The following is a 56,277-nucleotide window of genomic DNA, read 5'->3' as shown; positions in this document are numbered from 1 at the left end:
GCAACCTGCACGTCGAGGTGGAACGCACGTACCCACTCGCGGAGGCCGCCGAAGCCCACCTCCACGGCGAACAGGGCCGCACCCGCGGCAAACTCGTCCTCACCGTCCCCTGACCGGATCGTCGGATGGGTCCGGCGGGATGGCTGGCATGGTTTCCTACCAGCCCGCTATCTCAGGGGCTTTCTGTCCGGACGGCTACCCCATTCTGGTTGACCACGAGTACCGCATCGAAACGTACCAGGGCGCTCAGCGGTAGCCCGTGACGTCGGCCGGTTTGCCCGCGTCCTGGACCTCCACCAGGTAGCGCCAGCAGTCCGGGCGGGAGCCGTCCACGTCGGTGAAGCCGTACTCCAGGGCCAGTTGCCCGCTCGACAGCGACCGCCCGCTCCACCGCATCACGTCCGGGTCGGCGGCCAGCGCGGCGACCGCGCGGCCGACGTAGCGGGGTGATTCCGAGATGGCGAAGTGCGGCTCGCGGGCCGTGGCGTCGCGCCAGTTCTCCTCCGTCACCCCGAAGTGCTCCAGCATCATCTCCGACCTGAGCCAGCCGGGGGTCAGCGCCACGGCCGCGCAGCCGTACGGGCGCAGCTCGTGCGCCTGCGCGTACCCGAGCCGGATGACGGCGCTCTTGGCCTGGTCGTAGAAGAACGAGACGCGGTAGTTGTGGTCGTTGTACTCCTTCGTCCCGTCGGTCATCTCCACCACCAGGCCGCCCGGCCGCTTGATCAGCAGGGGCAGCATGAAGTGGCTGGTGATGACGTGGGTGTCGAGGGCGAGCCGGAGCAGGCGCAGGCCGGCGTCCAGATCGTGCTCCCACAGCGGGGTGTCCCACTGGGCGAGGAGCTCGCCGCCCCAGATGTCGTTGACGAGGACGTCGAGGTGGCCGTGGTCGCGGCCGATGCGCTCGGCGAGCGACCTGACCTGGTCGCGGTCGAGATGGTCGGCCGGTACGGCGATGCCGTGGCCGCCGGCCGCGCTGACCCGCTCGGCGGTCTCCTCGATGGTCTCCGCGCGGTCGTACTCGGATCTCTTGTGCCGGGTGGTGCGGCCGGTCACGTAGACGGTGGCGCCGGCCGCGCCCAGCTCGACGGCGACGCCCCGGCCGGCGCCCCGCGTCGCGCCCGCGACCAGGCAGATCTTGCCCTTCAAGTTGCTCATACGGCTGAACGTAACGAGGAAACCCGACAGGGCGTGTCATGTTTTCAGCGGGTCGTGAAGGCGCCGCCGTTCACGTGGATGGTCTGGCCGGTGATGTGCCGGGCGCCGGGCGAGGCGAGGAAGAAGACGGTCTCCGCGATGTCCCCGGGGGTGCCGGCCCGCTTCAGCAGCGTCTCCGCCACCAGCGCCTGATGGCGTTCCTCGGTCATGCCGCCGCCGAAGAAGCCGGTGCCGGTCACGTAACCGGACGAGATGACGTTGCAGGTCACGTCGCGGGCGCCCAGCTCGGCGGCCAGCGAGACGTTCCAGGCGGCGAGCGCGGCCTTGGCGGCGCCGTACGAGCCGCCGCGCCGTTCCGCGCCGATCGAGCCGATGCTGACCACCGTGCCGCCGGGCGCCAGCCGGTCGCTCACGGCGGCCGTGGTGAGGGCGGCGCCGACCACGTTCAGCGACAGGCTCGACTCCCACTGCAGGGCGAGCGCCTCCAGCGGCGGCGTGCCCTCAGGGGCGGTGGCGGGCAGGCCGCCCGCGGCGTTCACGAGCACGCCGAGCGGGCCGCTCAGCTCGGCCGCAAGCGCGGCGACCTCGTCGGGACGGGTGGCGTCGCAGGCCAGTCCGCGCACGCCCAGCTCCTTGGCGGCGGGCTCGACGGTGGCGGCCCGGCGGCCGGTGATGACGACGTCGGCGCCGTCGGCGGCGAAACGGGCGGCGACGGCCCGGCCGATGCCGCTGGTTCCCCCGGTGACCAGTACGGTCCTGCCCATGTTTCCTCCTGGCGGCGGGTATGTTTAGCTCTAAATATAGCGAAGGGTCGTGACATGGCCGACATCCCCACCAGTCCCGCGGAGATCGCCGCCGCCTGGCAGCGCGAACGTCCCGGCACGCCGACCTCCTCCATCGAGATCGTCACGCCGATCTGGCGGCTGGCGAAGATGTTCGCCGACGACCGGGCCCGCGTGCTGCGCGCCGCCGGGATCGACGCCGCCACCCTCGACCTGCTGTCCGTCCTGCGCCGCTCCGGGCCGCCGTACCGGCTGAGCACCCGCGAGCTCGCCCGCCGCACGCTCGTGACGGCCGGCGCGATCTCGCAGCGGGTGGCCAGGGCCGAGCGGACGGGACTCATCCGCCGCACGCCCGGCGGCACCGCGCGCAAGAGCGTCCTCGTCACGCTGACCGACGAGGGCCACGCGCTCATCGAACGCTCCGTGGACTCGGTGCTCGGCCGCGAGGCGTCCCTGGTCGAGGGCCTGGCCCCGGAGGAGCGGGCCACGCTCGTCCACCTGCTGGACAAGCTGACCGCCGACGTCCGGCAGCGGCTCTGATCAGCGGCGCAGGGCCGCCGCCGTCGCGACCGAGGCCGCGCCCAGCAGCAACGCGGGGACGAGATACAGCAACGTTGAGGCGCTGACCAGGTCGAACGGCTCCAGCCCCAGCGCCGTACGGCCGAGCGCGACGGCGAACAGGCTCGCGTACCCCGCGATGGCCGCGCTGATCGCCAGCAGCCGCGCCCGGCCGGACCACCGGCCGAACCCCATCAGCCAGGCCAGCCCCGGCAGCACCTGGATCGCGTGCATCGGCACCGCGTGGGCGTACTTCATCGCGCCCGCCTGCCCGTACGTGGTCATCGAGTGCGTCAGCGGCGAGACCCCCGCCTCGAGCAGGCCGATCCCGTGCACGATCATCCACATCCCGACCACCTGCGCCGCCAGCAGCGCCAGCATGCCGCCGCGGATCGCCCACGCCGTCGCCGCGTCCGCGGTGCACGACGTGAACGCCGCGACCGTGATCAGGAGGAGCGCGGTGATGGTGACCGCGATCGTCACCCCGCCCCCGGTGAACAGCGCCTCATCCAGCGCCGTCATGTCGTTGAAGTGCGACGGTACGCCCCGCGCCCGCTGCACGCTCACCCACAGCACCTCCAGCGCGGTCGAGCCGCACAGCAGCACCGACACCAGCCACCCCGACCACGCCGGCGCCCGCAGGAGGCCGCCGATCCAGCCGAGCGTGAGCGTGGTCAGGCCGAACGAGACGCCGAACGTGACCGGCTTCCGCCACGACAGCGGGCCCTCCGCCGAGCCGCCGACCACCGCCCAGACCACGCCGTGCGCGAGGCCGGTGAGGATGAGAGCGGCGCCGACGACGTACGCCAGCCGCTGGTAGCCGCGCGCGTCGTCCCAGAACGTGCTGCGCAGCGACGCCCACATGGCGCGGGGGAGCGGCGGGTGAATCGTGGACATGGGGGACCTCCTGGTGACAGCGGATGAAGGACGGCGAACCGGTGTTCCAGCGGGATCCCTATGACTTCAGACGGTAGACGCCGGCCGCCCGCACCGGATCCCCCGCCACGACGAACCACGCGCTCACCCGCCCAGGGGAGCCTCCCTCCTCGGAGGGAGGTCAACGGCGGCGCCGGGCCCCATACTTGGGCGTATGCCGACGAAACGTGTGGCGGCCTGGGTCCGGGAGCATCCGGTGGCCGCTGACGGGGCGCTCGCCGTCCTCCTCGCGGTGATCTCCCTGATCGCGCTCTTCGTCCGCGCCCCCATCGAGCACATGCCGCCCCCGGGCCCGCTCGCCGTGCTCCTGGTCCTGCTCGTCACGCTGCCGCTGACGTGGCGGCGCCGCCACCCGCTCTGGATCAACCTCGGTGTGGGGGCGGTGTCGGCGGTGTACGGGGCCTCGCCCTACCCCGACCTGGTCACGCCGGTGGCGCTGGGCGGCGTCGTCGCCCTCTACACCATGGTGGCCTGGTGCGGCAGGACGGTCTCCGTCGTCGTCGGCGTGCTCACCGGGCTCAGCGTGGCGGTCGTCTCGCTGGTGCCCGCCACCGACGCCGACCTGCTGGACGTCGCCTTCACCGCGCTGCTGCTGGCCGGAGCCTGGGTGCTGGGGGACAGCGCGCGGATCCGGCGAGCGTACACGGCCGAGCTGGAGGCCAGGGCGGAGCTGCTGGCCCGCGAGCGCGACTTCGAGGCCCGCCGCGCGGTCGCCGCCGAACGCGCCCGCATCGCCCGCGAACTGCACGACGTGGTCACCCACCACGTCAGCATGATGGTCGTGCAGGCCGAGGCGGGACCGGTGCTCGCCGAACGGGACGGGGAGGCGGCCGAGCGGACGTTCGACACGATCGCCGGCATCGGACGGCAGGCCATGACCGAGATGCGCCGCCTCCTCGGCGTGCTCCGCGACGAGGACCAGCCGGGGGAGGAGCCTGCGAGGGAGGGCGCGTTCGCTCCCCAGCCCGGGCTGGCGCAGGTGCCCGACCTGATCGACCAGGCACGCCGCGCCGGGGTGCGGGCCGAGCTGCAGATGGACGGCCGCTCAGGGCCGCTGCCCGCCGGGGTGGACCTTTCGGCGTACCGGATCGTGCAGGAGGCGCTGACGAACGTGGTGAAGCACGCGGCGGGGGCGCGGGTACGCGTACGGGTCCGGCACACCGACCGCGACCTGCACATCGAAGTCCACGACGAAGGCAGCCCGAGCGAGCACGACGGACGCGTCATGAACGGCGAGGACCGGGATGGATCAGGCGGACAGGGTTTGATCGGCATGCGAGAACGCGCCCACCTCTTCGGCGGCGAGCTGACCGCCGGAGCCCGCCCTGGCGGCGGCTTCGCCGTGATCGCCCGGCTTCCGATCGGCGGCCCGCGATGACGATCAGGATCGTCGTGGCCGACGACCAGGAGCTGGTACGCGCCGGCTTCCACGCGATCCTCGACGCCCAGCCCGACATGAAGGTGGTGGCCGAGGCCACGGACGGGGCGCAGGCCGTCGAGGCGGCCCGCCGGCTGCGGCCCGACGTCGTCCTGATGGACGTGCGCATGCCCCGCATGGACGGCCTCGAGGCCACCCGCCGCCTGGCCGGCCCCGGCACGACCGACCCGGTCAAGGTCCTCATGGTGACCACGTTCGACCTGGACGAGTACGTCTTCGAGGCCCTGCGCGCGGGCGCCAGCGGCTTCCTGCTCAAGGACGTCCGCCGCTCCCGCCTGGTGGACGCCGTACGGGTGGTGGCCGCCGGCGAGGCATTGCTGGCCCCGTCGATCACCCGGCGCCTGATCGGCGAGTTCGTCCGCACCCGCCCACCGGCTCGGACCTCCCACCCCACACCCCCCGAACTGGACACGCTCACCGCCAGAGAACGTGAGGTCCTGGAGCTGATCGCCCGCGGCCGATCGAACGCCGAGATCGCAACCGACCTCACGATCGGCGAGCAAACGGTCAAAACCCACGTCAGCAACGTCCTGAGCAAGCTCCTGCTCCGCGACCGCGTCCACGCGGTGATCCTCGCCTACGAAACCGGCCTCATCCGCCCCTCCCGCGAAGGTGCGGAGGCTGACCGCTGAGCCGGCAAGGGGGGTCTGACAAATCACCATGCGCGGGTTTGAATGGTGATCGTGGCCAGGCGCCGGCCACGCGGCGGGGTGATCCACCGTGGCCGATGACAGCCCCACCAGCCCCCCACGAGCACGAACGGAGTCGACGTGACGAGCGAACCGCGCTCCATGACCCGCGACGACCGCAAGGTCCTCGCCAGCACCCTGGCCGGCACCACCATCGAGTGGTACGACTTCTTCATCTACGCCCAAGCCGCCGGCCTGGTGTTCGGGCCGCTCTTCCTGGCCCCGGTCAACGAGCAGGCACCCGGCCTGGCCACCCTCATCTCGCTGGCCACGATCGGCATCAGCTTCCTGTTCCGCCCGCTCGGCGCGATCGTCGCCGGCCGCTACGGTGACCGGCTGGGACGCAAGCGCATGCTCGTCATGACCCTTCTGCTCATGGGCGGGGCCACCACGCTGATCGGCCTGCTGCCCACGTACGAGTCGATCGGGGTCGCGGCGCCCATCGCGCTCATCCTCCTGCGCATCGTGCAGGGCTTCTCGGCGGGCGGCGAGTGGGGCGGCGCGGCGCTGCTGGCGGTGGAGCACGCGCCGCGCGAGCGCCGCGGCTGGTGGGGCACGTTCCCGCAGATCGGCGTGCCGATCGGCCTCATCCTGGCGACCGGCGTCCTGTGGATCATGAGTACGGTCACCACCCCCGAGCAGTTCCAGGCGTGGGGCTGGCGGGTGCCGTTCCTGCTCTCCCTGACCCTGATCGTCATCGGCTACCTCGTGCGCCGAGCCGTCGAGGAGAGCCCCGTCTTCAAGGAGCTGCAGCAGCGCACCAAGACGTCCTCCGCGCCGCTGCGCGACCTGTTCCGCGGCCACAGCAAGAACGTGCTGCTCACCGCCCTGATCTTCGTCGCCAACAACGCCGCGGGCTACCTGCTCATCGCCTACTTCATCAGCTACGGCACCACCGCGCTCGGCCTGTCCCGCCCGTCCGTCCTGCTCGCCACCGTCGCCGGCTCGGCCACGTGGTTGATCTTCACCCTGTACGGCGGCGCGCTGTCCGACCGCATCGGCCGCGTCAGGACGTTCCAGATCGGGTACGCGCTGGTGTTCGTCTGGATGCTGCCGCTGTTCCTGCTGATGGAGACCCGCGACATCTGGCTGTTCGCCGCGGCCATCATCGTCCTGACCGTCGGCCTGGGCCTGTCTTATGGCCCGATGTCGGCGATGTACGCCGAGATGTTCCCCGCCTCGGTGCGCTATTCGGGAGCGGCGATCGGGTACGCCCTCGGCGCCATCCTCGGCGGCGCCTTCGCCCCCACGATCGCGCAGGCCCTGGTGCAGGGCACGGGGTCGGCGCTGTCCGTGGGCGCGTACATCATGGTGCTCTGCGTCGTCTCCCTGGCCGCCGTCACCGCCGTCAAGGAGCCGAAGGGCACCGACCTGGGCGTCAGCAGGGAGCCGATCTCCTGACGCGGTGATCACATTGTGATCTTCGGTGCCGCGGCTCGCGTCCGGGAACTCGGTCAACGTTCATGGACGGCCGCGCCGGCACCCCCAGACCGGGCGAAAGCGCACTATCGCGGCGCCGACGCGCTGACCGACTGGATCCTCGCCGACAGCTGGGTCACCGGCAACGTCGTGCGCGGCACCGGCACTGGGGCCGGCCTTTCCTGCCAGCGCGGCAGCAACCAGCTCACCGTCGCCTCCTCGGGCGACCTCGTCACCGACGTGACCACTCAACGTTCCGTCGGCACCGGCGTCACCCTGACGGCCGGCGTCTGACCTCCGATTCTCTGAAACCCGGTCGCCTGGCCGCTGATGGTCGAGGCCGCCTCGTCGCGGCCGGGCGCCGATCACCCGCGCTGTCACAACCCGGGGGTCCGTCCTGTCTCAAGAGGCAGAACGGACGTACCGGAAGTGACAGGAGACGGCATGAGGATCAGGGTTCGGATGCGGGGGCGTCCCATCGACGAGCCGCACCGTGTGGCCAGCCCGCTGGAGCTGCTGTTCGACCTCACCTTCGTGGTCGCGGTCGCGGCCGTCACCGCCCAGTTCGCGCACGCGATCGTCGAGGGGCACGCGGCCGGCGGGATCGCGCCGTTCCTGCAGGTGTTCTTCGCCATCTGGTGGGCGTGGATGAACTTCACCTGGTTCGCCTCGTCCTACGACACCGACGACGTCGGCTACCGGGTGCTGACCATGGTGCAGATGGCCGGCGTGCTGGTGCTGGCCGCCGGAGTGCCGGCCGCGGCCGAGCACGCCGACTACGGCTTCGTCACCCTCGGCTACGTCATCATGCGGATCGGCCTGGTCCTGCTGTGGTTGCGGGCCGCCTCGGAGGACCCGGCGCGGCGCCGCACCGCGCTGCGGTACGCCGCCGGCATCTCCGTCGTCACGGCGGGCTGGCTCTACCACTCGGTGCTCGCGCCCGTGAGCGCCGAGCTGCCGCTCTTCGTCGTCCTGGCGCTGCTGGAGCTGGCGGTGCCCCCGTGGGCGGAGCGGGAGCGGCCCACGACCTGGCATCCGCATCACATCGCCGAAAGGTACGGGCTGTTCACGATCATCCTGCTCGGTGAGAGCGTGCTCGCGGTGTCCCGAGGAGTGGCGGCGGCGATGGAGGCGGGCGAGGTCGGCGGCCGGTTCGTGGTGGTCGCGGTGTCGGGGCTCGTGGTGCTGTTCGCGTTGTGGTGGCTGTACTTCCTGGTGGAGGCCGGGGAAGGGCTCAGCGGGCGGCGCGATCGGTCCTATCTGTGGGGCTACGGGCATTACGGCATCTTCGCCGCCCTGGCCGCGCTGGGCGCCGGCCTGGAGGCGGCCACCGAGGAGGGCGGGCATGGTGTCGCCGGGCCGCTGACTTCGGGGTACGCCGTGGCGATCCCGGTGGGGGTGTTCCTGCTGCTGCTCGGGGTGGTGTACAGGCTGATCGCGGCGCGACCTGTGGTGCCTGCCCTGATGTTGTGGGCCTTCGCCGCCGTGGTCGCGGCGCTGCCGGTGGCCTCACCCTGGATCGGCGTGCACGGAGTGGTCGCGGCGATCGCGGCGAGCTGCGTGCTCCTGGTCACTGCCACGATCGTCATGACGGGCTCTGTCGCCGCGAGGGCTCGCGGCGACAGAGCGGATAGAGCGGTGACGTAGGGACGTCAGCCGTCGTCGCGGCTGAAGTGGAACGGGCAGTGGGTGCCGCCCGTGCCGATGGTGGTGCGGCGCTCGAAGCGGAAGCCGTGCCGGTCGGGATCGATGGCCTCGATCCAGTTGGCGTCGAACGCGCACATCGCCGGCGTCAGCTCCGGCGCCCCGTTGGCGACCAGGACGTCGTGGTAGAAGCACCGGCGTACGTCGAGGTGGTAGCGGGTGCCGTCATCGGCCGGCCGCTCGAAGACGAAGCCCTTCCCGAACGCGTACTCCTCGCGCGACCTGCTCAGCTCCACCATGGCGTGGAAGGCGTCCGGCGCGGTGTCGAGCATCGCCCGGGTGCCCTGCTTCATGGTGTCGCCGAGCGGTTCGATGAAGGCCGCGCGTACGGCGTCGATGGCCTGCTCCCGGCCCAGCCTGGGCAGGAGCACCTCGTAGGCGGCCACGAGGGCCAGGATCAGGCGCAGGTTGTGCCGGGCGGGTTCGTCGACGATCAGGTGCTCGTTGGCCGCTTCGAGCTCGTCCTGACGCGCCCGCATGGCGGCCGTGGGGTACTCGGAGAGCTGGTCGTAGAACGCGTCGAGCAGCAGCGTCGTGTCGCGATCAGGGTCGGGGACGTAGCCTCCGCCGGCGAGCCCGAACTGGTCGGTGGACATGGTGATCCTTTCGTGTACGGCTCGGCGCGTACACGACCGTGCCCCCCGCCTGGAGGCGTGACCGGCCGTGCCCGCGACCGAGCGAGCACGCCAGCGCACTCCACCGACCGACCAGGCGCTGACCAGCTTTTGCTGATATTTCCCGACTAGTCTGGCATGCCGTGAACGATCACGTCCAGAAGCGGGTGGTCTCCTCAACGGGAGCCCGGCCGGTCAGGACGGCGCTGCCCGGCACATCGGGGTCCTGATACCCGAAGGAGACCCCCAACAGCAGCTTGCGATCACGCACCCCGAGCTGCTCCCGCACGGTGTCGGCGTAGAAGCTCAGCAGCCCCTGGGGACAGCTCGCGATCCCGTGCGCAGAAAGGGCGAGCAGCAGAGTCTGGCCGTACATGCCCAGGCCGGCGGCCATCCGAGCCTCGCCGTTCGACGGGAGGAAGAGCAGCGGGACGTACTCCCCGGCGTCAAGCGCGGTGGGTCCGACCGGTGTGGAAGGGGCGGTCAAGGGATGGGTTCCGCTTATGTCCAGGTCAGCGGCGATTTAGATCATTTACTCACAAAGTTGATCTTGCCGTTGTAAGGTTCCTGCCGGAAACCGCATCGAGAATGAGGAACCAGCTCGTGATCCGACGCCCCAGGGCACTGTTAAGCGCAACTGCCGTCCTCCTCGCCACCACCACCCCGCTCGCCCAGCCGGCCGCGGCCGACGACGCGGGCGCCAAGCCGGCCGTCGTACGGCCGGTCTCGGGCGTCAGCCCGCTGCCCGCCGACTGCGGCGGCCCCCCGACGGACGGCTACGTCCTCAACCCCAACACCGAGGTCCTGCCGGCGCTCGCCGCGGACCCGAGGCGGCCCCAGCGCCTGGTCACGGTCTTCCAGCAGGACCGCTGGAACCGGTACGGCAGCAACGGCGCCCTCGCCGCCGTCTCCGACGACGCCGGCCGGACCTGGACGACCTCCAGCAATTTGCCCGCCTTCTCCCGCTGCAACGGCGGCACGGCGGCCAACGGCGGCGACTACGACGTCACCACCGACCACTGGGTCACCGTCACCCCGTCGGGGGCCGCGATCGCCGCGTCGCTGTCGATGTCCCGCGCCGGCGACGTGACCGCGATCCTGGTCTCCAGGTCCGGCGACGGCGGAAGGACCTGGGGCGCGCCGGTGACGCTGCAGCGCGACGACAATGTGCGCTTCTTCAACGACCGGCCCTCGGTGACCGCCGACCCCTACCGGCCAGGTGTGGTCTACGCGGTGTGGGACCGCATCGACGACCAGTCCACCGAGGCCGAGCCGAACTGGATCCAGCCCGTCTACCTGGCCAAGTCCACCGACGACGGGCGTACGTGGACGACCAGCAAGGTGTTCGACGTGCCGAAGAACAGCGGCGTCATCGGCACCCAGCTCGTCGCCCTCCCGGACGGCACGCTGCTGATCGGCATGCACCACGAGACCATCGACGAGGGCTTCACCCAGGTCATCCGCTCCACCGACGGCGGCAGGACCTGGTCGAAGACCCTGGACGTGCCCGCCCCCATGGCCGTCGGCCCCCGCATCCCCGACCCCGACGACTCGGGCGACCCCATCAGGAACGCCGCCCTGCCGTTGCTCGCCGCCCAGCCGGGCACCCAGGTCGTGCACGCGACCTGGCCCAGCCAGGACGCCGACGGCGCCTTCCACGTGGCCTACGCGCGCTCGGCCGACGGCGGGCGTACGTGGTCGAAGCCGGTGCGCATCGACAGGACGCCCACGGGTTCGGCCGCCGTTCCCGCGGTGGCGGTGTCGCGGACCGGCACCGTGGCGGTCACGTACTACGACTTCCGCAACAACACCTCCGGCCCCGACCTGCCCACCGACCTGTGGGCCGTGACCTGCGCCAGCGGCTGCACGCAGCCCGGCTCATGGCGCGAGCAGCACATCGAGGGCCCGTTCGACACCCGCGCCTTCCCGGCGACCAGCGTCGGACGCCTGCTCGGCGACTACACCGGCCTGGTCGCGACCGGCTCCTCCTTCGCCGCCGTGTACGGCGTGACGACCGGCGACGCCGCCAACCCGGTGGACCTGCACAGCGCCACCTTCTCCCGCTAAAACGCCCGAAGGCGTGGTTCCCGGTGAATGGCCGGGGCCACGCCGTCGCGTACCCCGATCAAGCTCCTCGCCAAATCGCCGGCCGCCGCGCTGTCGTCCATCAAGAAGCTCAAGTAGTGGGTGTTCGCCGGCATGGACAGCCTCACCGGCGTCAGCCTGCCGAACATCACCATCGAGGCCGACCCCAACGCCGGCTCCGCCGCGTACACGAGTCTCGTCTGCCTGCCGGACGCCTCGACCAGCCCGTCCGCGCCGTCGGCGCGCCGCCCCAACGTCTGGCAGCAGTACGACGCCTCCGCCGACGACGGCAAGTGGTGGGGCACCGGCAGCACCGGCGCAACCATCACCTGCACCCAGGCGTCCCCGTGCTCGTTCCGCCAGCTCAAGGACAAGCTGCCCCAGGCGGTGATCAGCCTCAGCCTCGGCATCTCCAAGGGCAGGGACAACGCGTTCGTCGGCGCCGTGGACGGCCTCCAGGTCAACCACACGGTCTACGACTTCGAGTTCAACGGCGTCCGCACGAGATCCGTGCGCTGAGGCGCGATGAGTTCCCCTGCTCCAGGGAGTCGTACTCCAGAAGCAACGGTGCCGAGGAGGAATGCTGATGCGCAACGTCACGTACTCGATGGGCGTCTCGCTCGACGGCTACATCGTCGGGCCCGACGGCGGCTTCGACTGGGCCGAGCCCGACCAGGAGATCTTCCGCCACCACATCGACGAGATCCGGCAGGTCGGCGTCCACCTGATGGGCCGGCGGCTGTACGAGACCATGCTCTTCTGGGAGACCGCCGACCAGGAGCCGTCCATCGACGACGACACCCGCGAATGGATCAGGCTCTGGAACCCGCTCCCCAAGGTCGTCTTCTCCGCCACGCTGGCGGAGGTGCGGGGCAATGCCCGCCTGGCGTCCGGCGGCCTCGCCGAGGAGATCGAGCGGCTGCGCGCCGAGCCGGGGGAGGGGGAGATCGCGATCGGCGGCGCCACCCTCGCCGCCGAGGCCGCCGCCGCTGATCTGATCGACGAATACCGGGCCGTGGTCTACCCGGTGCTGGTGGGCGGCGGCATCCCGTACTTCCCGCAGGGCAAGCGGCAGGTGGAGCTCGACCTCCTCGAAACCCGCACCTTCCCCTCGAAGGCCGTCGCCTACCGCTACCGCGTGCGGCGCGCGTGAGCGACCCGGCCGGCCGGCTCGACCCCAGGCGCACGCGATCGCGGAGACCAGCCAAGAGGCGCTGCCGGTCAGTGTCGTGGTGCTGTCCCGCGGCCGGCGACGGCCTGCTCGCCGGCTGCCCGCTTTGATCGCGCAGGCAGCCGGCTGAGGGAAGGCCGGCCATTCTCCCCGTACGCCCTCTTTACGGGCAGGTGGCAACCCTCCTATCGGCTCCCCAGCCAATAGCCTGACCTCCTGAAATACCCCGATATATCGGGAAATTACGATTTTCTCTTACTTCCAGTGCGCATGTCGGTCAAGGGGTTGTTTGCGGCAGAAGTCGAACACATAATCGTGGGCGCTGAAGCAGCCACGGGCGGGGGACTCGCCCAAGTACGCCCGCCCGTGGGTCACTTACCGCAAACAGGGAGTGTGTACCCAGATGCGCGCACGATCCATCCTGGCCGTCTTATCCTGCGCAGCCGCCCTGCTGAGTGTCGTCACCACCCCCGCCTCGGCCGCCGCGCCCCCGTCTCCGCAACTCGCCTCATCCACGCCCACTGAGGGCTCCGACCAGCCCGCCCGCAAGAAGGGCACGAAGGCCGTCCAGCACAAGGCACCGGCCTGCCCGACGCCCAAGGAAGGCGAAACGGCCGCCTGTCTCCAGGTCGTCACCCCGAAGGCCCCCTTCACCCAGCAGCGCCCCCACGCGCAGGTGCAGGACATCCTGCCGATTCCGGACTGGTGCATCGAGAACGCCTTCACCGGCGTGTGGGCCCTGCGCACCTCTGCGTGCGAGATCACCGGGCTGCTCTACACCACGTACCGCGTCGTCAACGGCGTGCGCACGGTGACCGGCGAGGCGTCGTTCAACGTCATCAATTACAGCTACAGCTCCACGGACCTGCCCGACTGGGCGCACCAGATCGAGCTGTCGGCCTATCAGGGCTGGGGTGACGCCCTGGCCGCCAGCCTGTCGGGCACGACCACCGCGAGCGGCTCCTGCACCACCGCCGGCGCCACCTTCCCGTCCCGCCCGATCTCCCCGCTGGGCACCTGGATCCAGGGCGAGTCGTACTTCAGCACCACCGCCACCGCCCCCGGCGCGATCGGCACCTGCACCACCACCTGGTCGCTCACGTTCACCAACGGCACCTACACCCCGGCCGGCATCGGCTTCGACATGAGCGAGATCCGCTGCGACAACGCGACGGCAGGCCGGGCGGCCATCGGCTGCGTCGTGCCGTGGTACGCCTCCGAGCTGGTCTACAGCCAGAGCCTCTACCCGTCGCTGGCCTCGCACGTCTCGCGCGCCCAGGCGTCCGGGCTTCCCGGAGCGACCTTCGACGCGCCGCTGACGCGGACCACCAATGAGACGATCATCAACACCAACCGCAGCCTCGCCTGCGGCGACGCCCCGTCGATCAGCGGGCTGAGCTGCGACGAGTACCCGATCGCCCGCTCGTACGAAGGGCTGAGCTCGGGCGGCACGCGGCGGACGTTCGACGGCTGCAACTTCAGCCTGCCCGGCCAGACCGGCCCGACCGGCGTGTCCGTGTGCATGATCACCGCCACCGAGAACAACGCGCAGGGCGGCCTGAACACCCAGTTCTTCCGCCGTGAGCGCGTCCTGGACGGCGATCCCTTCCGGGTCACCGTGGGTACATGACATCCTGCTGAAGCCTGTTGGGGCCCTGCCGTGCCCGGCGCGGCAGGGCCCGCTCGCGAAGGAGGCGAGATGGACGCGTCAGCCGAGGTGCGCGTGAGCGACCACGCCTTCGGGCTGCTGGACGACGGCGACCTGCCGATCGGGACGGCCGACCACTCCAACGGGCTGATCATCGTGATGTCTGCCGGCGCGCTCCTCTACACCGGCATCGACACCGGCACCGTCCACGTCACCCTCACGCTCGCCGAGCCGCCCGGCGACATCGACCCCTCCTGGGAGGACGTGGTCGAGGCGAGCGTGCACGCGCCACGCGGCCGGCTCCGCCTCGACTCCCCGGACAACGGCCCCGTGCCCGCCGTCCCCCTGCTCAGCGCGGCGGGCCCCGGCTGGTACCGGGTCCTGGCCTGCGTACGTGGCCGGGACCGCCACTTCGACGCCGTGCACGACGACCCCGGCGAGGCGTACCACCTGTGGGTGTGGCCGGCCCCACCGGCGCCGGCCGCCCTCATCCGCACCACCGACCGCTGCGGCGCCGCCCTGCGCGCCACCCCGGCCCGGCGCCCGCCCCGGCAGGAGAGCGGGCAGGAGGCCGGGCAGGAGGCCGGGCGGCGGACCGGGGACCGGCTGGACGAGGCGATCCGCCGGGCCACCGGGCGGCCGCTCAAGGGGTGAGACGCCGCTGCCGGCGAGAAGCCCGGGACCCTCTCGGCCACGACCAGAGCCGAGGCGCGGCGGTCAGGCGGCCGGCTCGGGGTTGGCAGCCCTGAGCCGGAGCGTGTCGCCCTCGACGTCCACCGTGACCTTCCCGCCCTCGGTGACCTCGCCGGTCAGCAGCATGGCCGACAGCCGGTTGTCCAGCTCGCGGTGGACGGCGCGGCGCAGCGGGCGGGCGCCGAACTCCGGCTGGTGGCCGCGCTGGGCGAGCCAGTCCTTGGCGGCGTCGCTGACCTCCAGCGTGATGTCCTGGGCGCGCAGCCGGCCGCGGGTGCGCTCCAGCAGCAGGTCGATGATCTGGCGGAGCTGCTCGCGTTCGAGCCGCTTGAAGATGATCGTCTCGTCGATGCGGTTCAGCAGCTCGGGACGGATCGTGCGGCGCAGCAGGTCCATGAGCCGGTCCTCCAGCTCGGACACGTCCCCGGTGGCCTCCAGGATGAGCTCGGCGCCGATGTTGCTGGTCATGATGACGATGGCGTTGGTGAAGTCGACGGTGCGGCCCTGGCCGTCGGTGAGGCGGCCGTCGTCGAGCATCTGCAGCAGGATGTTCATCACGTCGGGGTGGGCCTTCTCGATCTCGTCGAGCAGGATCACGCAGTGCGGGCGGCGGCGTACGGCCTCGGTGAGCTGCCCCGCCTCCTCGTAGCCGACGTAGCCGGGCGGCGCGCCGATGAGCCGCGAGACCGTGTGCCGCTCCTGGAACTCGCTCATGTCGATGCGGACCATGTGGTCCTCGCCGCCGAACAGCGCGGCGGCCAGCGTCCTTGCCAGCTCGGTCTTGCCGACGCCCGTCGGGCCGAGGAACAGGAAGCTGCCGATGGGCCGGTTCGGGTCCGACAGGCCCGCGCGCGCCCTGCGTACGGCCTCGGCGATGGCGGTGACGGCCTCGTCCTGGCCGATGACCCGCTCGTGCAGGTGCTCCTCCAGCCGCATGAGGCGGTCGCGCTCCTGCTCGGTGAGCTGGGTGACGGGGATGCCGGTACGGCGCGAGACGACCTCGGCGATGTCCTCCACCATGACCTGCGGAGCGCTGTCGCGGTGCCGGCGGGCCCGCTCAAGCTCGGGGCGGAGTTTGGTGATCTGGGCGGTCACCTCCTTGGCCCGGTCGAAGTCGTCGGCGGAGACCGCCTGGTCCTTGTCGCGGCGCAGCGACTCCAGGCGTTCCTCCAGCTCGCGCACGTCGTTGCCGGGCGTGCTCGCGCGCAGCCGGACGCGGGCGGCGGCCTGGTCCATCAGGTCGATGGCCTTGTCGGGCAGGAAGCGGTCGGCGATGTAGCGGGCCGAGAGGGTGGCGGCGGCGTCGAGGGCCTCGTCGGTGATGCGGACCTGGTGGTGGGCCTCGTACGTGTCGCGCAGCCCAGCGAGGATCTCGACCGTCTGCTCCACGGTCGGCTCGGTGACCAGGATCGGCTGGAAGCGGCGCTCGAGCGCGGCGTCCCTCTCGATGTTCTTGCGGTACTCGTCGATCGTGGTGGCGGCGATGACGTGCAGCTCGCCGCGCGCCAGGGCGGGCTTGAGTATGTTGGCGGCGTCCATGCCGCCCTCGGCCGAGCCGGCTCCGACGAGCGTGTGCACCTCGTCGATGAACACGATCACCTCGTCGGCGTGCGCGCGCACCTCGTCGATGACCTTCTTGATGCGCTCCTCGAACTCGCCCCGGTACTTCGACCCGGCGACCATGCCGGTCAGGTCGAGCGCGATGACCCGCCGGTCCTTCAGCGGGCCGGGGACGCTGCCGTTCACGATGCGCTGGGCGATGCCCTCGACGATCGCGGTCTTGCCCACGCCGGGCTCGCCGATCAGGCACGGATTGTTCTTGGTGCGGCGTGAGAGCACCTCGATGGACTGCTCGATCTCGTCCTCGCGGCCCACGACCGGGTCCACGCGGCCCTGGCGGGCCTCCTCGGTGAGGTCGCGGCCGTACTCGTCGAGCGAGGGCGTGTCGCCGTTGCCGCGGCGGGGTGTGCCGGCGGGACGGGACACCGCGCCGGCCAGCACGGCCTGCTGCAGTTCGTTGGCGGAGACGCCCTGCTCGCTCAGGACGCGTGCGGCGGTGGAGTCGGGGTTGGCGGCCAGCGCGAGCAGCAGGTGTTCCGGCCCGATGTAGGAGGAGCCGAGCGCGCGCGAGACGCGCTGCGCGTCCAGGATGGCGCGTTTGGCGGCCGGCGAGAGCGTGGTGGGCGGCTCGGTGGCCTCGCCCGGTGTCGCGAGGTCGCCGATGCGGTGGCGCAGCCGTTCGACGTCCACGCCCGCGGTGGTCAGCAGCGAGCGGGTCGTGTCGGTGTCGGTCAGGGCGCCGAGGAGGTCGAGGACGTCGAGGTCGGGCGCGCCGCGCTGCCCGGCCCGCTCGACGGCCTGCCGCAGCGCCTCCCTGGCCGAGGCGCTGAGCAGCCGGCCGACGTCCACGCGCTGGACGCCCGGCCGGGCCGGCGGCCAGCCCTCCATGGCGCCGAACACCCGCCCCGTGAGCTCCTCGAACCCTCTGAACGGGTCTTCTCCGAAAAACGACCTGAACGGCATGTCCGACATGGATGTCCCCTCTCGCGCTCCGAGGGGACACCTAGCCAGCAGGACCGCAAGCATTGCCAGCGGTCGGCAAAGCCTCGAGAAGCCGTAGCGAGCACGGTACCCAAGATCGACTCGTCGCTCAACGTGCGGCCGGTATGCGGGCATCCCTGAGCAGACATCCATAGATACCGCACTTGAAAAGAATCTTCCACATGACTGACTTGTTTGGAAATTTCTTCCCAAATCTTCTTGACCTGGGCCGTTGACACTGGGAAAGCTGTGGCGGGAGTGCCGAAAGGTGAAAGGACCGCTCCCCCCATGGTCACCCTCCGCCCCTTCCAGCCAGGCGACGAGACCCCCCTGGTCGAAGCCTGGAACCGCAGCATGCCCGCCGACCCCACCACGGCCGGCTGGTTCAGGGACTGCGTGCTGCTCGACCCCAACTTCGACCCCGAGGGCCTGCGCGTGGCCGTGACCGGGGACGACGTGGTGGGCTGCGCGTACGCCGTCCGCCGCCTGATCCCGTTAGCGCCCGGCACCGACCTGGAGCCGGACGTCGGCTGGATCCCGTTCTTCTTCGTCGTCCCCGAGCACCGCGGCGGCGGCCTCGGCCGGCGGCTGCTGCAGGAGGCGGTGGCGTTCCTGGAGAGCCTCGGCCGCACCAAGGTGGAGTTCTCCTCCTACACCCCCCACTACGTGCTGCCGGGCGCGGACGCCGAGCTGTACCCCGCCGGGTTCCGGCTGCTCGGCGAGCTGGGCTTCCGGACGCTCTACTCGCCGGTCGCCATGGACCGCACGCTCGTCGGCTACCAGACCCCGCCCGACGTGCACGACCTGCGCCGGCAGCGCGAGCGCGACGGCTACGTCTTCCGCAGCCCCGAGATCGGCGAGCTGCCTGAGCTGATCAGGTTCGCCGCCGACGCCTTCAACCCCGACTGGGGCGAGGCGATCAGGCAGCACCGCGACCCCGCACGCATCGTGATCGCGAGAAAAGATCACATCGTGGGCTTCGCCCTGTACGCCGCCTACCGCGGCATCCCCGAGCGGTTCGGCCCCTTCGGCGTCGACCCCGGCCTGCGCGGCACCGGTCTCGGCAAGATCCTCCTCCACCTGACCATGACCAGGATGCGCGCGGAAGGGCTGCACTCGTCCTGGTTCCTGTGGACCGGCGCGACCAGCCCGGCAGGCCACCTCTACACCAAGGCCGGCTACGAGATCACCAGAAAGTTCCACGTGATGAGGCGATCCGCATGACACACGTACTCGCCATCGGGGCCCACGCGGGCGACATGGACCTGACCGCGGGCGCGGTGCTCGCCCAGCACGTGCTGCGCGGCGACCGCGCGACGCTGCTGCACCTGACGCTCGGCGAGCGCGGCCACCCCCGCATGACGGTGCCCGACTACGCCAAGCAGAAGCGCGAGGAGGCCGAGACGTTCGCCGGGAAGATCGGCGCCGGCGTGCGCTTCCTCGACTACGAGGACGGCCTGCTGCCCGAGGACGACGACACCAAGATGCGCGTCGGCGACATGATCAGGGAGCTGAAGCCGGACGTCATCCTCACGCACTGGAGCGCGTCGATCCACAAGGACCACGCCCGCACCCACCGCATCGTCGAGGACGCCCGCTTCTACGGCGGCCTGAAGACGCTCGAGCGCGAGCACGAGGCCTACTGGGCGAACGAGCTCTACTACGCCGACAACTGGGAGGACGCCGACGGCTTCGCGCCCGACACGTTCGTCGACCTGAGCGAGGAGGCGTACGAGATCTGGTCGCAGGCCATCACCGGCTACGCCTACGCCAGGGGCGAGACCTACGGCTTCCCGTACGTCGACTACTACCGCGCGCTGACCATCGTGCGCGGCGCGCCGGCCGGGTTCGAGCGGGCCCAGGCGTTCGCCGCGCCGAAGGGCTCGCGTCAGCTGCGTACGAAGTACTTCGGCAAGGGGGCGTAGGCATGAGACGACCGGTGATGAGGGCCGCGGCGATGGCGGCCGCGCTGGCGCTGGCCCTGGCGGGCTGCTCCGGCGGCGATGGCGGCGGTGGCGGCACGGCCAAGAGCGGCGACGCGCCGCCGCTGGTGATCCACGCCGTGGACGCGGGCACCTTCCAGGAGGACTTCAACCCGTACCACCTCGAAGGCGTGAACTTCGGGACCAGCGGGATGATCCACGAGACCCTCATGTACTTCAACAAGCTCAAGCCGGGCGAGGTCACGCCCTGGCTGGCCCTGGAGCACGAGTGGTCGAAGAAGGGCAAGGCGGTCACCTTCACGCTGCGGCAGGGCGTGAAGTGGTCCGACGGGCAGCCGTTCACCGCCGACGACGTGGCGTTCACCTTCGACATGCTGAAGAAGCACGCCTCGCTCAACAGGAGCGCGCTGGACATCGCCGGCACCGAGGTGCTCGCGCCCGACAAGGTGCGCATCGACTTCGGCGCCACCTCCTACGCCAAGCTGTACGACATCGCCGGCAACTCGCCCATCGTGCCCAAGCACATCTGGGAGAAGGAGAACGACCCGGCCACCTTCACCAACCCCAAGCCGGTCGGAACCGGGCCCTACACGCTGTCGAAGTTCTCCTCCCAGCTGTACGAGCTGGTCAAGAACCCGTCCTACTGGCAGCCCGGCAAGCCCGAGGTGCCGGTGCTGCGCTTCCCCGCGTACACCGCCAACGCCCTGCAGACCGCGCTGCAGCAGGGCGAGGTCGACTGGGCGGGCGCGTTCGTGCCCGACATCGACAAGATCTACGTGCAGGGCAAGCCGGAGCAGAACAAGTACTTCTTCCCGCCTGAGGGCCTGGTCAACCTGCTGCCCAACCTCACCCACCCGGTGCTGGGCAAGCCCGAGGTGCGCCAGGCCATCAGCCTCGCCATCGACCGGGACAAGATCGTCAAGGTGGCCGAGCGGGGCTACACCACGGTCGCCCACCCGACCGGCGTGACGATGCCGGGCGGCGAGGCGTACGTGCCGGAGGAGTACCGCGACGCCGCCTTCAAGGTGGACATCGACAAGGCCAAGGACCTGCTCAAGGGCATCGACCCGGCGCAGCTGACGTTCCAGCTGCTGGTGCCGTCGCCGTACACCGACTGGGTGAACGCCGCGCAGCTCATCCGCGAGGACCTCGCCAAGATCGGCATCACCGTCGAGACCAGGGGAGTGGCCTTCCAGGACTGGGTCTCCAAGGTCGGCAAGGGCGACTACGACCTGTCGATCAGGGGTACCCAGGCCGGGCCCACCCCGTACTTCCAGCTCCGCACGCTGCTCTACGGCAAGCTGGCCACGCCCGTCGGCGAGCCGGCCACCGGCAACTACCAGCGCTGGAAGGACGAGACCACCGACAAGCTGATCGCCGAGTACGCCGCCACCGAGGACCTCGCCGAGCAGCAGGCCGCCACCCAGGGCCTGGGCAAGATCATGGTGGAGAAGCTGCCCGCGCTGCCGCTGTTCTACAGCCCGTCCTGGGCGCAGTACCGCACCAACAAGTACGTCGGCTGGCCGTCCGAGCAGGACCCGTACGCGATGCCGTCGCCCTACACCTCGCCCGACGCGGCCGTGGTGCTGCTGAGACTGAAGCCGGCCGGCACGTGAGGTTCCTGGCCAGGCGGCTCGGCTTCTACCTCCTGACGGCCTGGGCCGCCATCACGCTCAACTTCCTGATCCCCCGGCTCATGCCGGGGGATCCGGTCGAGCTCCTGGTCGCCCGCATGAAGGGGAACGTGGAGCCGGCCGCCATCGACGCGATGCGCAAGGCGTTCGGCATCAGCGACGCCGGCCTGTGGCAGCAGTACGTGGACTACCTGGTCAACCTCGCCCACGGCGAGCTGGGCCGGTCGATCACGTTCTTCCCCACCGAGGTCTCCACGGTCATCGCCGACAGCCTGCCGTGGACGATCGGCCTCGTCGGCGTCGCCACGCTGATCAGCTACCTCATCGGCACCGCGCTCGGCGTGATCATGGCGTGGAAGCGCGGCACCTGGCTCGACGGCGTGCTGCCGGCCGCCACGTTCATGCACGCGGTGCCGTACTTCTGGGTCGCGCTGGCGCTGGTGTTCGTCTTCGGCGTGACGCTGCAGTGGTTCCCGGTCAGCCGCGCGTACGGGCTGGAGGTGACGCCCGGCTGGGACGGCGAGTTCATCCAGAGCGTGCTCTACCACGCCGCGCTGCCCGCGATCACCATCGTGATCGCCTCCATGGCCGACCGCATCCTCGGCATGCGCAACGTCATGGTGACCACGCTCGGCGAGGACTACGTGGTGATGGCCGAGGCCAAGGGCCTGACCTCGCGCCGGGTCATGTGGGCCTACGCCGCCCGCAACGCGATCCTGCCCAACATCACCAGCTTCGCGCTGTCGCTCGGCTTCGTGGTGGGCGGCTCGGTGCTGACCGAGATCGTCTTCTCCTACCCCGGCATCGGCTCGATGCTGCTCAAGGGCGTGGAGAACGAGGACTTCCCGCTCATGCAGGGCATCTTCCTCGTCATCTCGCTGGCCGTGCTCGTCGCGAACTTCCTGGCCGACCTGGCGTACGTGGTGCTCGACCCCCGGACCAGGCAGGAGTCGGAATGAAGATCAAGATCGGGGCCGGGATCCTCGTCTTCTTCGCGCTGGTGGCCGTGTTCGGGCCGCTGCTCATCGGCGCCGATCCCGCCGCCACCAGCGACGCCGGGCTGCAGGGCCCGTCGGCCGAGCACTGGCTCGGCACCACCCAGACCGGGCAGGACATCCTCGTCCAGCTCGTCTACGGCGCCCGCGTCTCGCTCGGCGTCGGCGTGCTGTCGGCGCTCATCGCGACCGTGCTCGCCGTCGCGGTCGGCCTGGTCGGCGGGTACGTCGGCGGCGCCGTGGACGAGGCGCTGTCGGTGCTCACCAACATCTTCCTCGTGCTGCCCGCACTCCCGCTCATCATCGTGCTGGCCGGCTACCTGCCGCAGCGCGGCGTCGCCTCGGTCGCCGTGGTGATCGCGGTGACCGGCTGGGCTTGGGGAGCGCGCGTCCTGCGCGCCCAGACCCTGTCGGTACGCCGCCGCGACTTCGTCCAGGCCGCCAGGGCGAGCGGCGAAGGACCGCTGCGGATCGTCTTCTTCGAGATCCTGCCGGTCCTGCTGCCCGTCATCGCCACCAGCTTCCTGGCCACCGTGGTCGCCGCCATCCTGGCCGAGGCCGGGCTGTCGTTCCTGGGCCTGGCCGACCTGTCCACCGTGAGCTGGGGCAGCATGCTGTACTTCGCGCAGAACGGGCAGGCGCTGCTCATCGGGGCCTGGTGGTGGTTCATCCCGCCCGGCCTGTGCATCGCGCTCATCGGCACCGGCCTCGCCCTGGTGAACTTCGGCATCGACGAGATCGCCAACCCGCGGCTGCGCACGATCAAGGTCCCCAGGAAGGCACGCGCATGAACGTCCTGGAAGTCCGCGACCTCGGCGTGGACTACCTGTCCGGCACCGGGGCCGTGCACGCGGTGTCGGGCGTCTCGCTCGACCTGCGCCGCGGCGAGATCCTCGGCCTGGCGGGCGAGAGCGGCAGCGGCAAGTCCACGCTGGCCAACGCGGTGGCGCGGCTGCTGCGCCCGCCCGCCACCGTCACCTCGGGGTCGGTCGTCTACCACCGCAGGGACGGCACCGCCGTGGACGTGCTCGCCCTCGGCAGGAACGAGCTGCGCGCCTTCCGCTGGAAGGAGCTGGCCGTCGTCTTCCAGAGCGCCATGAACTCCCTCAACCCGGTCAGCACCGTGGGCGCCCAGATCGACGACGTGCTGCGCATCCACGCGCCCCGCATGTCCCGCTCCGAGCGCACCGAGCGCGCCGTGGAGCTGCTGCAACGCGTCGGCATCAGCGCCGACCGCCGCCGCTCCTACCCGCACGAGCTGTCCGGCGGCATGCGCCAGCGCGCAGCCATCGCCATCGCGCTCGCGCTCAACCCCGAGATCATCATCATGGACGAGCCGACGACCGCGCTCGACGTGGTCGTGCAGCGCGACATCCTGGCCGAGATCAAGGCATTGCGCGAGGAGTACGGCTTCGCGGTCGTCTTCATCACCCACGACCTGTCGCTGCTCATGGAGATCTCCGACAGGATCGCCATCATGTACGCGGGCCGGGTCGTGGAGACCGGGACGGCCAAGGCGCTGCACCGGTCGCCGCGCCATCCGTACACGCTGGGCCTGCTGCGCTCCTTCCCCCGCCTGCGCGGGCCGCGCGAGGAGCTGCTCGGCATCCCCGGCACCCCGCCCGACCTGCGCACCCCGCCGCCCGGCTGCGCCTTCCACCCCCGGTGCGCCAAGGCGTTCGAGGAGTGCTCGCGGACTCTTCCGGTGCTTCGTGCCAGGACGGACGGCGAGGTCGCGTGCCTGCTCAACGACGGGAGGGGTCTCTCATGAACACTGACATGAACATCCTGGAGGGACGCAACCTCACCAAGCACTTCACCGCCGCCCGCGGCCCGCGCGGCCGCTTCGGCAAGCGCCCTCCGGTGCGGGCCGTCGAGGACGTCTCGATCGCGCTGCGCGCCGGCTCGGTGACGGCGCTGGTCGGGGAGAGCGGCTGCGGCAAGAGCACGGTCGCGCGGCTGCTCGCCCAGGTCTATCCGGCCACGTCGGGCGAGGTGCTGCTGCGCGGCGAGCCGGTACGCGCCCACCGCGGCGCCGCGTTCAAGGAGTACCGGCGCCAGGTCCAGCTCATCTTCCAGGACCCCTTCGCCTCCCTGAACCCCTTCCACCGCGTGCGCTACCACCTGGCCAGGCCGCTGCGCCTGCACGGCCACGCCCGCACCGAGGCCGAGGAGCGCGAGCAGGTCGCCGAGCTGCTCGAACGCGTCAGCCTCACGCCGGTCGAGCAGTTCATGGACAAGATGCCGCACGAGCTGTCCGGCGGGCAGCGGCAGCGGGTGGCGATCGCGCGGGCGCTCGCCGTCCGTCCCGTCGCGCTCATCGCCGACGAGCCCGTGTCCATGCTGGACGTCTCCATCAGGCTCGGCGTCCTGCGGCTGCTGGAGGGGCTGGCCAGGGACAACGATCTCGCGCTGCTCTACATCACGCACGACATCGCCAGCGCCCGCTACTTCGCCGAGGACATCACGGTCATGTACGCGGGCCGGCTCATCGAGAGCGGGCCCAGCGAGGAGCTGACGCAGTCACCGCGGCACCCGTACACGCAGCTGCTGCTGGAGTCGGCTCCCGACCCCGACCGGATGGCGGCCCCGGCGGGCAAGCGGCACGGCGAGCCGCCCAGCCTCATCGCCCCGCCGACCGGCTGCCGGTTCCACCCGCGCTGCCCGGTGGCGCTGCCGGTCTGCTCGACCGAGGTGCCGGGACGTACCGAGCTGGGCGAGGGGCACTGGACCCACTGCTGGCAGGCCGAGGCGACGGTCACCACACCGTGAACGGCAGGGCGGCGTAGACGCGGGCGGCGTCGGCGAGCTCGCCGACGCCGATCCGCTCGTCCGTCTGGTGCATCAGGGAGACGTCGCCCGGCCCGAAGATCACTGTTGGGACGCCGGTCGGCGGCTGCAGCACCGACGCATCCGTGAAGTAGGCGGCGCCGCCGACCTCGGGCCGGCGCCGCAGCACCTCCTCGGCCGCCCCCTGCACGGCTGCGACCAGCGGATCATCGGCAGGCGTGGAGACGGGGGAGCGGTCGTAGGTCACCTCGACCGTGGCGCGGAACGCCGGGTCGCGCCGGGCGGCCTCCTCCAGCACGGCCTGGAAGCGCGCCGCCGGCTCCCTGGCGTGTTGCCCCGGCACCGTACGGATGTCGAAGTCCACCGCGCAGGCGTCGGGCACCACGTTCAGCGCGCTGCCCCCGCTGATCACGGTGGGCGTGGACGTGGCCGCGGTGAGCAACGGGTGCGGCGGTCCCGACACGTCGACCGCCGCCAGCTCAGGCAGCACCCGCGCCATGTTGAGTATCGCGTTCACTCCGAGGTCGGGACGCGACGCATGCGCCCCCGTCCCGCGAACGACCACCCGCAACCGCACACACCCCTTGTGCGCGACCACCACCCGCATCCCGGTCGGCTCACCGACCACCATCCACCCCGCCCCGGTCATGCCCCCGGACGCCAGCAGCCGCCGCGCCCCCGCACAGTCGACCTCCTCACCGGCCAGCGCATGCAGCACCACATCACCCGGCAGCCGGCGCCCGGACCGCTTGATGGCGATCATCGCGGAGAGCATCGCCGCCAGCCCGCCCTTCATGTCCACGGCCCCGCGCCCCCACACCATCCCGTCCGCGATCTCCGCGCCGAACGGATCCCGCGTCCAGGCAGCCGACCCGACCGTCACGGTGTCGAGGTGCCCGCAGTAGACGAAAGCCCGCGAATCCTCCCCGGCTCCCGCCAACCGGACGGTCACGTTGGTCCGGTCAGGCGCCACCTCATCCGCCCGCACCTCCAGCCCCGCCGCCCTGGCCGCCTCGGCCAGCACCCGGGCGACCCCAGCCTCGTCACCGGGCGGATTACACGAGTCAACCCGCACCAGCCGCTGCGCGAGCCCCACGACCTCATCGGCATCCACGATCACAGCCGCGATCCTACGCTCCCGGCCGGAGGGGGGCCGGCCGTTGAAGCCGGCGTGTGACCGGCCCTTCCTACGTCGGCACGGCCGGGACGGACGGGCGGGTCAGGGGTGGACAGGATGCTCCGAGTGATGGTCATGGTCGTCTCGGCGCTGCCGACGTCCGCGCTGAAGGGCTCCGCATGGATGGACATCGACCCGGCCCTGGAGCGGCGGCCCGACGGCACGGTGGCGCCCGCCGTCGCCGACATCGACCTGGCCTTCTCAGCGGTCGAGCAACTCCACCCGAACCCGGGCCGGAGCCGTGCCGTCCTCCGCCGGCCCCACCCGCACCGGCATGCCGGACACCTGCGACAGCGCGGCTCCCGTAGGCGCCGGAGCGGTGTCCATCGTCGCCGGCCGGGGCCAGACCACCTCGGGCGGCTCCTTGAGCGCGCTCTTGTCCGCCAGGTCCGTTGGCCGTCCACCCCGGCAGGAGCCGATCGCCACCGGCCGCTTCACCGCAGGAAGGCGCGGTTTCACGGCGGTTACTCCTGAGCCTGCGAAAACCCGCTCCTGCGAGGCCGTCGCTTCCTTCCGCGCCTGACCGCTTGGTAGAACAGGCAAATGCCCGCAAGACGGCACCCCACCCCGACAAGGAGCAGCCCGTGACCGACGACTCCCCGCTCAGCCGGATCGACACCAGCCGACCCAGCCAGGCCAGAGCGTGGAACTACTGGTTAGGCGGCAAGCACTACTACCCGGCGGACAAAGAGCTGGCCGACATGCTCGAGAAGCACTATCCCGGCATGCAGGAGATCGCGGTGCACACCCGGGCGTTCCTGCGGCGCGCGGTCCGTCACCTGGCCGAGGAGGAGGGCATCCGCCAGTTCCTCGACATCGGCACCGGCCTGCCCACCGAGGACAACACCCACGAGGTGGCCCAGCGCGTCGACCCGGCCAGCCGCATCGTCTACGTCGACAACGACCCCGTCGTCCTGCTCCACGCGCGCGCCCTGCTGACCAGCCACCCCGACGGCAGCTGCGACTACCTGGAGGCCGACGTCCGCGACCCCGACGACATCCTCACCCGCGCGGCCCGCACCCTCGACTTCACCCGGCCGACCGCGGTCATGCTGCTCGGCGTCCTCGGCACCGTACGCGACGACGACGACGCCTACGCGCTGATCCAGCGCTACATGGACGTCCTGCCCTCCGGCAGCTACCTGATGATCGAGGACGGCACCAAGACGGTCAAACCGGAAGCGGCGGCCGAGGCCGAGCAGCTGCGCGACGACGGCCACGTCTACAGCTACGAACTACGCACACCCGAGCGGATCGAACGCTTCTTCGCCGGCCTGCGCCTGCTCGACCCCGGCGTGGTGTCGGTGTCACAGTGGCGCTCGGAGGAGGAGCCGGTCAACGGGTTGCCCGAGCCAGTGGACGCATACTGCGGCGTGGCTGGCAAACCCTAGCCGGTGGACGCGCATCGCGCCGTCACCCGCGGACCCAGCCCGTCTTCGCGGCGGCGAGCTCCCGGAGCAAGCCGGCGGTCTGCTCGGGTGGCAGGGCCGCCAGGCCCAGCTCGTCCATCAGGGCGTGGTAGGGCAGCACGTCGGCGCTCTTGGTCAGGTAGTGGGCCGTGGTGAGCTGCTCGATGTAGACGACGTCGGGCAGCTGCTGCTGCGGGAAGCGCAGGATCGTCACCGGGCCGAGCCCACCGGCGCAGTCGCTGGAGGTGAACGGCAGCACCTGGATGGTGACGTGCGGCAACTCGCTCATCTTCGCCAGGTGCTCCCACTGGGCGCGCATGATCGCCTCGCCGGCGACGCGGCGGTGCAGCGCGGCCTCGTCCAGCACCACCCAGAGCCGCGCGGGATCGTCCCTGGTCAGGACGCGCCGGCGGCGCATCCGCAGCGCCACCCGCTGCTCGATGCTGTAACTCCCGGCGTTCTTGGCGCCCTGGGTGATGACCGCCCGCGCGTAGTCCTCGGTCTGCAGCAGGCCGGGCACCAGCTGCACCTCGTAGGCGCGGATGAGGCAGGCGTCCTGCTCCAGCCCCAGGAAGGGCTCGAACCAGTCGGGGATCGCCTCGCGGTATTCCTGCCACCAGCTCGGCGCGTTGGCCTGCTCGACCAGCGCGAGCAGGCTGGCCCGCGCGCCGTCGTCGGTGACGCCGTACAGGGTCAGCAGGTCGGCCACGTCACGCGCCTTGAACCCGGTGCGCCCGGCCTCCATGCGGCTGATCTTCGAGTTGGACCCCCGGATGAGGAACGCGGCCTCCTCGCGGCTGATCCCCTGCGCCTCCCGCAGCCGCCGCAGCTGGGCCCCGATCAGGGCCCGCAGGGTCGTCGGTGCGGACCAGAGCCCGCTGCCGTCAGAGACGTCGTTCAGGTCGCTCATGTCAGCAGCAGGCATCCATGCTCCTCGGTTCCGGGACCCTCGCCGCACTCCATCCTGGCACGAACCAACGCGCGTGAGCCCGCTGATTCTCGCAAGAAGATCGGCCGCGTCGCCCGCCTGATCAGGTGATATCGCGACGAAGTGTGACGAGCCGGGCGATCACCACGATGACCGCCACATACCCGGCGAACACCACCGCCCCGCCCCACGCGGGCAGTAACGTCGCCGTCTCGATCGGCAGTGAGCCCACCGCCCTGGCGGCCCCCGTCGGGAGCCAGGGATAGACGCCGGGCGTCAGCCAGCCCAGGAAGTAGTCGCCGTACGTGAAGATCAGGGCGGCCAGGAAGACCGCCGCGACCTGGCTTCTGACCAGGACGGCCAGGGCCACCCCGAACACCGCGTACCCGGTCGTCGCGAGCACCCCGCCCGCGAGCGCGGGCACCACCTCCGCGCTCCACACCGGCAGCCCCTTGACGGCCAGCAGCGCCACTCCGGCCACGACCGTCGCCACCGCCGCCGTCAGCGCCACCAGCAGGCCGATGAGACCGTACGCCGCCAGCTTCGCCGTCACCACCGGCCCCCGCCGCGGTGTGACGAGGAAGGACCAGGTGATGGTCTGATGCCGGAACTCGCCGGACATGCCCAGGATGCCGAGAATCAGGGTGAAGACGTACGCCTGCTGCGCCATCGCGTACACGCCGACCGGCGCCGGCGCCTCCTCCGGCGGCGACAGCATGACGATGAGCACCGCCCACGCCACACAGAAGACGGGCGCGATCGCGGCGAGGATCCACGTGACGCGATTGGCGCCGGCCTTGACCAGCTCCGCAAGGACAAGCCGAGCCATCGGACCACCTCTGAGTAGAGCTGGGCGGGTCATGGTGCCTGGGCGGGTCATCCGGTCACCTCCAGGTAGAGCTCCTCCAGGCTCGCCGCCTCCGGCATCGGACCGCTCCATCGCAGCCGGCCGGCCGCGATGATCACCACGTGGTCGGCGATCTGCTCGGCCTCGGCGAGCACGTGCGTGGAGACCAGCACGCCGTGACCGTCCATCGCGTACGCGCGCAGGAACCCGCGCAGCCAGCGCATGCCGGCCGGGTCGAGCCCGTTGGCCGGCTCGTCCAGGATCAGCAGGCTCGGGTCGCCCAGCAGCGCGGTCGCCAGCGCGAGCCGTTGCCGCATGCCCAGCGAGAACCCCCGCACCTTCCTGCCCCCGGCACCGTCGAGGCCGGTGAGGTCGAGCACCTCCCCGACTCGCGCCGCGTCGATCCCGGCCGCGATCGCCAAGGCCCGCAAGTGCGCCTCGGCTGTGAGCCCGGGATGGAACGAGGTGGCCTCCAGGACCGCGCCGACCTCATGCAAGGGCCGCTCCAGCGCCCGATATGCACGTCCGCCGACCGTCACCCGCCCCGCGTCCGGCTGGACCAGCCCGAGGATCATGCGCAGCGTGGTCGTCTTGCCTGCCCCGTTGGGGCCGAGGAAAGCGGTGATGGCTCCGGGAGGAGTGGCGAAGGACAGGTCGTCGACGGCCACGACCTTCCCGAACGACTTCCTCGCGTGCTCGACACTGATCGTTGTCACATGTTCAGCTTGGCGAACGGGCCGGCCCGCCGCATGAGAGCACGGGTGGAACCTGCTTCAACCCGTGGGTTGATGACCCGAGCCCGGCGCCCGGCTACCGTGACCTCGTGGCCATGCCCAGCCCTCCAGCCCCCCACAACACCCCAGGCCCGGCACCCGCCGACGCCTCCGCCAGTCCGGCGCTTGGCGACGTCCCTGCTCGTTCGGTGTCCGGTGGTGGCGCTCGTCCCGTGTTCGACGATGCCGCCGCCCGCTCGGCGGCTCGCGTCCTCTCCGCGTTGCGTGCGGTCCTTCCTGCGCGGCCACTGACGCGTGCCCTTGCCGTGCTGCTCGTGCTCTACCTCGCCTACGGGCCGGTCACCATCGTCGTCACGCGCCCCACCGCGGCTGCCGCTCTGCTCGTGCTGCCGGTGGCGTTCGGTGCGCTCGGTGCCTGCCTGTGGGCGCTGGCCGGGGGCGACCAGCGGCGCAACGCCTGGCTGTTGCTGGTCACCACCGCCGGCGCGTTCGCCATGAACCTGATCGAGCCCTACACCGGCATCGCCCTCTGCTTCGTCATCATCTTCACCGCCGCGTTCCGCACCCGGCCGCGCGCTGCGATGGCGCTGACCACGCTGGTGCTCGTCGGCATGCCGCTCACCACGTACGTGATGGTCCGGGAAGCGGGCACGGCCTGGGGGCTGGCGGCGGGGAGCGCCTACAGTGCGGTGTTCGCGTTCCTGCTCGCCAGCCAGATCGCCACAAAGCGGCAGGCCGCCGAGGTGGCCGAGGCACGGGCGCGCGAGGCGGTGCTGTCGGAGCGGGCCCGGCTGGCCCGCGAGGTGCACGACATCCTGGCCCACGCCCAATCGGCGCAGATCGTGCACCTGGAGAGCGTACGCATGCTGCTGAAACAGGGCGGCGACCGGGCCACCGCGCTCGACCGCGTCGACAAGGCCGTCGGGCTCGCGCGGGCGAGCCTGGAGGAGACCCGCAGAGCGCTCGACACGCTCCGCGGCGACGACCTGCCGCTGCGGGAGCGGCTCGAACGGCTGGCGGCGGAGTTCCGCGCCGCCACGGGGAGGGAGTGCGCGGTGTCGATCGACGACGGCGCGTCAGCGGCGGGCGCGGAGGCCCGGCTGGCCATCGCCCGTACGGCGCAGGAGGCGCTGACGAACATCCGCAAGCACGCACCCGGGGCCACGGCCGAGCTGCGGCTGCGCCGCGTGGACCGCTGGAACGAGCTGGAGGTGCGCGACCACGGCGGACACCCCGCCCCGCCCGCGACGCCCGGCGGCGGCTACGGCCTCATCGGCATGCGCGAACGCGCGGCGCTCATCGGCGGCACCTTGGAGACGTGCGCCGATGCGGACGGCTTCACCGTGCTGCTGCGGGTGCCGGGATGAGGGCGGTGACGCTGCGACGCCTTGGGTGCGCCGGGAGTCCCTTGGCCGTCGGCTGGAGGGCGGTGGCACGGCGACACATCGAGGGCATCAGCAGTCCCTCGGCCGACGGAGAGAGGATGGCGGAGCAGTGGTGAGCGTGCGCGTGCTCGTCGTGGACGATCAGACGGTCGTACGCGAGGGGCTGGTGCTGCTGCTCGGGCTCGTACCTGGCGTCGAGGTCGTCGGTACGGCCGGTGACGGTCTGCAGGCGGTCCGCCTGGCGGCCGAGCTGCGTCCCGACGTGGTGCTGATGGACCTGCGCATGCCGCTCCTCGACGGCGTGGAGGCGACCCGGCGCATCCGCACCGCCCACCCCGAGACCGATGTCGTGGTGCTGTCCACCTACTCCGACGACGAGCTGGTGTTCGCGGCCCTCCGGGCGGGCGCCCGCGGTTACCTCACCAAGGACACCGACGCCGAATCCCTCGCCCAGGCCGTGACCGGTCCCGCCCCCTCGCCGAGCGTGCAATGCATCCGCCCGCCGGTCGAGCCCGCCCCTGCGCCCCTTCCCGACGGGCTCACTCAGCGCGAGGCCGGGGTGCTGGAGCTGATCGCGGAAGGCTGCTCCAACGCTGAGATCGCCGCCCGCCTGGTCATCTCGGAGGCGACCGTGAAGACCCACATCAACAACCTGTTCGCGAAGATCGGGGCACGAGACCGCGCCCAGGCGGTCACGTACGCCTTCCGCAACGGCCTGGTCCCCCGCTCCTGAACCCCCTTCCGGCTCGGGACTCTGCTCCGAGCAGATCGTTCTTCACAGTGGGGGGCAGAAGGAGCACGGGGGCACATGGGAAGGGTTCTCTTCTGGTGGACCTGGCTGAAGCGGCGCCGCCGGCCGGTCACCCGCTGACGCGCACGGCCGCCCCTCACGCTCCTGCCCTGATACGCCTCCGCGGTCTTGTCGGTCGTGATCGTTAGGGTGACGACCGACCTGAAGGAGGCGGATGGTTTTGGGCCGTGACGCGGATGCCTGGCGTCTGTTCTGCGGCGACGAGCTGTGCGGGGAGATCACCATCGACGAGGTGGCGGCGGCGGTCAGCCTGGTGTCACCATGCGGCCCTGTCGCCGAGTTCCTGCTGCACATCGAAGGCGACCGAGCCTGGTTCCGAACGTAGGACCTGATCGAAGAACGGTTACCACGGGCTGGTTCACAAAAGACCGAAGAACGTTCAGAGCGTCCAGCTCGCGCTGACGCCTTAACGCGATTTCGAGTGAACTGTCGGTGTAAGCCGGGGATGCGGAGTTCGGCCAGCATCATGGCTGCGCTTTGCAAATAGCCGGACTCACCGTACAGGTCGTACTCAGGGCCAAGAGGGGCGTACTGGTCGTCCGAATGGTCATGAAAGGGTGCAAGATCTCGAATTCGTATCGAATTCGAGTGACAAGGGTTGCTCGTTTCGTTGGGGCGATTTTTAGGTTACCGGGCCGCTAAGCTCCCGTTCCGTGTCCAAAGATCATTTATGGCGAAATATCAGGATCGGATTAGTCGGTCTGCTCCTTGTGGCCACGGTCGTCGGCCTGATGCGCGACAAGTTCTGGCTCTGGACGGCCGTCGTCTGGTCGCCACCGTCTTTTGTCGCGTACGTCCAGCCCGAGCCGTACGGCACCGTGACCATCGTGACGTTGCTCGTCGCCGCTGCGATCAAAGCCCTGTTCCTGTGGCTGATCCTGCGTGCTCCCAGGCCGGGACCGCTGAGCGGCCGGGAGAGGGCGCTGCGCAGGCTGCTCTACCTGGCGGTGGCGTACAGCCTCATCCTGTGGTGGCCGTTCGCGGTGCTGCCCGACGAGGTCGGCGCGGCCGTTCAGCTCGTCCTGTGGGCCGCGATCGACGTCCTCCTCCTGCTCGTCATCCGCTGGCGGTCGCGCGTGCTGCGGGCGGCGGCCGGGGTGATGTTCGCGATCCAGATCCTGGTGATGGCGGAGGGCCTGCTCGACGAACTCGACGTCTGGGAGTTCGACTGGAACGACGTCGCCTGGTGGATCTACATCGCGGTCTGTGCCGCGGCGACCGTTCTCACGGTCGTCGGGCAGTGGCGTGACGGCCGGTGGAGTCGCGGCACCCTGATCGCAGGCTGGTTGTCGTTGACCTCCTTCGCGTTCGACTTCCGGGTCAACAGCTTCTTCGAGCCGCTCACCAGCGTCTGGCTGGCGTCGATGGTCGTCAGCCACGTGCTGGGGCTCCTCGGCGTCGTGTGGAACGCGGCGACCGCGCGGGAGATGCCCGCCGCGGACGGTCATCCGGTGGCCGCGTCCTCGCGGCGGCGGTGGGGGTGGGGGCATCGCGTCGCGCTGGCGGCCGTGCTCGTCGTGCCGATGGTCGTGGTGATCCAGCCCGAGCAGAACGCGCGCCACACCTTCGGCGGCGGGTCGCCGGACTGCTACAGCCGGCCCAGCTTCGGCGACCTCAAGCCCGAGGAACGCGAGCCGGTCTTCCTGTGCCTGGCGCGCAACAGGGATTTCGGGCAGCCGCCCATGTTCCCTGACAGCCTGCCGGACCAGGCGGTCCTCGCCTACGGGCGGGCGCTGTGCCGGGCGAAGGACCGTACCGAGCAGCAGGCGCTCCTGCGGCAGGCCGGGAGCGCGCGGGCCGCCTGGGGCGTCGACGATTGGGACCTCGTCTACGTCTGCCCCGAGATCGTCGCGAGAACCCAGCCCCACCTGCTGCGCTCCTCCGAGCAGGTGATGGCGGACGAGCGCGACTACATCGCCGGGAAGAACGCCAGATGCCGTGACCCGTGGCCCCGGACCAAGGGCGTCGTCCAGGCCACGGCCAACTACTTCCTGTTCGTCGACGGCGACCCCGGCTACGTGGTCACCGACCCCGCCGACGAGGAAGTGGGCGAGGACGCCATGGACGAGCTCTACAAGAAGGGCAACGAGACCGGGCTCGGGGTCACCCCCGGCACGGTGCTCGTCGGGCACGTCGCGGACGTCAGCGACGTGTGCATCACCGTGAAGGCGTTCCGCAAGGCGCCGCCGCCACGGACCGCCGGGTGGGACTCGGTGCACGAGGTCCCGATCAGCAGCCGCAGCGGCACGCTCAAGGTTCCGGAGATGGACGGAGGAGAAGTGGGCGCGGGCGCGCCGATGCCGAACCTCGCGATCAGGGGCAAGGGCCGCTACCGGCTGCGCGTATACGTACGGGTGATCAAAGGCGAAGAGGAGGAGCACCTGGTCGTCGTGTTCCCCGGAAGATCGAGGAAGCAGCTCGCCCTCAAGTCGTGACCGCGGTCATCCGTCCTGAGGCGTGAGGCCGCTGCGCCGGGCCGGCACGCGTGTCCCCGGTCCGGAGGCGGCGCCCGGACCGGGCAGCGCCGTCACGTCGGCGGTGCGCGCCGGCTTTCCGCAGGCCGAGCAGCAGACCTGCGGCGTGAACTGCGCACCGTCCGGGGAGCAGCCGAGGTATGTGGTCAGGGTCGGCACCCCCCGCTGTCCTGCGGGGCGGCTCAGCGGCAGCTGATCCAGCCGTAAGGTCTTCTTCAGGTTGTCACGGCAAGATTGCGCGGATGGGAACCATCGGCCCTGCTACTTCCATCCCATTTAGGGAAGGTGCGAGGAACCGGTCACCGGATTCTCGTACGTACCAGCGAAGTCGCAGGGGAGGTCACCGAAACGAGGTGCAAGCAACGGGCCGCGCGCAAGCCCCCCACGGCGGCACGACCGCCGGCGATCGCGGCGCGCCCGACCGATCCCTTCCACGACCGGGGGAGTGGCCACCCCCCGGCACCGTCGCCCGCGCAGGCGTACGGTCGTCCGGCATTTCCCGAGCGTCCCGAGGCCGGGCACGACACGAGCGTGCCCGGTGCACCCACCGACGACGGGGGTATCGCGTTCGACCCGGACCTCTTGCCCGCACGCAGGCGGGGGAGCGTGACCCGTTCCGCCGCCGCGTCCACCACGACGACGAGGAAGACAATCACATGCATCCTGAGGCGTTAACCCGACGCGCGCGCCGCCACGGATGGAAGGTGGCGTCCGGCGCCGGTCCCGTGGTCGCCGTTGAGCGCCACCACTGGCGCATGAGAGTCACCTTCACCGGCACGGCCCCGCAGACGGCCAGCATCGCCGGGCCCGACCTCGAGGAGAGCCGGCCCGTCAATCTCCGCCTGATCAACACGTTGCTGCGGGCGAGCCCGGCGGAGATCGCCGAGCACGCCGCCGAGGCGATCATCGGCGGCGGCCAGGACGGTGATCGGGCACGCACGTGACGGATCCGTCAGGGGGGTGACCGGGGCCGGACGGCCCCGCACCCGTCCCGGCGCAGAACTTACGCGATCATGTCCTTGAGCTGCGCACGCAGCTCCGGCCAGGCGTCGCCGAGTATGGTGCGCCCGCGGGCGAGCACGTCGAGGCGATCGGGGTACGCACGTCCCGGCATGGCGTCTTCCAGGGCCCTGGCCGCCCAGTAGCGGCGCGACACCGGGTGGTCCTCCGAGACGATCGCGCCATCGTCCGTGCGCCTGGCGTCGGAGAGCCGGGCCAGGAGCGGCGTCAGGTCGGCCGCCGCGCCGCGGCCGAGCTGGTCGAGTGCCTCCTTGGTCAGCTCGGTCAAGCCGGTCGCGGTGACGTAGGCGTGGAGGGCGCGGTGGATCACCGCGGTCCGTAGGGGCTCGGGCGCCAGCCGCAGCCGGACGTCCAGGTCGGGATCGACCGCCCCCAGCGTGCTCGGAGCACGCGGGTCGTCGGGGATGGTCTCCTCCAGCAGCAGGCGTGGCGCGTCGTCGCCGGGGTGATCCAGCCGCACGCCGGTGACGACTTCGGCGACGGCCATCAACGCCGCCCGCCACTCGTGGGCCGCCGTCTCCAGGATCGCCAGCTCGGCGTCGAGCACGTGGGGCGTCTTGCCCCAGGGCTCGCCGGGACGGTGCGGGTCGACCCCGGTGACGATGGTGCCGTAGGCGGCGTACATCAGCCTGCCCGTGGCGTTGACGTTCCAGAACACGCTGACCGCGCGGGCGCCGTCGCTCAAGCGCCGCAGCACCTCAGAACGGGTGCCCTGGTAGCCGTTGTGCTCGTAGATGACGAAGCTCGCGTTGTCGCGGCTGATGTAAAAGGCGCCTTCGTAGTCGTATTCGTCGATGTCGTCGTCAGGCTCGTACTCGAGGTCCTCGGCGCGCCCGCCGAGCCGCTCGGCGACGGCCTCGACGGTCAGGGAGTCGGTGACCGGCTGTACGACGGTCCAGCAGGTGGCCTGAGCGAGATAGGGGCGATGCCGCAGGAAATCGACATAACGCCGCTGGATTTCAGCGATCATGACGGCAGTATGGCCACCCTCCCCGACAATCAAGGCAGGCTCGGCTCGGGGTTCACCGGTCGCGTGATGCGGTGGCTGAGCCGCCGGTACGGGCGGCTGCGCAGGGCCACGGCGGTGGCGATCAGGCCGATGACGCCGACCGCCATGAAGATGAGGGCGAGACCCCGGTCGGTGCCCGTGCCGAACCAGTCGCCGATCGTCTCGGCGCCCGCGCCGTCCGTCATGAACGGGATGACGGCGAACTGGGCGATCGGGGAGATCAGGAACGCGGTCAGCGGGGACGCGGCCTGCTCCACGCTCTGCGCGAACCCGAAGACCCGCCCCTGCCGCTCGTAAGGGACCACTTTCTGCAGGATCGTCTGCTCGGCGGCCTCCGCGTACGGAACGAGCAGCATGTAGGCGTACATCCCGACGGCCAGCAGCACGATCGACGACCGCAGCGGGAACAGCAGCGTGACCCCCCACAGGACGAGGTTGACGAGCAGCAGCACCTTCACCGGGTTACGGCCCAGACCGGTCCGCGAGACGAGCAGCCCGCCGACGATGAACCCGGTGCTCAGCACGCCCCACAGCAGCCCCCACACCTGCACGGGCACCAGCGACAGCCCGTAAGGGTCCATCAGCGCCATGAAGACGCCGCCGAGGAAGTTGTTGAAGGCGGAGAACAGGATGAGGGCCGTCAGCCCCGGCACCTCCCCGACCAGCCGCATCGTGCCGCGCAGATCCACCGACCGCTTCGGCGCGTCCTCCGAAACCTCCGGCCGTTCCGGTACGCGGACGACGGCCAGGTGCAGCAGGGCGACCGCGAGCACCGCCAGGCTCAGGACGAGCACCCAGTACATGCCGCCGATCGCCACCAGCGCCCCGCTGAACACCGACGTCACCAGGAAGCTCACCCCCGTGGAGCTGCCGACCAGCCCGTTGGCGCGATCCCGGCCCTCCTCGGGGATCAGCAGGGTGACCAGGGTCGGCAGCGCGATCGTCCTGATGTTGCCCACGATGACGCCGACCATCAGCAGCACGACCATCACCCACAGGACGACACTGCCCGGATCGGTGAACGTCTCCTCAGGCACCGCCAGGTAGATGCCCAGCGCCCCGGCGTACAGCAGGAGCGAGGCCAGCGCCGACACCTGCATCATCGTCTTCTTCGCGTGGTGATCGACCAGGCTGCCGAACCAGATGCCGGATGAAGCGGTCATCACCAGGAAGATGCCGGAGATCACGCCGGTGGCGAAGACCGACCGCGTCTGCAGGTAGACGTAGAACGTGATCGCGAACCACGCCGTGCTGTTGACCACCGACACCAGCACGGTGTTGCCCAGCAGCTGGTAGAAAGTCCTGCGATCTCCAGGAATGACGCTCACGAGCCGCTCTCCCGTACGTTTCATCATGATGTCCTCGGACGTTGAGACCCGTCGGAGCGGGATAACTCATCGCAGGACGCCGCCCGTACGGACGATGATCGAGCACGACCTGATCGCTTACGGGCCGCTGCTGTCCGACGACGGCGCCACCTGGCTGGGCACGGCGGCCCTGATCCGGGCCACGGCCCGGCAGGCGGCCCGCACGCTCCTCGACCCGGCCCTGTACGCCGGCATCGAGGTCCACGCCTGGGAGTTCGGCGGACGGCGCTGAGCTCAGCCCCACGTCAGGAAGCGGTAGTGCAGGCCGGTCGACGACTCCTGCCACGCCCCCACGGAGTCGGGCGCGCGTTCCACATCCGGCGCGTGCGTGTCCCCTTCGAAGGGCTCCCGGATCTCGGTGACCACGATGCGGTCGGCCAGGGGCAGCGCCGCCTCGTAGACGGCCGCGCCGCCGATCACCCACACGTCCCCTGACGCCGCGGCGAGCGCCTCCTTCAGGTCGGTGAAGGTGTCCACGCCCTCCTGCGGGGTGCGTGACAGCACCAGATTGCGCCTGCCCGGCAGCGGGCGGAACCGCGGCGGCAGCGACTCCCACGTGCGGCGGCCCATGAGCACGGTCGTGCCCGCGGTCAGGGAACGGAAGTGCTTCAGGTCCTCCGGCAGGTGCCACGGCATCGTGCCGTCGCGGCCGATGACCCCGTTGGCCGACTGCGCCCAGACCAGCCCGATCACACCGCCACCGGTGCCTTGATGGCGGGGTGCGGGTCGTAGCCGTCGAGGACGACGTGCTCGTAGGTGTAGTCGAACAGGCTGTCCGCCGGCTTCAGGCTCAGCGTGGGGAACGGCCGCGCCTCGCGTGCGAGCTGCGTACGGACCTGCTCCTCGTGGTTGTCGTAGATGTGGCAGTCGCCGCCGGTCCAGATGAAGTCACCGACGCCGAGCCCCACCTGGTCGGCGATCATGTGCGTCAGCAGGGCGTAGCTCGCGATGTTGAACGGCACGCCGAGGAACAGGTCCGCGCTGCGCTGGTAGAGCTGGCACGACAGCTTGCCGTCGGCGACGTAGAACTGGAAGAACGCGTGGCAGGGCGGCAGCGCCATCTGCGGGATGTCGGCGACGTTCCACGCGGAGACGATGATGCGCCGGGAGTCGGGATTGTCGCGCAACGTCCGCAGCACTTCGCTGATCTGGTCGATGTGCCCGCCGTCGGGGGTCGGCCACGACCGCCACTGCACGCCGTAGACCGGGCCGAGCTCACCGTCCGGCGCCGCCCACTCGTCCCAGATCGTGACGCCGTTGTCCTGCAGCCACTTGACGTTCCCGTCGCCACGCAGGAACCACAGCAGCTCGTACGCGATGGAGCGGAAGTGCACCTTCTTCGTCGTGACCAGCGGAAAGCCGTCGGACAGCCGGTAGCGCAACTGGTGACCGAAGATCGACCGCGTCCCGGTGCCTGTGCGGTCGTTCTTACGGGCGCCTGTGTCGAGCACGTGGCGGAGCAGATCTTCGTACTGGGTGTCCGGCATGCCGCGAGCTTAACGGGTCGGCGCGGCCGGCCCGCGCAGCCGATGCCGTGCACAAACGCATCGGACAGAGTATGCCAGCTCAGGGCATTAGGGTGAGGGGGTGGGCAACGACTTACCGCCGCGGGCCGGGCTGGGCCGGAGGGTCGCATGGGGTGCGCTCGGGCTGTTCCTCGCGGCGTTCGCGATCTTCGAGAGTTGGAAGTACGGTCTGCCGACCACGGCGGCCGCGCTTGCGTTCTTCGTGCTGCCGGACCTGGTGCGGCTGGCCGGGGCGCGGCCCGGAGGGCCGCTGTACGAGGTCGTGCACCGGGTGTGGATCCCGCTCGTGGTGGTGATCGGCTACAGCTTCGGACCGGTGGTGTGGCCGCCGTTGTTCACGGCCGGTCTGGGGTGGCTCACCCGGATCGCGCTCGATCGTACGCTCGGGCGCGGTCCCGCCGGCGCCGCCTCAGCTGAGCGTTCTGGCGCCGTATGAGGCGGCGACGCTCTCCAGGTCGAACGTGCTCGGAGGGCCGATGAGGCTCGCCTTGGCATCGGCGCCGATGCGGTCGACGATCTCGATCTCGCCGGCCTCCAGCCCGTCCAGCGCGAGCCGTACGAGGTCGGCGGGGTCCTGCAGGACGCCGTCAGGGAACTCGATTCCGGCGTTCGCGGCGAACTCCTTCATCGTCTCGGTGGCGATGAGCCCGGGGACGAGGGCGGTGACCTGCGTGCCCTGGGCGGCCGGCTCCAGGCGGACGCCGTTGGTCAGGCCCCATTGGGCGGACTTGGCGGCGGCGTAGGAGGTGTTGCCGTCGACCGTGGTCCAGGCCGCGGCCGACAGGACGTTGAGGATGGCGCCGCCGCCGTTGCGGGCCAGGACGGGCGCGAACGCCCTGATCATGGCGAGGGTGCCGTAGTAGTTCGAGTCCATCGTCATGCGGATGGCGTCGAGGTCGCCGGTCATGAAGTTCCCGCCGGCGGTGAACGCGGCGTTGTTGATCAGGACGTCGACGTCGGTGGCGATCGCGGCGGCCGCGTCGACGGAGCCCTGGTCGGTGATGTCCAGGCGCAGGACCTCGGCTGGCGTTCCTGCAGACGGTCACGGAGGGCGACTCGGAGGTGACCAGGCTCAGGGACGAGCTGCACGAGAGCATCGGCGCGCTGGTCGATCGGGCTCGCGAAGCGGGCGCCGTGCGGCCCGACATCATCGGCACCGACATCTTCCTGCTCATCTGCGCGCCGGTGCACGCGGTCGGGTTCCTGGCGAAACCGGATCCTGACCTGTGGCGGCGCTATCTCGCGATCATCTTCGACGGGCTGCGCCCGGAAGGCGCCAGCCCGCTGCCACACCGGGCGCCGAGCTGGCCATGACCGTCACAGAGGGGGCGCCGGCAGGCTGAGCGGCGTGCTCACCACCGGGGTGCCGCCGCCGGCGTGAAGCCGTCCTGCACTCCTAATCGAGGGGGACCTCGAAGACGAGCTCCAGGCCGTCCACCTCGTCCCACTGCTCGCCGACCTGAGCGAAGCCGAACCCGGCGATCGTCGCCAGGGATGCGGTGTTGTCAGGGCTGATCGTCACCCGTACGGTCCTGACGCCTGGGGCGGCGGCGGCCTCGCCCATCAGCTCGGTGAGCATCGTCCTGGCGTGACCCTGACGACGGTGGGCGGGGTCCACCGAGTAGCCGATCTCCACCATGCCGGCCTCATCGGGCGGCCCGTGGAAACCGGCGTACCCCACCACGACCCCCTCCGGCCCGGCCACCACGGCCCGGGTGAGCCACCCCGCGCTGCCCGGCTCCGTGGCCAGCTGGTTGATGCGATACCGCCAGATCCACTTCGCCTGGTCGGTGCGGAAGTAGTCGGTGAGCTCGACGCCCGCCTCGGCGCCTGCCCTGTCCAGGTCGTCGTCCAGCAGGGCGGTCATGGCCGCGGCGGTCAGCTCGACGAACCGCACCGATCGGGGAAGCCGGCGTTCGAACGCGTCTGTCACAGCGTGGATGATCGCGGAGCGTCCCAGCACCTGTCCAATGGTTTTCGGCGTGGTCAGGACGGCACCCTCTCAGCCGGCCGGGCAGCTGCGCTCGTACCGGTCGTCGGGGAGGTACCGCCGCCACTCCTCCGGGGTGAAGGGCCGGACCGCGATCGCGCACACCGCCCGCAGCAGGTCGGCGGGATGGTTGGGCAACGCCACGTCCCAGATCCGCACCGTGCCGTCGGCTCCGCCGGCGGCGACGCGGGTGCCGCCCGGACCGAACGCCACCGACCCCACCATGCCGGTGTGGCCGGTGAGCGGAGCGCCGATCTGTTCGCCGGTGCCGGCGTCCCAGAGGCGCACGGTGCCGTCGGCGCCGGCGGAGGCCAGGCGGGTGCCGTCCGGGCTGAAGGCCACCGAGCGCACCCAATCGCCGTGGCCCCTGAGCGCGGCGCCTTTCCGCTCGTGGGTGGCCGTGTCCCAGATACGTACGGTGCCGTCGGCGCCGGCGGAGGCCAGGCGGGTGCCGTCCCGGTTGTACGCCACAGAGAACACCTCATTGGTGTGACCGGCGAGGGGAGCGCCGGCCTGCCGGCCGGTGGCCGCGTTCCAGATGCGCACCGTGCCGTCGTCCGCGCCGCTCGCGATGCGGGTGCCGTCCGGGCCGTACGTCACGGAGAACACCCGGCCGGCGTCACCCGCCAGGACGGCGCGCGCGGGCCGGCTGAGGATCGTGGCCATGGTCACCCGCGCCTCGTCGGTCGGGGCGATGGCCCATGCCGCCGCGGCGAGTCGCGTTGCTGTCGTCAGATCATCGACCAGGGCGGCCCGGCTGTCGGTGGCGAGCTGACCGGACAGTGCCCTGGTGCGTCCTGTCTCCGCCTGCTGCCCGAAGCGTACGGCGGTGATCGCGGTGATGACGGCGATGACCAGGAGCCCGGCCAGCGCGGAGGTCAGGGCCTGGACTGGCGGATCTGTTCGATCGCCTCCGGTAACCCGAGCTCCGCCACACGCACGCCCCTCCAGGAACCGATCGCCGGCCGTCACCACACTACGTTGATCGCCGGTACGGCTGCGCACTCCGGCGGTCAAGGCCCGGCCTCGTCCGCGTGGCGGCTCAGGCGGCGGGCGGCGTTCTCCAGGTCGGCGGAGGCTGCCAAGCAGGCCTCGACCTGGGCCGTCACCGAGGCGTGCAGCCACGCCGGCGCTCCCCCGCCGGCCTCCAGGTCCGCCTCGATCGCGCGCAGGCGGTCGGCGCAGGCGGTCAGGGCGCGGGCGTCCGAGCGGAGGACCTCGACGTGAGCGCTGATGTCGGCGGACACGGCTGCTCCGTCAGCCCGTCGGCACGGGGACGGCGGCGTCCCGGAGCGACTGGCGGGTGGTGGTGGACAGGCACAGCAGCGGGCGGGCACCGTCGAGCCCCAGCTCGCGGAGCCGGTCGGCCAGCGGATGGAACGACAGCGGCGGGACGGCCAGCCGCAGCGGCGGCGCCGGGTGCAGCCGGGCCCGCCCGCGCGTGCGTACGCAGGACCGCAGCACCACGCCCTCCTCACGGGCGTAGCCGACCAGGCCGGGATCGTCCAGGGGCAGTCCGGGCCCGAGCCGCCCGCGCAGGGTGAGGATCGAGTCGGCGGTGACGTGGGCGCAGCGCGCGCCGAGCCGGATCTTCAGCGAGGTCAGGTACGTCTCCCCACCCCACAGCCGCGGGCCGAGGGCATGCACGCTCGGAGCGTCGACGGCGGTGCCGACGAGGAAGCCGCCGGAGCCGCGCACGTCGGCCGCCCGTAGCAGGTCGGGCCAGGAGCGGCGCAGCTCCGCCGCTCGCAGCAGGTCGGGCCAGGAACGGGAGCGCCGCCGGAAGGGGCCGGGCACGACGACGCCGACCTGCAGCTCCTCGTAGGCGCCCGCGCTGCTGCGCCGGTTGGCGGCCACGTGGACGGCGACCAGCGCCCGCCCCGCCAGGACGAAGGGGCCGAGCCCGGTGCCCGCCAGCAGATCGGCCGCCACGCCCGGACGCGCGGCGAAGTACGCCGTGAGCGCCCCGCCCTCATGGCACCTGATCGGCAGCTCGACGCCGCCCTCGGCGACGGCACGGGTGGGGACCGCGAGGAAGGGAAACCCCTGGGGGCCGGGCGGGCGGTCGAACAGCAGGTACGCCTGCGACCGCACCACCCGCCCCCGATACGGCGTGAGCCGCTCGTCGATGACCGCGCGGGCCTCGGGCAGGTCGTGGGCCAGGTTGGCGCGGTAGTGGTCGATGCCGTGACAGAGCGGGAACAGGTGGGTGGCGTCGCCGTAGTCCACCACGTACCAGTCGGGGTGCAGGTCGAAGCAGGTGCCGGCGCCCTGCCCGTCGAGCGTGGGGATGATGTCGTGCTGGTTGGTGACGCTGGCCACCCACGTGCGCCGGTCGGCGGGACGCTTGAAGTCGATGGGCGAGCCGACGGCCACGACGTGGGTGATCGTGTGGCGGGCGCAGAAGGCGGCGTCCTGCGCCAGGTTCATGATCGCCGCGCCGCCCGCGCTGTGCCCGATCAGCGCCAGCTCGGCCTCCGGCGGCAGCCCGTAGTCGGCGACGGCCTCGGCCAGGGCGCGGCTGTAGGGGCTGCTCGCCAGGACGGCGCTGCTGAACGCGCCGAGCAGGTCCTGGGGCGACTCGCCGTCGGGACGTCCCGCGCGCATGCCGGGCGCCTGGAGGACGTGACGGATCACCCCGTCGGGCCCTTCGACGCTCTGGATGAGGACCCGTCCCGTGGTGCCGAGCGCGCTGATGTTGCCCAGGAAACCGAGCAGCGACCCCCGCGTGCACAGCAGCGCCGACTCGGCCGCGCTCAGCTCGACCCGGCGCGCGGCGCCTTCGCCGGTGTCGAGGACGGCGATGGCCCTGTTGCTCAGCCCGGTGATCGGATCGGCGGTGGCGTACCCCTTGCCGGTCGCGATGAGCCAGGCGGTGGCGTCGTTGAGCGGGTTCTCGTCCAGGAGCGCGCGCAGCGCGAGCACCTCGCCGAAGACCGGGGCGAGCTGGCTGAGCGCGCGCACCGCGCCACGCTCCTTGAGCAGGGCGCGCAGGGCACGGACGGCCTCCAGATCCCGGTCGGCGGCGGCCGCGTCGATGAGCCGGGTCAGCAGGGGGTCGCCGGTCAGCTCGGGGTGGGCGATCGCCACGGCCTCGACGCGCAGCCGCAGCGACGTGGCCAGCACGCGTACGGCCAGGCTCTCGGCACCGAGCAGGCCGCCGATCTTGGCGGCGGCGGTGAGCAGCGGGCCGCCGCCGGTGAACGCCCACCCGAGCCCCCGGCCGTTCGTCGTGGCCCGCAGCAGCGCCCCGCAGGCGGGCAGCGCGTGCGGTAACGCGACGTCGGTGAGCGCGGACGTGGCGTGCGCCGCCGCGTCCTGGATGGTGAGCGCGACGTCGACCAGCTCGCGGGCGGCGGCGCGCAGCCGCGCGGCATCGCGGTCGGGGCCGGGGTCGGGGCCGGGGTCGTTCATGGCCTGGTCCGCCGGGACATGCTGACCAGGCGGGGCTTCTGGTCCTCCGGGGTGTTGCGGTGCACGACGTCCGACAGCGTGCGGGTGCCGGCGATGACGCGCATGCCCGCGGGGGAGAACGTGGCGGCGTTGAAGATCCGGGGAGCCAGCAGCGGGTTGGTGAGCGCCTGGGAGAAGGCGTCGATGGCGATGATCTTGGTGAGCAGCGGCGGCAGGATCGCTTCGGGGGAGCCGGGTTCCTCGGCGAACAGCCCGACGTACAGGTCCACGTCGTCCACGTCGCGATAGAGCTCGCGCAGCGCGCCGCTGACCCGCCGGTCGCCGGAGATCTGCGTGAAGCCACGCACCCGGGGGAAGCGGCAGTGCTCGCGATAGTCGTTGTACGAGGCCAGATCGAGCGCCCGCGAGTCGGCGATGCTGGCCACGTCGATCTCCCGCAGCACGGGATCGGTGTTGAACAGCCCGATGCGGCCGGCCCGCTGGCGGGAGGCGTCCTCGAACAACCGCCCGAGACCCGGACCGGGGATCAGCGCGCTGCCGAAGAAGGTCTCGGCCATCGGCAGCTCGCGCCCGCCCACCGACAGGTGCGAAGGGACCAGGCTGTGCCAGCGGTAGACGAGGTTGAACTCCACCGACGCCCAGTTCTGGCGGTGCCAGGGCGCACGGTCCAGCCGCGCCGGCAGTGCCGGGTCGAGGGTGAAGCGGAAGTGGTAGGGGGTGATGTGGTTGATGTACTCCTCGACGACCAGCTTGATCAGCAGCACGATGAGGATGTTGCGGGTCGTCTGGAAGAGCCGCTCGTCGTCCCAGCGCGGATGTTCCAGGGCGAGCAGCCGCGCCACCCGGTTGTGCTCGCGCAGGAACAGCACCGTGAGCATGGTGAAGCCGATCTGGCTGTTGCCCCTGTCGCTGCCGGTGGCGAACAGCGTGTCGCGTTGCGCGTCGGTGAGCCGCTCCCAGCGGACGACGCTCAGCGGCGCGAACTCCGGCTTGATCGCGCCGTTCTCGCACAGGTGGGGCGGGAACTCGCCGCCGTTGATCAGCTGGCTCTTCAGCAGCCCGCCGTCGAACGTGCGCAGCGCCGCCGTCGCCGCGTCGTTCAGCCCGTACAGCTGGTTGAGGTCGATGTGGTGGTTGGAGCTGTTCTTGCGCGGGTCGCGCGGGACGTCGGTGTCGCCGCGCAGGAAACCGTCGGTGAACCATTGGGCGAAGTACGCGAACAGCACCGTGGACCGCGGGCACGGGATCATCGATGCGCCACGCGTGAACAGGGCGGCGGCGGCCTCGGGCGTGGGCCGCTCCCGCTCGCCTGCGGGGACGGGGGGCAGGTGCCTGCCGCTGTAGGTGCGGTCGGTCAGCGAGGCCCACGAGGTGTAGCCGGCCATGGTGCTCAGCGGCTCGGGGCGGGGCGGCATCTCGCGGACCGCGTGGTCGATGAGCGAGGCGTTGATCCGGCTGCGCAGCGACGGGCTCGCCTGCAGCAGCTCCCACAGGGGGCGGCCGCTGGTCAGGGCCAGGAACCTGAGCCGGTTGGTGAGGCCGTCGGTGGCGATGCTGCGTGCTCTGCTCGGCGCCACCGTCAGCCTTCCCGCCCTTCGGTCCCGAGGTCGAGGGGGAAGGCGTCGGGGAAGATCCCGAGCGACCGTTCGACGCTCCCGGCCGCCCGTACGCCGGGACGCAGCAGCAGGCGGCGTACGGTCTCGGCGATCACCGGCCCGGCCAGGTGCACACCGAGGCAGGCGTGATGGCCGTACCCGAAGAACAGCCGGTGGTGGCGCGGGCGGTCGAGACGGAACTCGTCGGGCTCCGGCACCACGTCCGCGTCGAACATGGCGGAGGCCGGCGCCGCGAGCACGAACGTGCCCGCCGGTATCACCGTGCTGCGCGGGGTGCCGGCCGCCAGGACGTGATCGCGCTCGCAGATGCGGGGGAGCAGCTTGAAGAACGGGCTGAAGCGCAGCGCCTCCCAGACGTACGGGTCGAAGCGCTCGGGGTCGGCGGCGGCCTCCCTGGCCTCGGCGAGCACCTGCGGGCGCAGCAGGAGCTGCTCGGCCGCCTCGACCATGGCGCCCGGCGCGCTCTCCACGAATCCCAGCGGCAGCCCCGCCATGTTGACCACGATGCGGTCGTCGCTCACGCCGGGCGGCGAAGCCCGGACGAGGCGGGCGAAGACGTCGTCGGGCAGCTCGTCCCCGGCCCGCAGCTCGGCGAGGCGGTCGCGCAGGTGGGCGAGCAGCTCGGCGCCCGCGCTCACGGACGCGGCCTGGAGCCGCGGATCGCCGAGGAAGTTGGCGAAGCCGTCGGAGACGACGGCCCGCGTCCACCCGCCCAGCGTCCGCGGATCGGGGCCCGGCACGCCGAAGTAACGCGCGCACACGCCGAGCGCGACCGGGCGGAACAGCCCGTCCACCGCGTCGAAGCGCCCGTCTCGCGGGGCGGCGTCGAGCAGCTCGTCGGCGAGCCGGCGGGCCAGCTCGCGCACCCGGCCCGCGTCCTGGGGGTCGAGCATGAGCTGCATCAGGCCCTTCTCCCGCCAGTTCATCGGCGTGGCGTCCCTGGCCAGCATGAACGGCGCGCCGCCCAGCGCGGCGTCGAGGCGCGGCCCGAAGGAGCGCACGGAGAAGACCTCCTCGTGCGCGAGCACCTCGACGACGTCGGCGAAGCGGGTCACCACCGTGAAGGCGGGGGTGACGAAGATCGGGCGCCGCTCGCGCAACTCGGCGAACAGGCTCCGCCAATCGGTCCGCATCCACTCGCGGACCAGGCCGAACGCGGCCATCGGATCCCTGGCGAGCGCCTCCTCGTAGCGCTCGAGATGGCCGCCCGTGGTCGCCTGATCGACAGCACCCATTCCGTGGACCTTCCGCCTGGTTTCGGAGCGTACCGAGATGATCGCGTTGCGCGATCACCATCCCACGCCCTTTTCTCGCCGCAGGCGAGTCCATGATTTTGATTCCTCAGAGTAATCATTGCGTCACTGTAAGGATATTGCCGCACGCCAGGGGCGTGGCCGTTCAATGAGGAGCCTGAATCGTCCTGACCACCCGGGAGGCAACGTGCAGCGGCCGGCCACGGCGGAGACGGTGACGGTCACCACCGGCCGCCGCCTCGCGTACCTGATCGTGCTGGTGGTCCTGCCCGTGGTGCTGCTGGCGCTCGCGGTGCCGGCCGCCTGGGGCTGGGGCGTCGGGCCCCGCGACCTGGTCATCGCGGTCGTGATGTACCTGGTGAGCATCTTCGGCATCGCCATCGGCTACCACCGCCTGTTCACCCACCGCGCCTTCAAGGCGTCCCGTGCGCTGCGGATCGCGCTCATGCTGGCCGGCGGCATGGCCGTCGAGGGTCCCGTGACGCTGTGGGCGGCCGAGCACCGCCGCCACCACAAGTACGCCGACCGCGAAGGCGACCCGCACTCGCCCTGGCGCTACGGCGACAGCGGCTTCGCGCTGCTGCGCGGCATGGCACACGCCCACGTCGGCTGGTTCTACACCGCCCACCAGCGCTCCAGCCGCCGGCACTGGGTGCCCGACCTGCTGGACGACCCGGACGTACGGCGCTTCGACGCCGCCTACCCGGCGGTCGTCGCCCTGTCGTTCGCGCTTCCCGCCGCGGCCGGCGGGCTGTGGTCGATGTCGTGGGCGGGCGCGTGGAGCGCGCTGCTGTGGGGCGGCCTGGTCCGCTACGCCGTGGTGCACCACGTCACCTGGTCGGTGAACTCGATCGCCCACACCTTCGGCGACCGCCCGTTCGCACCAGGGACCGCTCGTCCAACGTGTGGTGGGTGGCGCTGCTGACGCTCGGCGAGGGCTGGCACAACTGGCACCACGTGGAGCCGACCTGCGCCCGCCACGGTGTGCTCAAGGGCCAGCTCGACCCGAGCGCGCGGCTCATCCGCTGGTTCGAGCGGGCGGGCTGGGCCCACGGCGTACGCTGGCCGCACCCCGACCGCCTCACGACTCTCCGCGCCGAAGAACGGCCTCCCGCGCCATCGTGACCATCTGGTTGGCGGGCGACGCCACATGTAGAGTCGCCTCGTGGCGGTGAAGCCCCCCGGAAACGCCCTGCCGCGCGGGCGAATCGTGCGCGTGGTCGCGGCGGCCGTCGTCGGTGCCCTGGCCGGACTGGTGATCTTCGAGTTGTCCAGCATCGGCGGCCGCGGCCTCTACATCGCCGCCGGCGCGGTGGCCGGGATGGCCGGCGTCGTGGTGATCCAGATCTACAGCCGCTCGGCCCGGCTGACGGAGGTCAAGCTGTCGCTCCCACAGGTGAGCGAGCTGACGTTCGTGGTCAACAATGAGAGCAGGGACGTCGCGTGGAAGCTGTTCGTGGAGACCACGACCCGGATCTCCACCCAGCCGCTCGACGATGACCACGGGCTCACCCGAGAAGCGCTCTCGTCCCTCTACGGCCTGTTCGCCACCGTACGCGACACCCTGAAGGCCAGCCGCCCCTCGGTGCCCGCGCCCGGCGGCCGGACCGTCGAGCAACTGGCGATCACCATGCTCAACAAGGAGCTGCGGCCGTTCCTGTCCAAGTGGCATCCCCGGCTGCGCGAGTTCGAGCAGGCGCACCCCGATGACGCCGAGTCGGACTGGCCGGACAACGCCGCCTGCCGCGCCGAGCTGCGCACGGTGCAGCTCCGCATCCACGACTACGCGATGGGGTTCGGCGAGCTGGCCGGCGTGAGCGATCCGGAGGCGATGGCCGGTGCCGGCAGATGAGCGCCCGTTCCACTACGACGCCTTCCTGTCCTACACCTGGAAGCCGGACGCGCCCCTCGTCCGGGCCGTGCGCGACGCCCTGCACCGCCTGGCCAGGCCCTGGTACCGGCTGAGGGCGTTACGGGTCTTCCGCGATCAGTCCAGCATGGGGTCGAACTCCGGACTGGACCGGGCGATCGAGGACGCGCTCGACGCCTCCCGGCATCTCATCGTGTTCCTGTCGCCGCAGGTCGCCGGGTCGCCCTTCGTCAACGACGAGATCCGCTACTGGCTGGCGCACAAGAGCGTGGAGACCCTCCATCTGGTCCTGACCGGCGGCTCGCTCGAATGGGACGCCGCCGCCGGCCGCTTCGACGTGGAACGTTCCCGCGCGCTCCCGCCCGCGCTGAACGGCGTCCATGAGGTGCGGCCGTTCTGGATCGACCTGAGCTGGGTGACCGAGGCCGACCAGCTGGACCTGCGCAACGAGCGGTTCCGCGGCTGCCTCGTGCAGCTCGCCGCGCCCCTGCACGGCAAGGCGCCGGACGAGCTGGACGGCGAGGACGTCAGGCAGCACCGCAGGACCCGCCGGGCGGCCACCGCGGCGGTGACCGCGCTCGCCGTGCTGGCCGCGTCAACGGCGGTGGCCGCGGTGATCGCCGCCCTGCGGGCCGAGGAGGCGCTGGCCAACCTCCGCCAGGCGACCTCCCGCTACCTCGCCGGGCAGGCCCTCGCTGACCGGGATCGCGACCTGGACCGGGCGCTGCTGCTGGCCGTGCACGCCTGGCGTACCGAGGGGACCCCCGCCGCCCGCAGCAGCCTCATCACCACCGTGCACGAGGCGATGCGCGGGGTGCTCGCGTTCCCGCGCATCCGCGCCGGCGACCCGATCCCCTTCGAGTTGCAGACGCTCGCCGTCAGCCCGGACGGCCGCCGGATGGCGGCCAGCCGCTACGCCGCGGCGGGCGACGCCGGCGCGCCCGCCGACGGCCGCATCTACGTCTGGGAGCTCACCGGCGGCACGGCCCGCGTCCTGCGCAGCCCGTACGAGCAGGCCGCGAACGTACGGCGGCTCGCCTTCGGGCCGGACGGCCGGTACCTGGCCGCGGAGGAGGCCGACGGCCGCGTCCTGCTCTGGGACCTCGCCACCGACCCCGCCCGCTTGGCGTGGACCGGCGAGGCCCCGATGACCGTCGCGACCGATCCCGCCGGCCGGGCCCCGATGGACGGCAGCACCGATGCCGCCCGCCCGGCGTCACCGGTCGACGTCACCGCCGACCGCCGCGTCCTCGCGGCGGCCTCCGCGCCCGGCACGGTCGCGTTCGTGGACCTGCTCTCAGGCCGGGTGATCGACCGCCGCCCCGGCACGTTGTTCGAGGCGGACGGCGAGTGGGTGTTCGGCAAGGACCCGGCCGACCAGCCCGTCGTGTGGGACCCACGCTCGCCGCGCACGGTGACCGTGGACATCTCCGGTCCGTACGCCTTCGCCCACCTGCGGGAGAGCCGCGTCGTCCTCGTCGCCGGCGCGAAACGGAACGACCTGCGCGGCTACGACGCGGCACACGGCCGGCTCCGCTGGCGGGTCGCACTGCCCGGCCGCGCGATCGCCGTGGCCGTGGCCCCGTCCGGCGACCGGGCGGCGGCCTGGACGCGGGACGGCACGCCCGTCGTGATCGCCACCCGCGACGGCGAGGTGCTCGGCCGCGCCCGGCGCGTCCCCGGAGCCGAGCCCGCCCTTACCTTCAGCCCCACCGGAGGGTACGTCGTCGCCGCCGACTCCGGCGGCGACGCCCGCCGCCAGACGCTGCTGGACGCCGCCACCGCCCGAATTCGCTGGACCAGACGCGGGGACGACGTCGTCTTCGGCCCCGGCGACCGTCGCGCGGTGCTCCGCGGCACCCCCGTCCTCGTCCTGGACCTCGCCACCGACGAGATCATCACCTCCGCCGACACCGACTCATGGGACGCGACCGTCTCCCCGGACGGCGGCCTGGCCGTCCTGACCGGCGACGACGTTCACCTGATCGACCTCAACGCGCCAGAACCCCGCCTGATCGCCCTCCCCGGCCGGCCCGACACGATCTACACCGCGAGGTTCGACCCCTCAGGACGCCGCCTGGCCGGGGTGGGCGCCGGAGGCGCGGCCGTCATCTGGGACGTGCCCTCCGCGCTGCGCCCCGGCGACGTGCCGACCGCACCGCGCACGGACGGCGGCGGCGCGCTGAGCGGGGACACCCTGTTCCACAAGGACGCCGGCCAGGCCGTGTGGCGGCGCGACCTGCGTACCGGCAGCGACGTGCCCGTCCCCGGCCTGCGCGGCGCGTCCCTCCAGGTGATCTCCCCGGACGGCGCTCACCTGCTGGCGTCCCTGGGCCGTGAGTACGTGCTCTGGTCCATCGCCGAGTCCAGGACCGTGCTGCGCTACCCGTTCGACATCGGCGCGCGTACGGCCTTCAGCGGCGACGGCCGCCGCTTCGCCCGCACCTGGTACGACTCGGGCAGGCGGGGATACGTGGCGACGATCTACGAGACCGGCACCGGCACCGCCATGACCACGATCCCGTTGCCCGGCTTCGCCCAGCCGACCGGCCTCACCGGCTCCTACATCTACACCGTCATAGCCCTCGACCACGAGGGCAAGCGGCTGGCGGCCGGCCTCACCACGACCCAGCTCCGCACCTGGGATGTCGACTCAGGCACGTCCAGGGGCGGCTGCGACGACCAGGCCGCCCACTACACCCTGGCCACCGGCTCCCTCCACTTCACCGCCGACCCGCACACGATGGTGCTCAACTCCGACGACCGCACCGTACGCTTCCTGAACTTCGAGACCTGCGAGGTGCGCCGCAGCCTGCGCACCGGCAACGGCAACGCCATCCTCAGCCCCGACGGCACCCTCATGACCACCGAGGAGCCGCTCCGGCTATGGGACGCCCGCACCCTCGAACCCCTCGGCGACCCGCTTCCCTTCGACGACTGGCGCGACCACTTCCGCCCCGCCTTCACCGCCGGCGGCAGACACCTCATGGTGCTGACCGCCGACGGCTCGCTCCGCCGCTGGCCGGTCGCACCCGACGAGCTGATCCGCCTCGCCTGCACCATCGCCGCCCGCGAACTCACCCCCGCCGAATGGACCAGATTCCTCCCCGACACCGACCCCCGCCCCGCCTGCGGTCAGGGCTCTTGACCGCACCGTCGGTTCGTGCCGATCTCCGCCCCTTCACTCCCTGCCGAGCAGGTCCTTCAGCGCGCGGCGGACCTTGGCGGGGGCCTTGGAGGCGAGGGTCGTCGCCTGGATCATCCCGTCGAACAGCGGCCGGGGCAGCGCCCCGAAGGCTTCCGCGATGTAGCCGCGTACCACCTCGTCGTGCCACAGCCCGTACACTTCGCTCAAGCCGCGCCTGGCCTGCGTGATCATTTCGCGGGCCTCGGGGCCGTCCCGCCCGTCCGGGGCGCTCTGGCGGGCTATGCCGAGCTGGAGCAGGGACCTGAGGGTGTCAGGGTGCCGCTCGCCCAGCACCAGCCGCTGGCCCTGATAGGCCGCGCTCGCGTGCTCGGCGACCAGCGGGAAGTCGAGCGCCCGCAGGGCAGCGCAGCTCAGGCCGTACCGGATGCGCAGCTTGATGGGATGGAGCTCGTCCAGGATGGCGCCGGCCCGCTCGTCCGCCGCCTCCAGCACCTCCCGGCCGGCGTCGGCGTCCTGCCAGCCCGCCAGGTTGATGCCATAGCCGATCATGGCGCTCAGCGCGAGCGGGTTCGTCGGGCCGAGCGTGCGCTCGTACTCCTCACACAGCTCCTTCATCCGCGCGAGCTGCTCTCTGTCCACCTTGCCGAACGGCATAGGCCGATGCGCGAACGCCGCCAGCTCCGCGTCCACCAGTGCCACGGCCGCCTCGAACGCCAGGGGATGCCGCGCCAGCCCGGCACGTTCGAAACCGGCGAGCGCCTTCTCCGCCGCCGCCCGCGCGACCCGGGGCCGGCTGGTCAACGCGTGCAGCAGCGCCTCCTCCAGAAGGCGTTGCGGCAGAGCGGAAGCGGTGACCTGGGCCAGCACGGCGCCTGCGGCCTCCAGCCTCCCCCGCTGCCGCAACGCCCGCGCCCGGTCGATGCGCATCCTGTCAGCCCCCTCGTCGGGCATCCCGGGCAGCCGCTCCTCCAGCCGCTCCCAGTACGGCTCCGCCTCCGCGTACTGACCGAGCCCGTCGAGCGCGGCGGCGAGCGCATGCAACGCCCCCACCTCGGTGTGCGGCGGAGGAGCGGTGAGAGCCCGCCGGGCCAGGGCGGCAGCCAGGGTGTAGTCGGCGACGGTGACGAGCAGAAGCGCGGCGCGGGTGGCGGCCGCGCGGGCACGTGGGTCGCCCGGGCCATGGCGGTGACGCAGCCGTTCCGCGAGCTCCCGCGCGTACCCGGCGGCGGAGACGTGGTTCCCGGCCCGCTCGTCGATCGCGGCCAGCCGCGACAGCAGCACCTCGGCGATCTCAACGGGCAGTTCCCCCTGGGCCACCAGGTGCCGGGCGTGCGCCACCACCTCGGGCTCGGCGGCTTCGGCCGCAGGTGCGTCCGGCCGGCTCATCGGCGAACCTTCGAGCTCGGCGACCGGCAGGCCCACGGGATCGGATGGGGTCAGGAGTCCGGCCACCGCCTGGCCTACGGCGGCGAGGCAGCCGTGCCGGGCCGTGTCAGGCAGGGCGCGCAGCAGGCGCGCGTGCACCGACACGCTCTCGCCCGCCGAGACCACGAGACACCGGCGGACCAGCGACTCCAGCGCCGGCAGGAGCCGGTCCTGCGTCTCCTGCCGGCTCCAGCCGTGCAGCAGCGCCGCCGCCCGGCTCAGCAGGCCGCGCGGGAACGGGACCGGCGCGAGGAACGACGCCAGCCCGAGCACCGTCAAAGCCGGGGAGTCGAGGTCGCAAAGGATGTCCGCGAGCACGCTGTCCGCGGCGCCGGTGACCGCACGGCGGTACTCCGCCACGGTGATCACGCCGCGGCCCGCCCGCAGCTTGGCCCCCGCCACGCGAAGGTCCTGGGGATGCCCGCCGAGGTCGCGGACGAGCCGGACCGCCTCGGCCTCCTCCCCGGCCTCGTACCCGTCCCTGAGGAGCGCGAGTCCTTCCGCCTCGCGGAGCCCGTCGAGGCGTACGGGTCCGCCGAGGTCGCTGAACCGGTCCTCCCGGCAGGTCAGGATCGTGCGGACGTACCGGGAGGGGATCAGCAACTCCCGCACCACGTCATCGGAAACCCCTCCGGGGATCTGGTCGACGACCCACAACACCGGCTCCGCCCGCTCATTGACGCGCCCGGCGAGGTGCGAGCGCAGATGCTCGTCATCGACGCCGTCGAGCGGGACACGGGTGGCGGCGGCCATCTCCCTCACCGAACGGCGATAGCCGAGCAGCACGTCGGAGCCGGAGAGACCGGGATCGAGAGCGAACCAGTGCACGCCACCGGGAAAGGCGGCCGCGAACGCCTGGGCGTACTGGGCGGCCAGCGTGGTCTTGCCGCTCCCCGGCAGCCCGGAGACCACCGCCACGCCCATTCTCGGCCCCGGCTCGACCAGCGGCGACGCGCCCGCGTGCAGCGCGGAGTGCAACCGCCACAGCTCCGCGTACCGCTGGATCGCCCCGCGATCGGGCAGCGGCTCACCGGGCCACCAGTGCGGCGCCTCGCCGCCCGCGACCGCGCCCAACGGCCCGGGAAGCGCCCTGACCAGCGCCGCCACCTCCTCGGCGAAGCGTCGCCGCTCATCCTCGGACACCGGTGGCCGCCGGTACTTGAGGTCACGCAACTCCACTGGCTCGACGTGCTCAGAGCCCTCCTCGGGATTGACCACGAGGATCCGCCCCTGCACCGTCCCGCTCCGTTGCGCCAGCAGGAACGCGAAGGTCAGCTCGAGCTGGCAGGCCGGGCGCGTCGCGTACGCCCGCGAGTAGTAGGCGAGCAGGACGGCCGACCTGAGCACACCTTCGGTGACCTTCCTGGTGATGCTCTCGTGATGCCCGATGGACCGCTCGTCCATGAACACCCGGACCTTCGCTCGTCGCAGAGCCTCCGCCAGGGCCCGCGCCTGCTCGCGGTCATCGCCGGCGTAACTGAGGAAGACGTCGTACTCGTCCGCTCCCATGCCACCCTCTCGGTGCACTCACCTACGAGGATCCTCCTACAGGAGCCCTTGTCGTGCCGTGATCACGCCGAGATCTGTCTATGAGAAGATCACCGCCTCTCAGCCGTGGCAGTGGAGGGCCGGGCATTCGATCACCTGGTCCCACACCCGGAATGTCGTCCGGCAGCCGGGGCCCGTCGCGTCTCCGAAGAGGTGGAGGAGTCTCGTCGCTAGTGCTGTGACCGGAAACGATCACCGGGCTGTTGCAGAGGAGTGCCTTTGGAGAGGAGCTTCCGCGTCTTCGGGGATCGGTTGCCGTCCGTCAACAGCAGTGATGGCCGTAGACGACGATCAGGGTGGGGTCGGGAGACGAATCTAGCGGTAGCCGGTCAGGCCATCCCTCAGTTGTTCTTCGTCGCCGTCCCGCTGCGCGGATAGGGCCTGCTGCAGGGCGAAGGTTGTGCGAATGATGGCGATGCGGGTGGTCATCGTGCTGTCCGACCAGCCGCCCAGCGTGAGTACCCGATTCAAGAGATGCGTGCCGTAGCTGGCATCAACGGCCGCCAGGTCCTCTGCGGGATCGCCGAT

General features: G+C 71.4%; 56 protein-coding genes (2 of these 56 only partly in view). 32 read left to right on the top strand and 24 right to left on the bottom strand.

The features are described 5' to 3' along the window. Positions 1-113: the final stretch of an NADP-dependent oxidoreductase gene (locus AB0K12_RS20985; protein WP_364563440.1), read on the top strand. 838 nt of this gene lie to the left of the window's left edge; only the last 113 of its 951 coding nucleotides appear in the window; the start codon falls outside the window, past its left edge; it ends in the stop codon at positions 111-113. Between the two features lie 133 nt (positions 114-246). Here the strand turns inward: AB0K12_RS20985 and AB0K12_RS20980 are convergent, their stop codons facing one another. Both AB0K12_RS20980 and AB0K12_RS20975 read right to left on the bottom strand, forming a co-directional pair. Then, entirely contained in the window at positions 247-1,158 is a 912-nt protein-coding gene (locus AB0K12_RS20980; protein WP_364563437.1) for an SDR family oxidoreductase, read from the bottom strand. 44 nt (positions 1,159-1,202) lie between these two features. Further along, complete coding sequence (locus AB0K12_RS20975; RefSeq protein ID WP_364563434.1) at positions 1,203-1,922, bottom strand: SDR family oxidoreductase; 720 nt, start codon at positions 1,920-1,922, stop codon at positions 1,203-1,205. Positions 1,923-1,976: 54 nt separating this feature from the next. On the opposite strand from AB0K12_RS20975, the gene AB0K12_RS20970 reads away from it, so the two are divergent. Further along, a complete protein-coding gene (locus AB0K12_RS20970) occupies positions 1,977-2,480 on the top strand; it encodes a MarR family transcriptional regulator (RefSeq protein ID WP_364563431.1) in 504 nt (167 codons plus the stop codon). On the opposite strand, the gene AB0K12_RS20965 is transcribed toward AB0K12_RS20970, so the two are convergent. Continuing rightward, complete coding sequence (locus AB0K12_RS20965; RefSeq protein WP_364563428.1) at positions 2,481-3,395, bottom strand: hypothetical protein; 915 nt, start codon at positions 3,393-3,395, stop codon at positions 2,481-2,483. Between the two features lie 193 nt (positions 3,396-3,588). Here AB0K12_RS20965 and AB0K12_RS20960 point away from each other — a divergent pair, with 193 nt between their 5' ends. The 5 genes from AB0K12_RS20960 to AB0K12_RS20940 all read left to right on the top strand — a co-directional run bounded on the left by AB0K12_RS20960 (position 3,589) and on the right by AB0K12_RS20940 (position 8,627). Continuing rightward, positions 3,589-4,812: a histidine kinase gene (locus AB0K12_RS20960; protein ID WP_364563425.1), complete on the top strand. Its 1,224-nt coding sequence runs from the start codon at positions 3,589-3,591 to the stop codon at positions 4,810-4,812. Continuing rightward, positions 4,809-5,504: a response regulator transcription factor gene (locus tag AB0K12_RS20955; RefSeq protein ID WP_364563422.1), complete on the top strand. Its 696-nt coding sequence runs from the start codon at positions 4,809-4,811 to the stop codon at positions 5,502-5,504. The genes AB0K12_RS20960 and AB0K12_RS20955 overlap by 4 nt, the downstream gene beginning before the upstream one ends. 159 nt (positions 5,505-5,663) lie before the next feature. Then, positions 5,664-6,962, top strand: coding sequence for an MFS transporter (locus AB0K12_RS20950; protein WP_345409815.1), 1,299 nt, complete (start codon positions 5,664-5,666; stop codon positions 6,960-6,962). A 15-nt stretch (positions 6,963-6,977) separates the two neighbouring features. Then, positions 6,978-7,274, top strand: coding sequence for a hypothetical protein (locus AB0K12_RS20945; RefSeq protein ID WP_364563420.1), 297 nt, complete (start codon positions 6,978-6,980; stop codon positions 7,272-7,274). Positions 7,275-7,424: 150 nt separating this feature from the next. Beyond that, positions 7,425-8,627: a low temperature requirement protein A gene (locus tag AB0K12_RS20940; RefSeq protein ID WP_364563417.1), complete on the top strand. Its 1,203-nt coding sequence runs from the start codon at positions 7,425-7,427 to the stop codon at positions 8,625-8,627. Positions 8,628-8,632: 5 nt separating this feature from the next. Here AB0K12_RS20940 and AB0K12_RS20935 read toward each other — a convergent pair whose 3' ends face one another. Both AB0K12_RS20935 and AB0K12_RS20930 read right to left on the bottom strand, forming a co-directional pair. Further along, positions 8,633-9,280, bottom strand: a complete 648-nt coding sequence (locus AB0K12_RS20935; RefSeq protein ID WP_364563414.1) for an L-2-amino-thiazoline-4-carboxylic acid hydrolase — start codon at positions 9,278-9,280, stop codon at positions 8,633-8,635. A gap of 169 nt (positions 9,281-9,449) precedes the next feature. Beyond that, a complete protein-coding gene (locus AB0K12_RS20930; RefSeq protein ID WP_364563411.1) occupies positions 9,450-9,785 on the bottom strand; it encodes a nitroreductase family protein in 336 nt (111 codons plus the stop codon). Between the two features lie 116 nt (positions 9,786-9,901). Between AB0K12_RS20930 and AB0K12_RS20925 the strand changes: the two genes are divergently transcribed. The 5 genes from AB0K12_RS20925 (at position 9,902) to AB0K12_RS20905 (ending at position 14,856) form a co-directional block, all read left to right on the top strand. Then, positions 9,902-11,365: a sialidase family protein gene (locus AB0K12_RS20925; RefSeq protein ID WP_364563408.1), complete on the top strand. Its 1,464-nt coding sequence runs from the start codon at positions 9,902-9,904 to the stop codon at positions 11,363-11,365. Positions 11,366-11,497: 132 nt separating this feature from the next. Beyond that, positions 11,498-11,902, top strand: a complete 405-nt coding sequence (locus AB0K12_RS20920) for a hypothetical protein (protein ID WP_364563405.1) — start codon at positions 11,498-11,500, stop codon at positions 11,900-11,902. 67 nt (positions 11,903-11,969) lie between these two features. Further along, positions 11,970-12,536 (top strand): dihydrofolate reductase family protein, encoded by a 567-nt coding sequence (locus AB0K12_RS20915; RefSeq protein ID WP_364563402.1) that lies wholly within the window; start codon positions 11,970-11,972, stop codon positions 12,534-12,536. Between the two features lie 421 nt (positions 12,537-12,957). Beyond that, the gene (locus AB0K12_RS20910) at positions 12,958-14,184 is read left to right on the top strand and encodes a hypothetical protein (protein ID WP_364563399.1); all 1,227 of its coding nucleotides are present in this window, start codon (positions 12,958-12,960) and stop codon (positions 14,182-14,184) included. Positions 14,185-14,253: 69 nt separating this feature from the next. Further along, on the top strand, positions 14,254-14,856 hold the full coding sequence (locus AB0K12_RS20905; protein ID WP_364563396.1) for a hypothetical protein: 603 nt from the start codon (positions 14,254-14,256) through the stop codon (positions 14,854-14,856). Positions 14,857-14,919: 63 nt separating this feature from the next. On the opposite strand, the gene AB0K12_RS20900 is transcribed toward AB0K12_RS20905, so the two are convergent. Next, positions 14,920-17,427 (bottom strand): ATP-dependent Clp protease ATP-binding subunit, encoded by a 2,508-nt coding sequence (locus tag AB0K12_RS20900; protein ID WP_364563393.1) that lies wholly within the window; start codon positions 17,425-17,427, stop codon positions 14,920-14,922. Positions 17,428-17,724: 297 nt separating this feature from the next. On the opposite strand from AB0K12_RS20900, the gene AB0K12_RS20895 reads away from it, so the two are divergent. Genes AB0K12_RS20895 through AB0K12_RS20865 form a run of 7 tightly spaced genes read left to right on the top strand, consistent with a single transcriptional unit; the run spans position 17,725 to position 24,780 of the window. Continuing rightward, complete coding sequence (locus AB0K12_RS20895) at positions 17,725-18,660, top strand: GNAT family N-acetyltransferase (protein WP_364563390.1); 936 nt, start codon at positions 17,725-17,727, stop codon at positions 18,658-18,660. Further along, positions 18,657-19,361 carry a PIG-L family deacetylase gene (locus AB0K12_RS20890; RefSeq protein ID WP_364563387.1) on the top strand — a complete coding sequence of 235 codons (705 nt, stop codon included), beginning with the start codon at positions 18,657-18,659 and terminating at the stop codon, positions 19,359-19,361. The genes AB0K12_RS20895 and AB0K12_RS20890 overlap by 4 nt, the downstream gene beginning before the upstream one ends. A gap of 2 nt (positions 19,362-19,363) precedes the next feature. Next, a complete protein-coding gene (locus tag AB0K12_RS20885) occupies positions 19,364-20,995 on the top strand; it encodes an ABC transporter substrate-binding protein (protein ID WP_364563384.1) in 1,632 nt (543 codons plus the stop codon). Beyond that, positions 20,992-21,972: an ABC transporter permease gene (locus AB0K12_RS20880; protein WP_345404909.1), complete on the top strand. Its 981-nt coding sequence runs from the start codon at positions 20,992-20,994 to the stop codon at positions 21,970-21,972. The genes AB0K12_RS20885 and AB0K12_RS20880 overlap by 4 nt, the downstream gene beginning before the upstream one ends. Further along, entirely contained in the window at positions 21,969-22,799 is an 831-nt protein-coding gene (locus tag AB0K12_RS20875; protein ID WP_364563380.1) for an ABC transporter permease, read from the top strand. The genes AB0K12_RS20880 and AB0K12_RS20875 overlap by 4 nt, the downstream gene beginning before the upstream one ends. Continuing rightward, a complete protein-coding gene (locus AB0K12_RS20870) occupies positions 22,796-23,779 on the top strand; it encodes an ABC transporter ATP-binding protein (RefSeq protein ID WP_364563377.1) in 984 nt (327 codons plus the stop codon). The genes AB0K12_RS20875 and AB0K12_RS20870 overlap by 4 nt, the downstream gene beginning before the upstream one ends. After that, positions 23,776-24,780: an ABC transporter ATP-binding protein gene (locus AB0K12_RS20865; protein WP_364563374.1), complete on the top strand. Its 1,005-nt coding sequence runs from the start codon at positions 23,776-23,778 to the stop codon at positions 24,778-24,780. Before AB0K12_RS20870 ends, AB0K12_RS20865 begins: the two co-directional genes overlap by 4 nt. On the opposite strand, the gene AB0K12_RS20860 is transcribed toward AB0K12_RS20865, so the two are convergent. Together AB0K12_RS20860 and AB0K12_RS20855 are read right to left on the bottom strand one after the other, a co-directional pair. Further along, positions 24,767-25,918 (bottom strand): M20 family metallopeptidase, encoded by a 1,152-nt coding sequence (locus AB0K12_RS20860; protein WP_364563372.1) that lies wholly within the window; start codon positions 25,916-25,918, stop codon positions 24,767-24,769. The genes AB0K12_RS20865 and AB0K12_RS20860 overlap by 14 nt on opposite strands. 258 nt (positions 25,919-26,176) lie before the next feature. Then, positions 26,177-26,434 carry a hypothetical protein gene (locus AB0K12_RS20855; protein WP_364563370.1) on the bottom strand — a complete coding sequence of 86 codons (258 nt, stop codon included), beginning with the start codon at positions 26,432-26,434 and terminating at the stop codon, positions 26,177-26,179. Between the two features lie 125 nt (positions 26,435-26,559). Here AB0K12_RS20855 and AB0K12_RS20850 point away from each other — a divergent pair, with 125 nt between their 5' ends. Beyond that, positions 26,560-27,366, top strand: coding sequence for an SAM-dependent methyltransferase (locus AB0K12_RS20850; protein WP_364563368.1), 807 nt, complete (start codon positions 26,560-26,562; stop codon positions 27,364-27,366). Positions 27,367-27,388: 22 nt separating this feature from the next. Here AB0K12_RS20850 and AB0K12_RS20845 read toward each other — a convergent pair whose 3' ends face one another. From AB0K12_RS20845 to AB0K12_RS20835, 3 genes are all read right to left on the bottom strand, one after another. Further along, complete coding sequence (locus AB0K12_RS20845) at positions 27,389-28,309, bottom strand: helix-turn-helix transcriptional regulator (protein WP_364563366.1); 921 nt, start codon at positions 28,307-28,309, stop codon at positions 27,389-27,391. A 106-nt stretch (positions 28,310-28,415) separates the two neighbouring features. Further along, positions 28,416-29,141: an ABC transporter permease gene (locus AB0K12_RS20840; RefSeq protein ID WP_364563363.1), complete on the bottom strand. Its 726-nt coding sequence runs from the start codon at positions 29,139-29,141 to the stop codon at positions 28,416-28,418. 47 nt (positions 29,142-29,188) lie between these two features. Then, entirely contained in the window at positions 29,189-29,875 is a 687-nt protein-coding gene (locus AB0K12_RS20835) for an ATP-binding cassette domain-containing protein (protein ID WP_364563360.1), read from the bottom strand. Between the two features lie 230 nt (positions 29,876-30,105). Between AB0K12_RS20835 and AB0K12_RS20830 the strand changes: the two genes are divergently transcribed. The 5 genes from AB0K12_RS20830 (at position 30,106) to AB0K12_RS20810 (ending at position 35,507) form a co-directional block, all read left to right on the top strand. Continuing rightward, on the top strand, positions 30,106-31,260 hold the full coding sequence (locus AB0K12_RS20830; protein WP_364563358.1) for a histidine kinase: 1,155 nt from the start codon (positions 30,106-30,108) through the stop codon (positions 31,258-31,260). 130 nt (positions 31,261-31,390) lie between these two features. After that, positions 31,391-32,011 carry a response regulator transcription factor gene (locus AB0K12_RS20825; protein ID WP_364563356.1) on the top strand — a complete coding sequence of 207 codons (621 nt, stop codon included), beginning with the start codon at positions 31,391-31,393 and terminating at the stop codon, positions 32,009-32,011. 232 nt (positions 32,012-32,243) lie between these two features. Further along, complete coding sequence (locus AB0K12_RS20820) at positions 32,244-32,414, top strand: hypothetical protein (RefSeq protein ID WP_364563353.1); 171 nt, start codon at positions 32,244-32,246, stop codon at positions 32,412-32,414. Between the two features lie 406 nt (positions 32,415-32,820). Further along, complete coding sequence (locus AB0K12_RS20815; protein ID WP_364563350.1) at positions 32,821-34,524, top strand: hypothetical protein; 1,704 nt, start codon at positions 32,821-32,823, stop codon at positions 34,522-34,524. Positions 34,525-35,318: 794 nt separating this feature from the next. Then, positions 35,319-35,507, top strand: a complete 189-nt coding sequence (locus AB0K12_RS20810; RefSeq protein ID WP_364563347.1) for a hypothetical protein — start codon at positions 35,319-35,321, stop codon at positions 35,505-35,507. A 59-nt stretch (positions 35,508-35,566) separates the two neighbouring features. On the opposite strand, the gene AB0K12_RS20805 is transcribed toward AB0K12_RS20810, so the two are convergent. Then, positions 35,567-36,553, bottom strand: coding sequence for a DUF6461 domain-containing protein (locus AB0K12_RS20805; protein ID WP_364563344.1), 987 nt, complete (start codon positions 36,551-36,553; stop codon positions 35,567-35,569). A 29-nt stretch (positions 36,554-36,582) separates the two neighbouring features. Continuing rightward, positions 36,583-37,920 (bottom strand): MFS transporter, encoded by a 1,338-nt coding sequence (locus AB0K12_RS20800; protein WP_364563341.1) that lies wholly within the window; start codon positions 37,918-37,920, stop codon positions 36,583-36,585. A 94-nt stretch (positions 37,921-38,014) separates the two neighbouring features. Here AB0K12_RS20800 and AB0K12_RS20795 point away from each other — a divergent pair, with 94 nt between their 5' ends. Further along, positions 38,015-38,191 (top strand): hypothetical protein, encoded by a 177-nt coding sequence (locus AB0K12_RS20795; RefSeq protein ID WP_364563338.1) that lies wholly within the window; start codon positions 38,015-38,017, stop codon positions 38,189-38,191. A 2-nt stretch (positions 38,192-38,193) separates the two neighbouring features. On the opposite strand, the gene AB0K12_RS20790 is transcribed toward AB0K12_RS20795, so the two are convergent. Both AB0K12_RS20790 and AB0K12_RS20785 read right to left on the bottom strand, forming a co-directional pair. After that, the gene (locus AB0K12_RS20790; protein WP_364563336.1) at positions 38,194-38,652 is read right to left on the bottom strand and encodes a dihydrofolate reductase; all 459 of its coding nucleotides are present in this window, start codon (positions 38,650-38,652) and stop codon (positions 38,194-38,196) included. Continuing rightward, entirely contained in the window at positions 38,649-39,446 is a 798-nt protein-coding gene (locus AB0K12_RS20785) for a thymidylate synthase (protein WP_364563333.1), read from the bottom strand. Before AB0K12_RS20785 ends, AB0K12_RS20790 begins: the two co-directional genes overlap by 4 nt. A gap of 100 nt (positions 39,447-39,546) precedes the next feature. Here AB0K12_RS20785 and AB0K12_RS20780 point away from each other — a divergent pair, with 100 nt between their 5' ends. After that, positions 39,547-39,921, top strand: a complete 375-nt coding sequence (locus AB0K12_RS20780) for a DUF4260 family protein (protein WP_364563330.1) — start codon at positions 39,547-39,549, stop codon at positions 39,919-39,921. On the opposite strand, the gene AB0K12_RS20775 is transcribed toward AB0K12_RS20780, so the two are convergent. Then, complete coding sequence (locus tag AB0K12_RS20775) at positions 39,895-40,488, bottom strand: SDR family NAD(P)-dependent oxidoreductase (RefSeq protein ID WP_364563955.1); 594 nt, start codon at positions 40,486-40,488, stop codon at positions 39,895-39,897. The two genes, AB0K12_RS20780 and AB0K12_RS20775, sit on opposite strands and share 27 nt — an antisense overlap. Before the next feature lie 59 nt (positions 40,489-40,547). Between AB0K12_RS20775 and AB0K12_RS20770 the strand changes: the two genes are divergently transcribed. After that, positions 40,548-40,799: a hypothetical protein gene (locus AB0K12_RS20770; RefSeq protein WP_364563327.1), complete on the top strand. Its 252-nt coding sequence runs from the start codon at positions 40,548-40,550 to the stop codon at positions 40,797-40,799. An 82-nt stretch (positions 40,800-40,881) separates the two neighbouring features. Here AB0K12_RS20770 and AB0K12_RS20765 read toward each other — a convergent pair whose 3' ends face one another. The 6 genes from AB0K12_RS20765 to AB0K12_RS20740 all read right to left on the bottom strand — a co-directional run bounded on the left by AB0K12_RS20765 (position 40,882) and on the right by AB0K12_RS20740 (position 47,740). Next, a complete protein-coding gene (locus AB0K12_RS20765) occupies positions 40,882-41,418 on the bottom strand; it encodes a GNAT family N-acetyltransferase (RefSeq protein WP_364563324.1) in 537 nt (178 codons plus the stop codon). 69 nt (positions 41,419-41,487) lie between these two features. Continuing rightward, complete coding sequence (locus AB0K12_RS20760; protein WP_364563321.1) at positions 41,488-42,447, bottom strand: WD40 repeat domain-containing protein; 960 nt, start codon at positions 42,445-42,447, stop codon at positions 41,488-41,490. Positions 42,448-42,488: 41 nt separating this feature from the next. Next, positions 42,489-42,722 (bottom strand): hypothetical protein, encoded by a 234-nt coding sequence (locus AB0K12_RS20755; protein ID WP_364563318.1) that lies wholly within the window; start codon positions 42,720-42,722, stop codon positions 42,489-42,491. Between the two features lie 10 nt (positions 42,723-42,732). Next, positions 42,733-44,889, bottom strand: a complete 2,157-nt coding sequence (locus AB0K12_RS20750; RefSeq protein WP_364563315.1) for a hypothetical protein — start codon at positions 44,887-44,889, stop codon at positions 42,733-42,735. Beyond that, the gene (locus tag AB0K12_RS20745; protein WP_364563312.1) at positions 44,886-46,466 is read right to left on the bottom strand and encodes a peroxidase family protein; all 1,581 of its coding nucleotides are present in this window, start codon (positions 46,464-46,466) and stop codon (positions 44,886-44,888) included. The genes AB0K12_RS20750 and AB0K12_RS20745 overlap by 4 nt, the downstream gene beginning before the upstream one ends. 2 nt (positions 46,467-46,468) lie before the next feature. After that, positions 46,469-47,740, bottom strand: coding sequence for a cytochrome P450 (locus tag AB0K12_RS20740; protein ID WP_364563310.1), 1,272 nt, complete (start codon positions 47,738-47,740; stop codon positions 46,469-46,471). A 205-nt stretch (positions 47,741-47,945) separates the two neighbouring features. On the opposite strand from AB0K12_RS20740, the gene AB0K12_RS20735 reads away from it, so the two are divergent. The 4 genes from AB0K12_RS20735 to AB0K12_RS20720 are packed head-to-tail and all read left to right on the top strand — an operon-like array spanning position 47,946 to position 52,776. Further along, positions 47,946-48,683 carry an acyl-CoA desaturase gene (locus AB0K12_RS20735; protein ID WP_364563307.1) on the top strand — a complete coding sequence of 246 codons (738 nt, stop codon included), beginning with the start codon at positions 47,946-47,948 and terminating at the stop codon, positions 48,681-48,683. Beyond that, positions 48,671-48,883: a hypothetical protein gene (locus AB0K12_RS20730; RefSeq protein ID WP_364563304.1), complete on the top strand. Its 213-nt coding sequence runs from the start codon at positions 48,671-48,673 to the stop codon at positions 48,881-48,883. Before AB0K12_RS20735 ends, AB0K12_RS20730 begins: the two co-directional genes overlap by 13 nt. 40 nt (positions 48,884-48,923) lie before the next feature. Beyond that, entirely contained in the window at positions 48,924-49,610 is a 687-nt protein-coding gene (locus AB0K12_RS20725) for a hypothetical protein (protein ID WP_364563301.1), read from the top strand. Next, complete coding sequence (locus AB0K12_RS20720) at positions 49,597-52,776, top strand: TIR domain-containing protein (RefSeq protein ID WP_364563298.1); 3,180 nt, start codon at positions 49,597-49,599, stop codon at positions 52,774-52,776. Before AB0K12_RS20725 ends, AB0K12_RS20720 begins: the two co-directional genes overlap by 14 nt. Positions 52,777-52,809: 33 nt before the next feature. On the opposite strand, the gene AB0K12_RS20715 is transcribed toward AB0K12_RS20720, so the two are convergent. Together AB0K12_RS20715 and vph are read right to left on the bottom strand one after the other, a co-directional pair. Beyond that, positions 52,810-55,710: a toll/interleukin-1 receptor domain-containing protein gene (locus tag AB0K12_RS20715; RefSeq protein WP_364563295.1), complete on the bottom strand. Its 2,901-nt coding sequence runs from the start codon at positions 55,708-55,710 to the stop codon at positions 52,810-52,812. Between the two features lie 354 nt (positions 55,711-56,064). Beyond that, on the bottom strand, positions 56,065-56,277 hold the final stretch of the coding sequence (gene vph, locus AB0K12_RS20710; protein ID WP_364563292.1) for a viomycin phosphotransferase. Its footprint extends 648 nt past the window's final position; 213 of the gene's 861 nt are visible here — the last part of the coding sequence; its start codon lies off the right edge, out of view — the gene reads right to left on this strand; the stop codon is at positions 56,065-56,067.

The sequence above is a fragment of the Nonomuraea sp. NPDC049419 genome (assembly GCF_040676995.1).
GTDB lineage: Bacteria > Actinomycetota > Actinomycetes > Streptosporangiales > Streptosporangiaceae > Nonomuraea > Nonomuraea salmonea.
Note: the sequence above shows the minus strand (reverse complement) of the source record. Positions and strands in the feature narration are given on the sequence as shown.

Coding starts and splice junctions, on each gene's coding strand:
- AB0K12_RS20980 (WP_364563437.1), bottom strand. CDS start 1,158: ATGAGCAACTTGAAGGGCAAGATCTGCCTGGTCGCGGGCGCGACGCGG.
- AB0K12_RS20975 (WP_364563434.1), bottom strand. CDS start 1,922: ATGGGCAGGACCGTACTGGTCACCGGGGGAACCAGCGGCATCGGCCGG.
- AB0K12_RS20970 (WP_364563431.1), top strand. CDS start 1,977: ATGGCCGACATCCCCACCAGTCCCGCGGAGATCGCCGCCGCCTGGCAG.
- AB0K12_RS20965 (WP_364563428.1), bottom strand. CDS start 3,395: ATGTCCACGATTCACCCGCCGCTCCCCCGCGCCATGTGGGCGTCGCTG.
- AB0K12_RS20960 (WP_364563425.1), top strand. CDS start 3,589: ATGCCGACGAAACGTGTGGCGGCCTGGGTCCGGGAGCATCCGGTGGCC.
- AB0K12_RS20955 (WP_364563422.1), top strand. CDS start 4,809: ATGACGATCAGGATCGTCGTGGCCGACGACCAGGAGCTGGTACGCGCC.
- AB0K12_RS20950 (WP_345409815.1), top strand. CDS start 5,664: ATGACCCGCGACGACCGCAAGGTCCTCGCCAGCACCCTGGCCGGCACC.
- AB0K12_RS20940 (WP_364563417.1), top strand. CDS start 7,425: ATGAGGATCAGGGTTCGGATGCGGGGGCGTCCCATCGACGAGCCGCAC.
- AB0K12_RS20935 (WP_364563414.1), bottom strand. CDS start 9,280: ATGTCCACCGACCAGTTCGGGCTCGCCGGCGGAGGCTACGTCCCCGAC.
- AB0K12_RS20920 (WP_364563405.1), top strand. CDS start 11,498: ATGGACAGCCTCACCGGCGTCAGCCTGCCGAACATCACCATCGAGGCC.
- AB0K12_RS20915 (WP_364563402.1), top strand. CDS start 11,970: ATGCGCAACGTCACGTACTCGATGGGCGTCTCGCTCGACGGCTACATC.
- AB0K12_RS20910 (WP_364563399.1), top strand. CDS start 12,958: ATGCGCGCACGATCCATCCTGGCCGTCTTATCCTGCGCAGCCGCCCTG.
- AB0K12_RS20905 (WP_364563396.1), top strand. CDS start 14,254: ATGGACGCGTCAGCCGAGGTGCGCGTGAGCGACCACGCCTTCGGGCTG.
- AB0K12_RS20900 (WP_364563393.1), bottom strand. CDS start 17,427: ATGTCGGACATGCCGTTCAGGTCGTTTTTCGGAGAAGACCCGTTCAGA.
- AB0K12_RS20895 (WP_364563390.1), top strand. CDS start 17,725: ATGGTCACCCTCCGCCCCTTCCAGCCAGGCGACGAGACCCCCCTGGTC.
- AB0K12_RS20890 (WP_364563387.1), top strand. CDS start 18,657: ATGACACACGTACTCGCCATCGGGGCCCACGCGGGCGACATGGACCTG.
- AB0K12_RS20885 (WP_364563384.1), top strand. CDS start 19,364: ATGAGACGACCGGTGATGAGGGCCGCGGCGATGGCGGCCGCGCTGGCG.
- AB0K12_RS20875 (WP_364563380.1), top strand. CDS start 21,969: ATGAAGATCAAGATCGGGGCCGGGATCCTCGTCTTCTTCGCGCTGGTG.
- AB0K12_RS20870 (WP_364563377.1), top strand. CDS start 22,796: ATGAACGTCCTGGAAGTCCGCGACCTCGGCGTGGACTACCTGTCCGGC.
- AB0K12_RS20865 (WP_364563374.1), top strand. CDS start 23,776: ATGAACACTGACATGAACATCCTGGAGGGACGCAACCTCACCAAGCAC.
- AB0K12_RS20845 (WP_364563366.1), bottom strand. CDS start 28,309: ATGCCTGCTGCTGACATGAGCGACCTGAACGACGTCTCTGACGGCAGC.
- AB0K12_RS20840 (WP_364563363.1), bottom strand. CDS start 29,141: ATGGCTCGGCTTGTCCTTGCGGAGCTGGTCAAGGCCGGCGCCAATCGC.
- AB0K12_RS20820 (WP_364563353.1), top strand. CDS start 32,244: ATGGTTTTGGGCCGTGACGCGGATGCCTGGCGTCTGTTCTGCGGCGAC.
- AB0K12_RS20815 (WP_364563350.1), top strand. CDS start 32,821: ATGCGCGACAAGTTCTGGCTCTGGACGGCCGTCGTCTGGTCGCCACCG.
- AB0K12_RS20810 (WP_364563347.1), top strand. CDS start 35,319: ATGAGAGTCACCTTCACCGGCACGGCCCCGCAGACGGCCAGCATCGCC.
- AB0K12_RS20805 (WP_364563344.1), bottom strand. CDS start 36,553: ATGATCGCTGAAATCCAGCGGCGTTATGTCGATTTCCTGCGGCATCGC.
- AB0K12_RS20795 (WP_364563338.1), top strand. CDS start 38,015: ATGATCGAGCACGACCTGATCGCTTACGGGCCGCTGCTGTCCGACGAC.
- AB0K12_RS20785 (WP_364563333.1), bottom strand. CDS start 39,446: ATGCCGGACACCCAGTACGAAGATCTGCTCCGCCACGTGCTCGACACA.
- AB0K12_RS20750 (WP_364563315.1), bottom strand. CDS start 44,889: ATGAACGACCCCGGCCCCGACCCCGGCCCCGACCGCGATGCCGCGCGG.
- AB0K12_RS20740 (WP_364563310.1), bottom strand. CDS start 47,740: ATGGGTGCTGTCGATCAGGCGACCACGGGCGGCCATCTCGAGCGCTAC.
- AB0K12_RS20715 (WP_364563295.1), bottom strand. CDS start 55,710: ATGGGAGCGGACGAGTACGACGTCTTCCTCAGTTACGCCGGCGATGAC.